Source organism: Streptosporangium sp. G11 (genome assembly GCF_051192615.1).
Classification (GTDB): domain Bacteria; phylum Actinomycetota; class Actinomycetes; order Streptosporangiales; family Streptosporangiaceae; genus Streptosporangium.
In genome coordinates, this window is record NZ_JBPJUQ010000045.1 from 1 (window position 1) to 56,508 (window position 56,508).

Here is a 56,508-nt window from a genome sequence, read left to right on the forward strand (position 1 = left end):
CTCGGCCAGCAACGGGTTGTCCAGCAGGTAGATCTGACCGACCGACAGGTAATTGGCCGCGCGCCAATAAGCGTCGACGTGCGCGAGTGCGTCCATACATCGACAGTTCCTCGGCTGGGGCGTTCAAACCCCGCCACGGCGAACACCTTCACGCCGCGCGGTGCGGGCGTGCACCCGCATACCCGCATACGGGGGCGAGGCGGACACGCGAGGCCGCCGGGTGACCACCCCTTTCGCCGAGCCGCACCGAACCCAGCCACACCACGCAGAGCAACACCACACCACCCCAAATCGCACCACCATCCTCAACAGCACCTCTCGTCCCACTACCGTATTGAGAAGGAATGTACAAAGATCTCCGGATGAGCCGAGAGTGCCGTACGGGTGCCTTCGAGGTGGTTGCGGTTCCCGTTGCCGGGAACGTCGGGAGTGAACGATGAGGTTTGTCGGTTTTCGGGATGGGCGCCAGGTCCGGGTGGGCGTGCTGACCGGCGGCGACCGGGTGGTACCGCTGGCCGAGGCGGGCGAGTTCTACGAGGACCTGCCCGGCTGGACCGCCAGGGCGCGCGAGCTCGTCGGCGGCGAGCGGGAATCGCACGGGCGAGCGCTGGGCGAACTGAGCCTGGCCCCGGCGGTGGCCGGTTCCGCGCGGGTGGTGTGCGTGGGGCTGAACTACCGGGCGCACGCCGCCGAGGGCGGTCTCCCGATCCCGGAGACACCCGCGATCTTCGGGCGCTGGACGGCGTCGCTCGCGGTCGACGGGACGCCGGTCCCGGTGCCGCCGGACGAGCCGGGCCTGGACTGGGAGGTCGAGCTGGTCGCGGTGGTCGGTACGGAGATGCGGTGCGTGGACGAGGAGACCGCGCTCGCGGGGGTGTTCGGCTACGCGACCTTCAACGACCTGAGCGCCCGCCGGGCGCAGCGGCTGACCGCGCAGTGGACGCTCGGCAAGAACTCCGACCACAGCGGGCCGATCGGCCCGGTGGTGACCGCCGACGAGGTGGGTGATCCGGCGGGCGGGCTCCGGCTGGTGACCCGGGTCAACGGCGAGGTCGTCCAGGACGGCGACACCAAGGACATGATCTTTCCGGTCGGGCGGGTGCTGGCGCACCTGAGCCGGACCATGACGCTGCGCCCCGGCGACCTGGTGGCGACCGGCACTCCCGCCGGGGTGGGATACGCGCGCACGCCGGCACGCTTCCTGCGGCCCGGGGACGTGGTCGAGGTGGAGATCGACCGGCTGGGAGCGGTGCGCAACCCGATCGTGGCCTGGCCGGAGAGCTGACCGATGTCGCGAACCTCGCACTTCGATCACTCCCCCCGGGAGCACCCCGGCCACCCGGGAGGCGCCCTCACCCCCGCCGAGGGGGCGTCCGCGAGGCGGGTACCGCGCTCGGGGCTGGAGGAGCGGCCGGGAGACTTCAACGTCACCCTGATCACCTTCGCCGCGATGGCGCTGTACGACGCCCTGGACGGCGAACAGCGGACACGGGCGCTGCTGCCCTTCGACGACGCCGACCGCTCGAACTGGAACTTCCTGCCCGCCTCGGGACGCGCCGGGGTGCCGCTGCGGGACCTGAGCTTCGACCAGGGAATCCTGGCGCACCGGCTGATCGCCCAGTGCTGCTCGGAACGGGCGTACGCGCAGGTGGTGCAGGTGATCTCGCTGGAGCACGTGTTGCGCGAGCTGAACCTGGAGCGGTTCGGGCACGTGGCCAGGGAGTTCCGCAACCCGGGCATGTACTTCCTGACGTTCTTCGGCCAGCCCAACCCCGACTCGGTGTGGGGATGGCGCCTGGTGGGCCACCACCTGTCGCTGAACTTCACGGTCGTCAACCAGGACCACCTGGCGGTGACGCCGTTCCTGCTGGGCTCGGAACCGGCCCGCTTCGGCCCGTACCGGGTGCTGGGCGAGGAGGAGGACCTGGGGTTCGCGTTGCTGCGCTCCCTGGACGACGAGCGGCGGGCGCGGGCGATCATCCACCCGGTGTCTCCGGCGGACTTCGTCACCCGCACGGTGCCGAGGATCGGCGAGGTGGAGCTGCCCGACACGCACGGGGTCGGGCGCCGGGACGCGATGATCACCGAGGCCGACCGGCAGGCCCTGCGCTACATCAGGTCGCACCCGCGCGGGATCGCCGCCGCCGAGCTGACCTCCCGGCAGCGCCGCGCGTTCGACGAGCTGCTGGAGTGCTACCTCGACCGGGCCAGGCCCGGCCAGGTGGCCGCCGAGATGGACCGCGTCCGCGCCGCCGGCGACGGTGACCTGCACTTCGCCTGGGCCGGCGCCGACGACTACGGGCTCGGGCACTACTACCGGATCCAGGGCCCGGTCACGTTGATCGAGTTCGACAACACCGAGGACGACGCCAACCACGCCCACAGCGTGTGGCGCGACCCGGAAAACGACTTCGGCGAGGACCTCCTGATGAGACACCTCATCGAGGAGCACCGCGGTGCCGCGGGGTGAGACGCCGCCCGACGAGAGGAACCCCTGAGTGAAGATCGCCATTGTCGGAGGAGGCCTCGGCGGGCTGGCCACCGCGCTGCTGCTGCGCCAGGCCGGCCTCGAGGCCGTCGTGTACGAGCAGGCCGCCGAGCTGCGCGAGGTCGGCGCGGGAATCGTGGTGGGCCCCAACATGGTCCGCCCCCTGGTGAAGGCCGGGCTCGGCGAGCGGCTGGCCTCCTTCGCCGTACCCCTGGAGACCGCCTGGGAGTTCAGGCGCTGGGAGGACGGCCGGGTGCTGTCCTCCCAGCCGATGGGCGAGGAGTGCCGGCGGCTGTACGGCACCGACTGCTACGTCGCGCACCGGGCCGACCTGCTCGACATGCTGCTGGAGGCGCTGCCCGCGGACGCGGTCAGGACCGACCGGCGGCTGGAGTTGCTGCAACAGGACCGCGAGGAGACCGAGCTGGTCTTCACCGACAGCGGGGGTGTGAAGACGACGGTGCTCGCCGACGTGGTGATCGGCGCGGACGGCATCCACTCGGCCGTACGGCCCATGGTCGTCGACGAGGAGCCGCCGCGCTTCTCCGGCCTGTGCGCCTACCGGTGCCTGGTCGACGCCGAGCGGGCACCGGAGCTGGCGCTGCGCCGGGCGCAGACGCTCTGGCTGGGGCCGGGACGCCACTTCGTCCACTACCCCATCAGGGACAAAAAGCTGATCAACATCGTCGCGATCGTGCCCGCGGGCGAGTGGCGCGTCGAGTCGTGGACGGCCGACGGGCGGATCGAGGACCTGGCGCGCGAGTTCGAGACCTGGGACCCCCGGCTGGGACGGCTGATCGCCGCGGCCACCGAGACCAAGCGCTGGGCCCTGTACGACCGCGCTCCCCTGGAGCACTGGACGTCGGGACGGGTCGCCCTTCTCGGTGACGCCGCGCACTCGATGCTGCCCTTCTTCGGCCAGGGCGCCGCCCAGGCGGTCGAGGACGCGGTGGTCCTCACGAGCTGCCTGCGCGACGCCAGCCGCGAGACGGCGGCGAAGGCGCTGGTCCGCTACGAGGAGATCCGCAGGCCCCGGGCCTCGCGGGTGCAGCTGATGAGCCGGGGCCGCGAGGTGCAGAACCACCTGCCCGACGGTCCCGCCCAGCTGGAGCGCGACGCGGCGCTGGCCGGGGGTGACCCGCTCCGGCAGAGCTCCTGGCTCTACGGCCACGACCCCGAGACCGCCATGGCGGGCTGAACGGCGGGCCGGGCGTCCGAGGCCGCGACGGGCGCCCGGTGCGGCGGGACGATCGGGCGGTGCGGCGGGACCGCCCGGCCGTCGGGCAGCAGCTCACCGGTGTCCTCGAAGAGCACCACCCCGTTGCAGAGCAGGCTCCAGCCCTGCTCGGGGTGGGAGGCGATCGGCCGCGCGGCCTCCCTGCCGGGCGCGTACGCCGGGGGACATGGTGTTTCGTGCGGGCACATGGCGTACCTCACTGATCTGCACTGTCTGGTGGTCTGCCTGGGGGACGGCGTTCCGCCGCCGTCTCCCCCGCAGGATGCGCCGCCGGGGGCGCCCTGTCCCGGTACAAATCCGCACAGGGGCCCCCTACGCGGGAGGCACGCGTCCCGCCGGGCCTCACTCGGTCTTGCGAACCCCTCCCAGGAACCGGTGGGCGATCACCACGAGGGCCAGGAAGAGCCCGCTGACCACCTGCTGGAAGGAGGCGTTGAGGTTGCCGACCTGGTTGATCAGGTTCTGGATCACTCCGAGCAGCAGCGCCCCGGCGATCGTGCCGCCGAGGGCCCCGGCTCCCCCGGTGAGCAGGGTGCCGCCGATGACGACGGCGGCGATCACGTCGAGCTCCAGCCCGATGCCGAGGATCGTCACCCCCGACGACAGCCTGGCCGCGTTGAGCGCCCCGGCCAGTCCCGCCAGCAGCCCCGACATGAGGTAGACGGCGACCTTGGTGCGGACGACCGGCACGCCCATGAGACTGGCGGCGTCCTCGCTCCCGCCGATGGCGTAGACGTTCTGCCCGAATCCGGTGCGCTGCAGCAGGACCATCCCCACGCACAGCAGGACGGCGGCGACGAGCACCGGGTAGCCGACGTTCAGGACGGACCCCTGGCCGAGCAGCGCGAAGGACGGGTCCTCGACCAGGTAGGTCGCCGCGCCCTCGTCGGAGATGGCCAGCATCAGCCCCCGCGCGGCCAGGAGCCCGGCCAGGGTGACGATGAACGGCGCCATCCCGGTCCTGGCGATGACCAGCCCGTGGACCAGGCCGAACAGCCCGGACACCGCGAGCGGCAGGGCGAGCGCCACGAGGAGCCCGTACTGGGAGCCGTACGCCGCCAGCACGCCGCCGAGCACGAAGAGCGACCCCACCGACAGGTCGATGCCGCCGGAGATGATGACGAAGGTCATGCCGATCGCGATGATCGCCAGGAACGAGGAGGACGTGGCGATGTTGCCGACGTTCGCCACCGTGGCGAAGGAGTCGAAGGCCAGCGAGCCGGCGACCGCGAGCACGGCGAGCACGATCAGTGCGCCGTGCCTGCGGAAGATCCTCCCCGCGCGCTCGCGGGGGGCCTCGGTCTCCGCCGGAACCGTGGTGAGGGTCATCGGCGCTCCCTGGCGGCGTAGACGGCGGCGAGAATGATCACGGCCTGGGCCATCTGGGTCCAGGACTGCGGCAGGTTGTGCTTGATCAGTGTGGCCTGGAGCAGCTGCATGAGCAGCGCCCCCATCACCGTTCCCAGCACGCGGACCCGGCCGCCGCTCAACGGGGTGCCCCCCACCACCACGGCGGTGATGGCCGACAGCTCCATGAACAGGCCCAGCGAGGTGGGGTCGCTGGCCTGCAGGCGGGAGCTGGCGAGGATCCCGGCGATCGCGGCGAGCACGCCGGAGATGACGTAGACCAGCAGCAGGATGCGCCTGACCGGGAGCCCGGCCAGCTCGCTGGCCACCCGGTTGCCGCCGACGGCGACCACCTGGCGCCCGAAGGTGCTCTTGCGGACGACGAACAGCACGAGGAGGGTCAGCGCCACCGCCACCAGCACGACGTACGGCACGCCGAGCACCGACTCGCTGCCCAGGGCGGTGAGCGTGGGGTTGCCGATCTCCTTCAGCTGCGGCAGCAGAACGTTGGCCAGCCCGCGTATCCCGACCAGCAGTGCCAGCGTCGCCACGATCGGCTGCACCCCGACCACGGCGACGAGCGTGCCGCCGACGGCTCCGACGGCCGCCCCCGCGAGGATCGCCATGAGCATCGCGGGCCAGGCCCCGTAGCCGAGATAGAGGGCGATCACCGACGCCGACAGCGCCATGACGGAGCCGACCGACAGGTCGATGCCCTCGGTGCCGATGACCAGGGCCATGCCCAGGGAGACCACGACGACGGGGGCGACCTGGAGAAGCTGGGTGCGGAAGTTTCCCACCGCCAGGAAGTTGGGGGTGAAGGCGGCGTTGAACAGGACCAGGACGACGACGGCGACGTAGACGCCGTACCGCTGCAGCCACGACAGCAGCTCCGCCCTGCCGGGCAGCGGGCGGGCGGTGACCGTCACGGCCTTCATCGGGGTACCTCCACCGGCCGGGCGATCATGGACATGATCGCCTCCTCGCTCACCTCGGTGCCGTGCAGCTCGCCCTGGACCGCGCCGTCGCGCAGCACCACGACCCGGTCGCAGCCCTCGACGATCTCCTCCAGGTCGGAGGAGATGAGCAGGACGGCCAGGCCGTCCACGGCCAGCTCGTCGATGAGCATCTGCACCTCGGCCTTGGCGCCGACGTCGACGCCGCGGGTGGGCTCGTCCAGCAGCAGCACCTTGGGGCTCATGGCGAGCCAGCGGGCCAGCAGCACCTTCTGCTGGTTGCCGCCGGACAGCTCGCCGACCGGCTGGCCGGGCCCCGCGGCCTTGATCCGCAGCCGTTTCATGAAGGTCTCCACGATCCTGTCGACGCGGCGGTCGGAGACGATGCCCGCCCGCGAGAGCCGGGGCAGCGCGGCCAGCGCGATGTTCTCCCGCACCGACAGGGTCGGCACGATCCCCTCGGCCTTGCGGTCCTCGGGCAGCAGGCTGATGCCGGCGCGGATCGCCGCGGAGACCGAGCCGGTGCGCAGCGGCACGCCCGCCACGACGACCTCCCCGGACTCCACCTTGAGGGCGCCCGCGATCGCCTTGGCGGTCTCGCTGCGGCCGGCGCCGAGCAGCCCGCCCAGGCCGACGACCTCGCCGGGCCGCAGCGCCAGGGAGACGCCGTCGAGCATGTGCCTGCGGGTGAGGCCGGTCGCGGTGAGCACCGGCGGGTCCTGCTCGTCCTGGGCGTGGGAGCCGCTGAACTTGGTGGCGCCCTCGGCCCGCACCTCCGACAGCTTGCGCCCGAGCATGAGCGAGACCAGGCGCAGGCGCTCCAGCTCGGCCATCCTGCCGGTGTGGACCAGCCTGCCGTCGCGCAGCACGGTGACCCGGTCGCAGATCTGGTAGAGCTCGTCCAGCCGGTGGCTGACGTAGATCACCGAGCGGCCCTGGTCGCGCAGCCCCCTGATCACCTCGAAGAGCCTGCCGACCTCGCGCGGCTCCAGCGAGGAGGTGGGCTCGTCCATGATGACGACCTGGGCGTCCACGGAGACGGCGCGGGCCAGGGCGACCATCTGCTGGGTGCCCATGCCCAGGGAGCCGAGGGGGCGGCGGACGTCGACGTCGACGCCGTACCCCTTGAGGATCTCCCTGGCCCGCTCGTGCACGGCCCCGAAGTCGATGAGCCGGAACCGGCCCCTGGGCTCGCGCCCGAGGAACAGGTTGCGCGCCACGCTCATGGAGGGGACCAGGTTGACCTCCTGGTAGATCGTGGAGATGCCGGCCCGCTGCGCGTCGAGCGGGCTGGAGAAGCTCACCACCTCGTCGCGGTATCTCACCTGGCCCGCGTCGGCCTGGTAGACCCCGGTCAGTACTTTGATCAATGTTGACTTGCCCGCGCCGTTCTCTCCCACCAGGGCGTGCACCTCGCCCCTGCCGAGGGTGAACGACACGTGGTCCAGGGCGCGGACGCCGGGAAAGACCTTCAGTACCCCGGCGGCTTCCAGGACTCGGCCGGTCGTGGCCACAGGGCTCCTCTCCTCAGATCTCCCCGATCTCCCCGAGGGGCCCGGGGCGGCGACGCCCCGGGCCGGGTTCGGTGATCGGGTTCAACGGCCGGATCCGGTGATCGGGATCCGGTCACCGGATTCGATGATCGGGTATGGCGGCCGGATCCGGTGATCGGGATCCACCGGCCGGGTTCGGCCGCCGTACCCGCCGACCGTGCCCGGCGAGCCGGTTCGGTGATCAGTAGGCCTCGGAGAGGGAGCTCTCCGCGTTGGCCTTGTCGTACTCGCGGTCGGAGATGATGACCTTCTCGGGGATCGCCTGGCCGTCGAGGAACTTCTGGGCGGTCTCGAAGGCCAGGGCGCCGAAGCGGGGGTTGGACTCGACCACGGCGACCAGCCAGCCGTCGGCGATGGCCTGGACCGCGCCGCGGGTGCCGTCGATGGAGACGATCTGGACGTCGCCCGGCTTCTTGCCCGCGCCTTTGAGCGCCGTGACGGCGCCCAGCGCCATCTCGTCGTTCTCGGCGTAGATGCCGTCGATGTCGGGGTTGGACTGGATGAGCTGCTCGGTGACCTGCTGGCCCTTCTCGCGGGCGAACTCGCCGGTCTGCTCGAAGGTGATCTCGATGTCGGGCGCCACCTCCTTGATGCGGTCCTTGAAGCCGCTGGTCCGCTCGGTGGTGACGTTGTTGCCCGGCGCGCCGAGCAGGATGGCCACCTTGCCCTTGTTGCCCAGCGCCTTGGCCATCTGGTCGGCGGCGCGCTTGCCCTGCTCGACGAAATCGGAGCCGATGAAGGTCAGGTAGTCCTTGCAGGGGGCGGCGTTGATCTTGCGGTCGATCGTGATGATCGGCACCTTCTTGGCGGCGGCCTGCTGCAGGACCGGCTCCCAGCCGTCGGAGTTGAGCGGGGCGATCACCAGCAGCCGCGCGCCCTGGGCGATGAGCTGCTGGACGTCGCTGATCTGCTTGGAGAACTGCGACTGCGCGTTGGTGACCTTGAGGTCGGCGATGCCGAGTTTGGCGGCCTCATCCTTGATCGACTTCGTCTCGGCGATCCGGAAGGGGTTGGCCTCCTTCTCCGACTGGGAGAAGCCGACGACGGCGGTCTTGAGGTCGAACTTCTGGGCACCGAAGGCGCCGATGGTGCACCCGGCACCCGCGTCGGCGGCCGGTGTCTGGACGACCTGGCCGCCCTGGGTGCTCGAACCACTCGGCGCGGCGGTGGTCTCCTCGCCCTTCGCGCAACCTGACGCGACAAGGACGGCGGCGGCCAGCAGCGCGGCGACTCTTCCCGGACGACTCGTGAGCAGGGTCATGGTGCCCTCCTGGACAGGACGATGGAACGTCGATGCGCTCGATGTTCATCCGACCAGGAAACAAAATCGTAAAGAAATGGACATCAGTAGGTCACGATTGATCGCATCCGATCAAATTCGGTCACCAGGTTGTCGGAACCCCAGCCTTTCCCGATCGTCAGATCCGGGCGACGTGGATCCGGACCCCCCGTGAGGTCAGGTCGTCCAGCACCTCGCGGGGCGCCTCGTCGTCGGTGATCAGATGGGTGATCTCCTCGGTCGGCACGGTCTGCACCATCGTGTCGACCCCGACCTTGGTGTGGTCGATCAGCACGACCACCTCCTCCGCCGCCGCGGCCAGGGCCCGGTCGACGCTCGCGACCTGCATGTTGGGCGTGGACAGGCCCCGCTCCGCGGTCAGCCCGTTGCCCGAGATGAAGGCCCTGCGCACCCGCAGCCCGGCCAGGGAGCGCTCGGCGGCGCTGCCGACCAGGGCGTGGATGGAGCCGCGCAGGGTGCCGCCGGTCATGACCACCTCGACCCGGGGCGAGTCGGTGAGCGCCTGCGCGACCAGCAGGGAGTTGGTCACCACGGCCAGCTCCGTCACCCGGGCCAGGCGCCGCGCGAAGTCCTGGGTGGTGGTGCCCGCGCCGACCACGATCGCGTCGCCGTCCTCGACCAGGGAGACCGCGAGGTCGGCGATGGCCCGCTTCTCCGCGGCGGCCGTCTGCATCTTCTGCGAGTACGTCGGCTCGCGGGACAGCTCGCCGGGGAGCGTGGCACCGCCGTGGTGCCGGTTGAGCAGGCCCTCGGCCTCCAGAGCCCGCAGGTCGCGCCGGACCGTCACCTCCGACGACTGCACCGACTGGGCCAGATCCCGAAGGGAGACCGCGCCGTTGGCGCGTACCAGCTCAAGGATGCGCTGACGGCGCTCCGCGGCGAACACGGGACGACGATACTCCGCCTGGCCCGAACTCTCTCCCCCACTTTTCACGACCGACCCAATCTGCTCCGAATCATGTGATCTGAGCCGATCATAATCGGTCGCTGTACGACAACCTGGGCCGGGAACAGGGTTTCCCCGTTCCCGTACGGGTCCCCCGGCCGGGGACGGCCGTCCCGCGAGCCTGACACGCCCGCCCGGACGGTGACGCTCAGGCGGGGCCCGCCGTCGCGCTCGGGGAGGTCTCGCTCATCTGCCGGCCTCGGCGCGCAGCTCGGCGAGCAGCTCGCCCTGATCGGCGAGCAGCTCGGCCAGGATCGATCGCGCCACGGACATCAGGTCGGCCAGGTCCTGGGTGGACAGGGCGTAGACGACGGTGGCGCCGTCACGGGTGGCGGTCACGACTCCCGCGCGGCGCAGCACGGCGAGCTGCTGGGAAAGGTTGGAGGCCTCGACGTCGATGGCGCTCAGGAGGTCGCGCACCGGCAGGGGCCCGTCCTGGAGAAGCTCCAGGACCTGGACGCGGACCGGATGGCCGATGGTGCGGAAGAATTCGGCCTTGGCCTGGTGCAGCGGCACCGGCATGATCACAAGGCCCCGCCGCCGGGACCGCCACCGGCGTATCGTACGTCGACGCCGTGCCGGTCGGCGATGCGCAGCAGGTTTTCCAGCCGCCCGGTCAGGACCTCGATCGCGTGATCGTCGAAGGCCTGGCGCATGAGCTCCAGCTCGCCGTCGACATCGGCGATGCGTGCCCGTAGCTCCGCCGCGAACTCGCTCATGTCCCCCACCTCCCGTGGATCAGGTCACTCCCCGGCGTCTGGTTTATCGGCACACCGTTCCTCATGATGTGGCAAATTGCATAATTCTTCAAATCATAATGACGTTGGCTATGATGGCGAAGGCCGTTTTCCAACAGGGCCCGCGGCCGGTTCGAGCCCGATCGATGACGGATCGACCGCGAAGCGGGATACTTGGTACGGCTACCGCAGGTTGACCTGCGGCGTCAGAGCGCGCCAGCCGGCGATGCGACAGTGACGAGAGGCCGAGCACGGCCTGCGCGAGGGAGTACAGCCAATGGGACGGGGCCGAGCCAAGGCTAAGCAGACGAAGGTTGCTCGCGAGCTGAAGTACAGCAGCCACAGCATGGATCTTGACCGGTTGCGCAAGGAGCTTGGCACCGGTGACGATCCCGCGCCGGAGAGCGAGGCCGACGACCCCACCGGTGAGCCGACCGGCAGATAGCGCCTCGGAGGGGTCACGCACCCCGCCCGGCCGCGAAGTCGGCGGAGCCACGGCTCCGTGGCCTCGCGGCCCTGGTCGCGTGGCCGTGCACGCGGGGGTCCTCCCCGCGCACCGGCCGACCGGCGAGCGTCCGTCTCGGTGTCCGCCGCACGACGGCGAATTCCGCGCAACATCCGGCAACATCATTGAGGAACCCGCCCGGGGCTGTTTACCGTCACGGTTGTACGTACCGCAGCGCGGCGGTCCGCACTCCCGGTCAGCGCGTCGACGGAGAGCTCTGGCGGGTCCCACTCATCCCATGGTGACCGGCTCACCTTCCCCCGCCGGGCATCCGGGATCTGTCAGATCACACGCCGTGGCCCCGGGACGAATCGCCGGATCGCGCGAGGTCGTGCCTCGCGCGGGCGGAAAGTCTCCCCGGGCCACGGCCACCATCCGCCTCACCCGCGGCCCGTCACGCCCAGGTCCGTCACACCCGGGTCCGTCATGCCCACGGCTCGTCACGCCCACGGCCCGCCTCACCCGCAGTCCGTCACGCCTGCGGTCCGTCACACCCGGGTCCGTCACGCGCCCGGCGGTTCCGGCGCTTTCGGACCCGGACCGCGGCACGGGCCGACACATGTCCTAATCTGTCCGGTTATGCTGGCTGGTCCAATGGACACGACCGGATGGAGTTCCCGTTGACGATCTCCTGGCGGGCGGCCGAGGCCGGCGCGCGGGCCGTGTCCGGCGGCGACGGGCCGCGGCACGCGCGGGCCGGTACCTTCCCGCCGGAGGAACAGTGACGAACCGCTACGGGTCCCAGTTCGGGCCCGACATCACCTTCCTCGGCGTCGAGCGGTGCTCGCTGGACGACCCCGAAAGCTACGCGGGCGCCGACGTCGTGATCGTGGGGGCGCCGTTCGACGGCGGCACCTCGCACCGGCCCGGCGCGCGCTTCGGGCCGCAGGCGATCCGGATGACCGACTACCTGCCGCACGACGGGAGCCGCCCCAGCCTGGCGCTGCGCACCGACGGCCTGCGCGACCTGCGTGTCCTGGACGCGGGCGACGTCGAGATGCCGCCCGGCGACATCCTGACCTCGCTGGCCGCCCTGGAGGCCGCCGTGGAGAAGGTCGCCCGCTCGGGGGCCATCCCGGTGATCCTGGGCGGTGACCACTCGGTCGCCTTCCCCGACGCCAAGGGGGTGGCCAACGTCCTCGGGCACGGCCGGATCTCCATGATCCACTTCGATGCCCACGCGGACACCGGCGACATCGAGTTCGGCTCGCTGTGGGGGCACGGGCAGCCGATGCGCAGGCTCATCGAGTCGGGGGCGCTGCGCGGCGATCGGTTCCTGCAGGTCGGCCTGCGCGGCTACTGGCCACCGCCGGAGACGCTGGACTGGATGGCGGAACGGGCGATGCGCTCGTACGAGATGACCGAGATCGTGCACCGCGGCCTGGAGGAGTGCCTGACCGAGGCCTTCGCCATCGCCGTCGACGAGTGCGACGGCGTCTTCCTGTCCGTCGACATCGACGTGTGCGACCCGGGCCACGCGCCGGGCACGGGCACGCCGGAGCCCGGCGGGATCACCGCGCGCCAGCTCCTGGACTCCGTACGGCGCATCTGCCTGGAGCTGCCGGTCGTCGGCGTCGACGTCGTGGAGGTCAGCCCGCCCTACGACCACGCCGACATCACCGCCGCGCTGGCCAACCGGGTGGTCCTCGAGGCGTTGAGCGCCATCGCCCGGCGGCGGCGCGACGCCCGGGACGGGACCGCGTGGAACCCGCTGCTGCCGCTGCTGGCCGAGCGCCCGGACGGCGGGGCCGGACGTTCCGACCGGCCGGACCGCTGACCCGGCCGCCCGCTTCTGCGGCGGGCGCGGGATCTAGCGGGTTCTCGGGCGATTGCCCCACTTGGGCTTGCGGAACAGGTCGCGGCGCTCCAGCAGGTAGACGAGCTTCGAGGCCGCGGTCCTGACGGCCTCCTCGTGGCGGTGGCGCTTCTGCGGGACGACGGCGCTCCAGCGTTCGAGCAGGAGGGCGATCTCCTCGGCGAGCTCGCCGATCACCCGGTAGCGGGTGCTGAAGGCGTAGAGGTCACCGTGCACCTCGTCCACGAGCTCCTCGTCGACCCGGTGGGCGAGCGGCCTGACCCTCCTGAGGATCCCGGCCTCCATCGCCGGGGTGACCGGTGCCCGCCGGGCGTCGCCCTCGGGCACCATGATGAGGGCGCGGACCCGCGCGACGGCGAGGGCGCGCTCGGCCTGCGGGGTCGCGGGGTGCTCGGCGAGGTCCAGGAGGCGGCGGAGGGTCTCCTGCGTCTTGTCGTCGAACATGGAAAACCCGTTCCGCCTTCGCGTCCCCGTTGTCGCCGGACCGGGAGGGAAGGTCTCGGCGTCGGCACCCGCGCATGTCGCGCACGTGCGATCACATGCTATTCGACCCGATGGGCGGGGAGGCATACCGGTGTGACCCGTGAGCGCGGGGTGAATTTGGATATGCCCGGTGGGTGCGAACGGCCGCTGCTCCGGGTCTCGCGCCCCCGGCCACGCGGGATGCCGAGGGCGTCGTCGCACACCCGGACCGGGGCGGATGACCAGACGATGGTAGGCGCAGCGGGGTCACGTTTCCCGTCTTCCGTCGAATCCGGTATTCGACGGCCTCCTCACTCGGCTTTTTGCACGAATAGCCTCACTTCTCCGTTTTTCTGCGAATACAGTCCAGCTTTGTCGGACGGCGCCCCCTTCGCGGAAGGGTGGAAGAGAGTGAACGGGGTGGCTCACAGCCATGGATCCGATCGGTGACGATCTGCTCAAAACCATCAAGCCCGAGCTCGGGTACCGGGAGGGGTCCGGCCAGCACAGCAAGTTCGGCGAGTGGTACGCGGTCAACGTGGCCCAGGACCCGCAGTACAGGACGGCCCCCTGGTGCGCGATGTTCATCGCCTGGGCCGCCGAGAAGGCGGGCGTGCAGGAGTACGTCGGGCAGTTCGCCTGGACCCCGTCGCAGGCCCGCTGGTTCGAGACCAACGACGCGTGGACGCGGACGCCGGAGCCGGGGGCCCTGGTCTTCTTCGACTGGTCCGGCGGCAAGGACATCAAGGGGATCGACCACGTCGGCGTCGTGGAGAGTGTGAACGGTGGAACGATCCACACCATCGAGGGAAACGTCGACCGGATCTGGCTGAAGCGCAAGACCCGTGACCAGAGCAAGGTCGTCGGCTACGGGCTGCCGCGCAAGGTCAAGGAGAAACTGACGGGCGCCCCGGGCGAGGACGACGCCGCCCCGCAGGCCGCCGGGCGGATCGAGATCCGTCCCGCGCTCGCCCCGGGCGCGACGGTCCCGTCCGACACGCCTGGAACGCTCCCCGTCTCCGTGGAGACCGCCGCGATCGCCGGGCTGCTGGCCTTCATCCTCGGCACGACCTTCGTCCTGTCCCGGCTGCGCCCCCGCGTCTCGGCGGGACGGCACCGCAGGAGGAACGGGCGCCGGGAACGGGCCGACCTGTGGACCGGCGTGACGCGTCCGGTCGTGGAGACGCTCCCCCGCACACAGACGCCCCCGGCCTGGCAGGCGCTCCCCCGGACCGTGGCGCTCCGTCCGGGCGGGCGGGGCCGGCCGGACGCCGCGCCCCGGAGCCGCGAGACGCTCCGCGTGAGCAGGCCGAGCTGGGCGTGCGAGCCGTACCGGGCGGGCCTCGAAAGGCACCCCGACGGCACCGGGATCCCCGGCCGTACCGGCGCCCGGCCCGCCCCCGGGCCGGACCTCGACGGGAAGGCGCCGCGCGGCACGCGCGAGGGCGAGGAGGCCCGCGCCGCGTGACCGTACCGGCTAAATATGACGAGAACAGGACAGAACGGAGATCGTGCCGGGTTGCCTAATAAGGTTAGGCAAAGCTAAGTTGCGGGGGAAGACATTCCCCAGCGAAGGCGGCACGATGACAGCGGGCGGCGAGCAGACCCTGGAGCGCGCGGCGGAGGTTCCGGCCTATCGCGGCCACCGGGTGGAGGTCCTGCGGACGGCGCGGCTCAGCCCGAGCTTCGTCCGGGTCACCTTCGGCGGCGAGGATCTGGCGGGCTTCGCCGACAAGGGTTTCGACCAGCGGATCAAGGTGATCCTCCCGCTTCCCGACGGGAGCATCACCCCCCTGGGCGACGGCGCCGACTGGTACCAGCGGTGGCGGGCGCTCCCCGAGGAGCTGCGCAACCCGATCCGCACCTACACCGCGCGTGCCGTGCGGCCCGAGTTGCGCGAGCTCGACGTCGACTTCGTCCTGCACGGCGAGAGCGGCCCCGCCTCCCGGTGGGCGACCCGCGTCGCCCCCGGTGACCGGGTCGTGGTGGTCGGCCCCAACGCCGCACACCCCGGCCCCACCGGAGGCCAGGAGTGGGCCCCGCCCGCCGGGGCGTCGCACCTGCTGCTGGCCGGGGACGAGACGGCCGTGCCCGCCATCGCCACGATCGTCGAGTCGCTCTCCGGCTCCGTGCGCGCCACCGCGCTGCTGGAGGTCCCCGAGGCCGCCGACGCGCTCCCGCTCGACGTCCGCCCGGGAGTGCGGGTCACCTGGCTGCCCCGCGAGGGAGGCCGCCACGGCGACCTGCTCATCCCGGCCGTACGCGACGTCCTGGGCGCGCTCACCGATGAGCGCGCCGGCGCCGGCGCCGCGGGCCCGCTGGAGGACGTCGACGTCGACGCGGAGATCCTCTGGGAGGTCCCCGAGTCCTCGGCGGGCGACGGCCTGTACGCCTGGCTGGCGGGCGAGGCGGGCATGGTCAAGCTGCTCCGCCGCCACCTGGTGCAGGAGGCGGGCGTCGACCGCTCCTCGGTGGCCTTCATGGGCTACTGGCGGCTGGGACGCTCGGAGAGCGCCTGAGCGGGGTCCCCGGCAGGCACACCGCGCCCGGTGACGCGGCCTCACCGGGCGGTCTTTGCCTCCGGCGGCGGGAAACCTGCCGACTTCTTGGTACGGGACCGAACCGGGCGATCGCCGGAAGAACGTAGCTTGAGGGCGTAAGGTGCCCGGCTCGCGACGGGAGAAGGCCGACATGACAGCAGCGGAGTCCGCTCGTCAGGACCCGGCGGGCGCCCCCGGATACCGGCCCATCGCCGACCACGGGCTGATCGGCGACCTGCACACCGCGGCGCTGGTGGACACGGGCGGCACGATCGTCTGGTACTGCTGCCCGCGTTTCGACGCGCCCAGCGTGTTCGGCTCGATCCTGGACGCGGACCGGGGCGGATCGTTCGAGCTGGGCACGGACGCCCCGGCGACGACCAGGCAGTTCTACTTCCCCGACACCAACGTGCTGATCACCCGTTTCTCCTCCGCCGACGGGGTGGGCGAGGTCCAGGACTTCATGCCGATCGTCGGCGACACACGCGACGGCGCCCGGCACCGGCTGATCCGGCGGGTGAAGTGCGTCCGCGGGTCACTGCCGTTCCGGGCGCGGGTGGCTCCGCGGTTCGACTACGCCAGGCAGCCCCACGTCCTGAGCATGCGCCGGGGCCGGGCGGTCTTCAAGTCGCCGTCGCTGTCCCTGACCCTGTCGTCCAGCACCACCCTGGAGGCGGACGGCCAGGACGTGCGCTCGGAGTTCAAGCTCAACGAGGGCGAGTGCGCGGTGTTCGCCCTCGACAGGTTCGGCGACGACGTGGCGCTGCGCTCGTGCCCGATCGAGGAGGCCGAGGAGGAGTTCGCCGCGACCGTCGCGTACTGGCGCCGCTGGCTGTCCTCGTCGAAGTACCGGGGCCGGTGGCGGGAGATGGTCCACAGGTCCGCGCTGACGCTGAAGCTCCTCACGTACGCGCCGACCGGCGGGATCGTGGCCGCCGTGACGACCAGCCTGCCCGAGCAGGTCGGCGGGGAGCGCAACTGGGACTACCGGTACGTGTGGATCCGCGACTCGGCGTTCTGCGTGTACGCGCTGCTGCGGCTGGGCTTCGGCGAGGAGGCCGAGGCGTTCATGGGCTTCTTGTCCCGGCACGTCAGCCGCGAAGACGGCTGCACCTCCGGCCCCCTGCAGATCATGTACGGCATCGACGGGCGCATCGAACTGCCCGAGATCGAGCTGCCCCACCTTGAGGGCTACCGGGGATCGGCCCCGGTGCGCGTCGGGAACGCCGCCGTGGACCAGCTCCAGCTGGACATCTACGGCGCTCTCCTCGACTCCGTTTACCTCTACGACAAGTGGCACCGGCCGATCTCCAGCGGCCTGTGGGACGACGTCCACATCCTGGTGGACTGGGTCTGCGACAACTGGGACCAGCCCGACGAGGGCGTGTGGGAGACGCGCGGCGGGCGCAAGGACTTCGTCTACTCGCGGCTGATGTGCTGGGTGGCGATCGAACGGGCCATGCGGATGGCCGCCCACCGCGGGCTGCCCGCCGACACTCCGCGCTGGCAGCTGGCCCGCGACGCGATCTACCGCCAGATCATGCGGCGCGGCTGGTCGGAGGAGCTGCAGGCGTTCGTCCAGCACTTCGACGACGACGTCCTCGACTCCTCGGTGCTGATGATGCCGATGGCGAAGTTCATCTCCCCCACCGACCCGAAGTGGCTGTCGACCCTCGACGCGCTCGGCGCGAACCTGGTGTCCGACTCGCTGGTCTACCGCTACGACCCCGCGGTCAGCCCGGACGGGCTGCGCGGGGACGAGGGCACGTTCTCGATCTGCTCGTTCTGGTACGTCGAGGGTCTCACCCGGGCCGGGCGCCTGGACGAGGCGCGGCTGGCGTTCGAGAAGATGCTCACCTACGCCAACCACCTCGGCCTGTACGCCGAGGAGATCGGGCAGACCGGCGAGCAGCTCGGCAACTTCCCGCAGGCCTTCACCCACCTCGCGCTGATCAGCGCCGCGTTCAACCTCGACCAAGCCCTGGGCTGACGCCCGTGCTGGCGCGAGGGCCCCGGACGGCAGGCCGTCCGGGGCCGTGGAAGGAGCCGGAACCGGTGGGTCAGGCGCCGTCCTCCAGGTCTCCCTCGGCCTTGAGGTAGACCTCCTGGAGGTCGCGCAGGATGGCGGGGTCGGGGTGCTCCCACATGCCCCGGTTGGCCGCCTCCAGCAACCGCTCGGCGATCCCGTGCAGCGCCCATGGGTTGGACCGGGCCATGAAGGCCTGGTTCTCCGGGTCCAGCACGTAGGTCGCGGCCAGCTTGTCGTACATCCAGTCGGCGACGACGCCGGTGGTGGCGTCGTAGCCGAACAGGTAGTCGACGGTGGCGGCCAGCTCGAAGGCGCCCTTGTAGCCGTGCCTGCGCATGGCGGCCAGCCAGCGGGGGTTGACCACCCTGGCGCGGAAGATCCTGGACGTCTCCTCGGAGAGCGTCCGGGTGCGGACCGCGTCCGGCCTGGTGCTGTCGCCGATGTAGGCGGCCGGGGCCTTCCCGGTGAGCGCCCGCACGGTGGCGATCATGCCGCCGTGGTACTGGAAGTAGTCGTCGGAGTCGGCGATGTCGTGCTCGCGGGTGTCGACGTTCTTGGCCGCCACGGCGATCCTGCGGTAGGCCGTCTCCATGTCCTGCCTGGCGGGAACCCCGTCGACGCCCCGGCCGTAGGCGAAGCCGCCCCAGACCGCGTACACCTCGGCCAGGTCGGCGTCGTCGCGCCAGTTGCGGCTGTCGATCAGCGGCAGCAGCCCGGCCCCGTAAGCTCCCGGCCGGGAGCCGAAGATCCGCATGGTGGCCCTGCGCTCGTCGCCGTGCTCGGCCTGGTCGGCCAGCACGTGCGCCCGCACGTAGTTGAGCTCCTCGGGCTCCTCCAGCCCGGCCGCCAGCCGTACGGCGTCGTCCAGCATGGCCACGACGTGCGGGAAGGCGTCGCGGAAGAAACCGCTGATCCTGATGGTGACGTCCACGCGCGGGCGGCCCAGCTCGGCGGCGGGGATGGGCTCCAGGCCGGTGACGCGGCGCGAGGCCTCGTCCCAGACCGGCCGCACGCCGAGCAGCGCCAGCACCTCGGCGACGTCGTCCCCGGCGGTGCGCATGGCGCTGGTCCCCCAGACCGACAGCCCGACCGAACGCGGCCAGTCACCGGTGTCGGCGCGGTAGCGCTCCAGCAGGGAGTCGGCCATCGCCTGGCCGGTCTCCCACGCCAGCCTGCTCGGCACGGCCTTGGGATCGACCGAGTAGAAGTTGCGTCCGGTGGGGAGCACGTTGATCAGCCCGCGCAGCGGAGACCCGCTCGGCCCCGCCGGGACGTAGCCGCCGTCGAGGGCGTGCAGGATCGCGTCGATCTCGTCGGTGGTGCGCGCCAGCCTGGGCACGACCTCGACGGCGGCGAACCGCAGGATGCGCTCCACCGTCTCCAGGTCAGCGCCGACGGCGCCGCGCGCACCGGCCGGGGCGTCCGGTCCGGTGTCCCCGGCCCGGGGCTCCGCCCGGCCCAGGACCTCGGCGGTCACCTCCCCGGCCGCCGACGGGTCCCAGCCGCGGTGCTCCATGGCCTCGACCAGGGCACGGGCCAGGGTCTCGGCCTCGTCGACGCCGATCCGTCCCGCGCTGCCGTCCTCGGCCAGGCCCAGGGCCTCGCGCAGCCCGACGAGCGCCTCGCTGCCCGCCCACATCTGCCGGGCGCGGAGCATGGCCAGCACCAGGTCGACGCGCGGCTGCCCCTCGGGAGCGACTCCCAGCACGTGCAGGCCGTCGCGGATCTGGACGTCCTTGACCTCGCACAGCCAGCCGTCGATGTGCAGCAGGAAGTCGTCGAACTCGGCGTCGTGGGGGCGGTCGGCGACGCCGAGGTCGTGGTCGAGCCTGGCGGCCTGGATGAGCGTCCAGATCTGGGCGCGGATCGCGGGCAGCTTGGCCGGGTCCATCGCCGCGATGGAGGCGTGCTCGTCGAGGAGCTGCTCCAGCCTGGCCATGTCCCCGTAGCTGTCGGCGCGGGCCATCGGCGGGACGAGGTGGTCGACCAGGGTGGCGTGGGCACGGCGCTTGGCCTGGGTGCCCTCGCCGGGGTCGTTGACGAGGAACGGGTAGATGAGCGGCAGGTCGCCGAGCGCGGCGTCCGGGCCGCAGGAGGCCGACAGGCCCGCGGACTTGCCGGGCAGCCACTCCAGGTTGCCGTGCTTGCCCACGTGGACCACGGCGTGCGCGCCGAAGCCGTCGGCCAGCCAGCGGTAGGCGGCCAGGTAGTGGTGGCTGGGCGGCAGGTCGGGGTCGTGGTAGATCGCGATGGGGTTCTCGCCGAAGCCGCGCGGCGGCTGCACCATGACCACCACGTTGCCGGAGCGCAGCGCGGCCAGCACGATCTCGCCCTCCGGGTCGCGCGACCTGTCCACGAACAGCTCGCCGGGCGCCGGGCCCCAGTGCTCCTCCATCCGCGTGCGCAGGTCCGCCGGGAGGGTGGCGTACCACTCGGCGTACCGGCCCGCCGCGATGCGCACCGGGTTTCCGGCGAGCTGCTCCTCGGTGAGCCAGTCCTGGTCCTGCCCGCCCGCGGCGATCAGCGCGTGGATGAGCGCGTCGCCGTCCTGCCCGGTCACCCCGGGCAGCTCGCCCTCGGCGCCGATGTCGTAGCCGCGCTCGCGGAGCGCGGCCAGCAGCCGCACCAGGCTGGCCGGGGTGTCCAGGCCGACGGCGTTGCCGATGCGGGCGTGCTTGGTGGGGTAGGCCGACAGCATCAGCACCAGCCGCCGCTCGGCGGGCGGGATGTGCCGCAGCGCGGCGTGGCGCACGGCGATGCCCGCCACGCGCGAGGCCCGCTCGGGGTCGGCCACGTAGACGGTCAGCCCGTCCTCGTCGATCTCCTTGAAGGAGAACGGCACCGTGATGATCCGCCCGTCGAACTCGGGGATCGCGACCTGGGTGGCGGCGTCCAGCGGGGACAGGCCGTCGTCGTTGTCCTCCCAGGAGGCCCGGCTGCTCGTCAGGCACAGGCCCTGCAGGATCGGCACGTCCAGCTCGGCGAGCGCGCCGACGTCCCAGGCCTCGTCGTCCCCGCCCGCCGACGCGGTCGCCGGGCGGGTGCCTCCCGCGGCGAGTACGGTCACCACCAGGGCGTCCACCGTGCGCAGGACCTCCACCAGGCCGGGCTCGGCGGTGCGCAGGGAGGCGCAGTACACCGGCAGTGCCCGCGCGCCCGCGTCCTCGATCGCCGAGCAGAGCGCCTCGACGAAGGCGGTGTTCCCCGCCACGTGGTGGGCCCGGTAGTAGAGCACCCCGACGACGGGCCCGTCCTGGTCGCGCGCCTCGCGCTCCAGCGTCCCCCACGTGGGGGTGGGCTCGGGCGCGGCGAACCCGTGGCCGGTGAGCAGCAGCGTGTCGGACAGGAAGTGGTGCAGCTCGGTCAGGTTGGCCGGGCCGCCGTGGGCGAGGTAGGCGTGCGCCTCGGCGCAGACCCCGCCCGGCACGGTGGACAGCTCCATCAGCTCGGCGTCCGGCGCCTGCTCGCCGCCGAGGACGACGACGGGCCTGGGCCCGGCGAGCAGGGCGTCCAGGCCCTCCTCCCAGGCGCGGCGCCCGCCGAGCAGGCGGACCACGACCAGGTCGGCGCCCTCCAGCAGTGGCGGGAGGTCGGCGGCGGCGAGCCTGGCGGGGTTGCCGAGCCGGTAGTCGGCGCCGCTCGCGCGAGCGCTCAGCAGGTCGGTGTCGGAGGTCGAGAGCAGGAGGATCACACGCCACACTCCAGGAGAGGCAGGGCGGTACGGCCCAGGGGTGCCACGGCGTGGCGGGGGAACGGCGATGCCACGGCGTAGCGGGAAAACGGCGATGCCACGGCATGGCGGGGGAACGGCGAAAAGCGCACGGAGCTTCCTCCCTCGGGGTCCTCGCCCCGGGTCGTCGTCGGCCGCGACGGCTGGAGTCTCCTGGCTCCCGGATCGGTGCTCACCCCGGCCTTCCCGTCCGTCGTCGGACAGTGGCCCGGGTGGGGTTCGCTCCCCGGTTACAGTGGCGGGACCGCGCCGGAATCACACCGGCTTCCTCCCTTTGCCGTCGCCACCGATGACACTACGGCAGTCCGGTTCGTTGCAAGAAACTGGCGTTAACATCCTCTGAGTGTTCATTGCCGACTTTTCCGGACGATCGCGACTCGACGCGTGCCCCGGGGCGCTTCAGGTCCATGCCGCCGCGGACGGCGGCCTGGCCCGCGTCCGCGTGCCCGGAGGCCGTCTGACCCCCTTCCAGCTGCGCGAGCTCGCCGACGCCGCCTCCGCGTACGGCGGCGGCGTCATCGAGCTGACCTCCCGCGCGAACGTCCAGGTACGCGGCCTCGGCCCGGAGAGTCCTGACAGCGGTACGGGGAGCGGATTCGCCGCGCGGATGGCGGAGGCGGGCCTGCTGCCCTCGGCGACGCACGAGCGGGTACGCAACATCCTCGCCTCCCCGCTGACCGGGCTGGACGGGCTGACCGGGCTGGACGTCGCGGGCGGCACGGGCGGCACGGGCCGTACGAACCACGCGGGCGGCGGGATCGCCGACGTCACCCCGCTGATCGGCGAGCTGGACCGGCGGCTGTGCGCCCGGCCCGCCCTCGCCGCCCTGCCCGGACGGTTCATGTTCGCCCTCGACGACGGCCGGGGGGACGTGGCCGGTCTGGGGGCGGACGCCGGGATCCTGCCGACGGGACCGGACGAGGCCGCGCTGATCCTCGCCGGGACCGACAGCGGGCTGCGCGTCCCACTGGGCGGAGCCGTGACCGCCCTGCTCGCCGCCGCCGAGGCGTTCCTCGACGAGCTGTCCACCCGGGACGTCACCGCGTGGCGGATCTCCGAACTTCCCGACGGCCCCTCCCTGATCGCCGTCCGCGTGCGAACCGCCCTGGGGATCTCCGGTACGGCGCCCTTCGAACCGGTGAGACCGCGAGCGGCGACCCTCGGGCCGGTCGGGGTCGTCGGGAGCGCGGACGTGACCGGAGTCGGAGCCGGGATCGAGGGAAACCCCGGAGGCGGCGGCAGGGGTGGCACCGGGGGCGGAGACGCGCGGGTCGCGCTCGGGGTGGCGGTCCCGCTGGGGCGGCTGACCTCCGCGTCGGCACGACTGCTCGCGGACGCCGCCTCGGGCGGGGAGATCCGGCTCACGCCGTGGCGGGGCGTGGTCCTGCCCGGCCTGGACGGCGCCGAGGTCGCGGGCACCGCCGCCCGGCTGGAGGCCGCCGGGCTGATCGTCGACCCCGGCTCCCCGTGGATCGGCGTGACGGCCTGCACCGGCCGCCCAGGCTGCGCCAAGTCCCTGGCCGACGTCCAGGCCGACGCGGCCACCGCCATCGGCATGGCCCAGCCGTCCGCCGCCCCGCCGTCCGGTGGCAGACCGCCCAGGGGCGAGCCGCCCGAGGACAGGTCGTCCAAGAGCGAGCCGTCCAAAGGTGAGCCGCCCGAGGTCAGGTCGTCCAGGGGTGAGCCGTCCAAGGACAGGTCGTTCAGGAGCGAGCCGTCCGAGGGGGGACCGCCTGTGGCCCCGCCGTCCGCGATCGGGCCGGGCACCGATACGCTCCCCGTGCACTGGGCGGGCTGCGCCAGGCGCTGCGGTCGCCCGAGAGGCCGGGTCGCGGACGTGGTCGCCACCGGCGACGGCTACCGCCTGGAACTGGACGGCACCGGCCTGACCTGCTCCGGCATCGAGGAGACCGCGGCCGCGGTGGCGGCCGCCAGAGGGGAACTGTGATCGACTACGTCCGCGACGGCGCGGAGATCTACCGCCGCTCCTTCGCCACCATCCGCGCGGAAGCCGACCTGGACGGCCTGCCCGCCGACGTCGCCCGGGTCGCGGTCCGCATGATCCACGCCTGCGGGATGGTCGACCTGGTGGGCGATCTGCGCTGGTCGCCCGGTGTCGTGGCCTCGGCGCGCGAGGCGCTCCGCGCGGGCGCGCCGGTGCTCTGCGACGCCATGATGGTCGCCTCCGGGGTGACCCGGCGCCGCCTGCCCGCGGGTAACGAGGTGGTCTGCACCCTCGGTGACCCCCGGGTGCCGGAACTCGCCGCGGAGCTGGGCACCACCCGCAGCGCCGCCGCGCTGGAGCTGTGGCGCGACAGGCTCCAGGGCTCGGTGGTCGCGATCGGCAACGCGCCGACCGCGCTGTTCCGGCTGCTGGAGATGGTCGAGGAGGGCGCGGGCCGCCCGGCCGCCGTGATCGGCGTCCCGGTCGGCTTCATCGGCGCCGCCGAGTCCAAGGAGGCCCTCGCCGAACACCCGGCGAACCTGGAGTACCTGGTCGTGAACGGACGCCGGGGCGGAAGCGCGATGACCGCCGCCGCGGTCAACGCGATGGCGAGCGAGGAAGAGTGAGCGACGACGTGACCGCACGCGTGACCGGACGACTGTGGGGCGTGGGCCTGGGACCCGGCGACCCCGAACTGGTGACCGTCAAGGCCGCCCGCCTGATCGGCCAGGCGGATGTGATCGCCTTCCACAGCGCCCGCCACGGCCGGAGCATCGCCCGCTCGGTGGCCGCCCCCTACCTGCGGGAGGGCCAGGTCGAGGAGGCGCTCATCTACCCGCTCACCACCGAGACCACCGACCACCCGGGGGGCTACCAGGGGGCGATCGACGACTTCTACGCCGCCTGCGCGGTGCGGCTGGCGGCCCATCTGGACGCCGGGCGCGACGTGGTGGTGCTGTGCGAGGGCGACCCGCTCTTCTACGGCTCGTACATGCACATGCACAAGCGCCTGTCGCACCGCTACGTCACCGAGGTCGTGCCGGGCGTGACGTCGGTGAGCGGCGCCTCGGCGGTCCTGGGGCGCCCGCTGGTCGAGCGGGACGAGATTCTGACCGTGCTGCCCGGCACGCTCCCGGCCGAGGTGCTCGCCGAGCGCCTGGCGGCCACCGACTCGGCCGCGGTGCTGAAGCTCGGCCGTACGTTCACCAAGGTCCGCGACGCGCTGGCCGAGGCCGGGCGTCTTGACGAGGCCTGGTACGTCGAGCGCGCCACCACCGGGCAGCAGCGCCTGGCCCCCCTCGCCGAGGTCGACCCCGCCGACGTCCCGTACTTCTCCCTGGCGCTGATCCCGAGCCCCGTCAACGCGGCGGGTCCCGCGCCCGCCGCCGAACCCGGGACCGGGACCGGGGCCGGGGCCCAGGGTGAGGTGAGGGCACGCGGCGAGGTGGTCGTGGTGGGGCTCGGTCCCGCCGGGCGGCCGTGGCTGACGCCGGAGGCGCAGGAGGCGCTGGCCGGTGTCGACGAACTCGTCGGGTACGGCCCCTACCTGGACCGCGTCCCGCCCAACGCGCGCCAGCGCCGCCACCCCACCGACAACCGGGTGGAGGCCGAACGGGCCGCGCACGCGCTGGAGCTGGCCGCGGCCGGATCGAGGGTGGCCGTGGTGTCCTCGGGCGACCCGGGGGTGTTCGCGATGGCCAGCGCGGTGCTGGAGGTGGCGTGCGAGCCGAGGTTCGCGGACGTGCCGGTACGGGTGCTGCCCGGCCTGACCGCGGCGCACGCGGTGGCGAGCAGGGCCGGTGCGCCCCTCGGCCACGACTACTGCGTGCTGTCGCTGTCGGACCTGCTCAAGCCCTGGGAGGTGGTCGCCGAGCGGATCAGCGCCGCGGCCAAGGCCGACCTCGTCCTGGCGATCTACAACCCGGCCTCGAAGAGCCGCACCTGGCAGGTGGCCGCCGCGCGGGACCTGCTGCTGGAGCACCGGGCGCCGGAGACCCCCGTGGTCGTCGGCCGCGACGTCGGCGGGGCACGGGAGAGCATGACCGTCACCACCCTCGGCGACCTGGATCCCGACGCGATCGACATGCGCTGCCTGCTGCTGGTGGGCTCGTCCACCACGCGGGTGGCCGAGCGGGGTGACGGCAGCCGGGTGGTGTTCACTCCCCGGCGCTACCCCGCGTAACGTGCCGGGCCGGGGGTGGCACTGTTGTCGGGGGGCCGATCCGGCACCGCTGTTCCGCGCAACGCGTCGGGCCGGAGGTTGCACGGCCGCGGGGGACCGGTCCGGGCCGGGCGCGAGCATGGCGGCCGGTCCGGGCCTGGCGCGCGAGCATGAGGGGCTGCTCCAGGCCTGGCGCGCGAGCATGAGGACCGCTCCAGGCCTGGCGCGCGAGCATGGCGGCGCGGTGCGCCTGCCACGTGCCGGCCGCCGCCCGCCCGCGTGCCTCGGTCGTTGCCCGCGGGCCTCAGTCGTCGAGGAGCCGCCACGTGGTGAGGGCGAGTCCGGCCCGTACCAGCCCGGCGGGCTCGGTGAGCTCGACGCCCAGGTTCTTGCCGATCTGTTCGAGCCGGCGGGAAACACTGCTGTGGTGCAGGTGAAGGAGGTCGGCGGCCCGGCGTAGGGAACCGGTGGCGCAGTAGGCGTCCAGAGTGTCCAGGTCCTCCGGGTTGCCTGCCATTCGGGCGATCGCGGCCACGTCGGCGTTGTCCCGCGCGGTGTCCCGGGGTATCTCAGCGAGCAGCGCCAGCACGCCCAGGTCGTCATGGTGGACGACCGGCCGGCGCGCGGTGGTGAAGCGGAGGGCGGTGCGGGCCTCCCGCCAGGATCGGTCGGGGCTCTCCGCGGCGCCGATGCCCGCGCGAACGCCCGCCGGAAACCTGGACGGGTCCATGGTGGTGGCCAGGATGACGCCCACGTCGGCGACCGGTGCCGCCTTCACCGGGCGGGTCGGGCAGACCAGGCCGCCGACCTGGTCGAGCGGGCGCCGCGACCGTACGGCGATGACGCGGATCGGCAGGTCGGCGGCGAAGCCCAGGAGCCGGAGGGCCCGTGCCCTGGCCGCCTCGTCGCTGTCGGAGCTGATCACCAGCTCGACGAGCGCGGGGTCGGCCATGGTGGTGCGGGCCGGGCCGTACCTCTCGACGACCGCCGTGGCGGCGATGGCGAGCCGGTCCAGCAGCAGTTCGTCGAGCGGGCCGGGCGGGCCGGGGCGTTCCAGCCACACCGTGCCGACCTCCTCGGCGTCGAGGGTGATCGGCGTCGTGGTGGACACGGGGAGCGCCGGGGCGGACGCCTCCCCGCCGCCGGGCGACATGCGGATCACCCGGCCCGTGCCGTGCAGCCGGATCCCGGCCACGCACTCGGCCAGGCCCGCCGAGGCCCGCGCGAGCGCCGGAAGATCCACCCGCCGGCGCATCAGGGTGTCGTAGAACATCACGACGCGGAGCGCGCCCCCGGCCTCCGCGTCCAGCTGCGACAGCCGTGCGGCCAATGCCTCCATGCCGGAAGGATATGCGGCGATCGTCGCGCGGCAGGGGTGGAATACCCGACGAGTGGCGGATGATCCCCGGGATACAAATTGCGAGGATCTCGGTTATGGACCCAGAGCTGGAAGCATTCATCCCGTTGTTCCCCCGGGCAGACCTGACCGATCCGGTCATCGAGCGCAAGAGCTTCGCCGAGCTGGCCACCGCGATACCGGTACCCGACATCGCGGACATGGAGATCGAGGACCGCACGGTGCCCGCCGATCCGGAGGTGACGGTGCGGATCTACCGCCCGCACCGGACGCGGGGCGCCGTCGTCTGGTCGCACGGCGGTGGATTCGTCATGGGTGACGTGGACACCGAGCACCCGTGGGCCATCCGGCTCGCGGACGCCTCTGGCGCGATGGTGATCTCGGTGGGTTACCGTCTCGCCCCCGAGCACCGGTTCCCGGCCGCCCTGGACGACGTCTACGCCGTAGTGGCCTGGGCGGCCGAGCACGCGGCCGAGCTGGGCATCGACCCGGAGCGGATCGCGGTCGGAGGTCACAGCGCCGGCGCGGGGATCGCGGCCGCGGTGGCGTTGCGAGCGCGTGACCGGCAGGGGCCGCGGATCCGTTTCCAGCTGCTCAACCAGCCCAGCCTCGACGACCGGCAGGAGACGTGGTCGGCCCGGAACTTCACCGACACGCCCTGGATGAACCGCGACAAGGTCACCGCGGCCTGGCGGCACTACCTGGGCTCCACGCCCGCCTCACCGCACGCCGCCCCGGCGCGGGCCGCCGACCTGTCCGGCCTGCCACCCGCCTACATCGCCACCGCGGAGCTCTGCCCGAACCGCGACGAGGACATCGGCTACGCGCTGCGCCTGCTGGAGGCGGGCGTGTCGGTCGAGCTGCACCAGTGGCCCGGCACCTTCCACGGGTCGCAGGCGATCCTGTCCGCCGAGGTGTCGCAGCGGCAGATCGCCGAGCTCGCCGCGGCCCTGCGCCGCGCCCTGGCCGAGTGAGGCCGGCCCCATCATCCACCGCCGACTCGGTCACGGGCCTGGTCACGTGGCCGGTCACGTGACCAGGCACGGGCCCCGTTACGTGACCAGGCACGGGCCCCGTTACGTGACCAGGCACGGGCCCGGTCACGACGAGATCGACGAAGACGGGAGAGCGATGAACGCCACCGACATCGCCGAGGCGAGGGAGCGGTCCGCACCACCACCGGACACCGATCACGCGGCGGAACAGGGCCCGGCGGGGCTGCTGCGGCCCTATCGACGGGGCCTCGCCGCCGTCGCCGTCCTGCAGATCGTCGGCGCCGTCGCGGGGCTGGCGCCGCTGCTGGCGGTCGCCGAACTGGGCCGTGCCCTGCTGTCACCCGGCCCGATCGACCACGGTCATGTCCGGGGCGTCGTGATCGCGGGGGCGGCCGGCCTGCTCGTCCGGCTGCTGTTCACGGCCGCGTCGTCCGGGATCGGGCACGTCCTCGACGACCAGGTGCAGCTGTCGTTCCGCCGGCGGCTGGCCGCGTGGCTGGGGCGCGTGCCGATCGGCTGGCTCTCCCGGCGCCGGACCGGTGAGCTGGCGAAGGTGGTGGGGCGGGACGTGAGCGCCGTGCACCCGCTCATCGCCCACGCCCCCGGCGAGCTCGTCTCCGCGTTCGTGGTGCCGCTGGTGTCGCTGGTCTACCTGTTCGCCGTCGACTGGCGGCTCACGCTGATCACGATGATCCCGGTGGCGCTGGCCGTGGCGCTGGTCCCGCTGATGATGACCCCGAGCCGCCTGCGCGAGCAGGAGGCGCTCGACGGGGCGATGGGACGGATCTCGAATGCGGCCGTCGAGTTCGTGCAGGGGATCTCGGTCGTCAAGGCGTTCGGCGGGGGCGAGCGCGCCCACCGCGAGTTCCTCACGGCCACGGACGAGTTCGCCGGCACCTTCTCCCGCTGGGTGCTCGGCATCTCCGGGATCGCCGCGGGGATGGCGCTGGCGCTGTCGCCGCCGTTCGTGCTGCTGGTCGTGCTGACCGGCGGTACGGCACTGATCACGACCGGTTCCATGACCCCGGCGGATCTGCTCCCCTTCCTGCTGCTGGGTCTGGGACTGACCGCTCCGGTGGCGGCTCTCGGCCACGGCTTCGACGACCTGCAGGCCGCCCGGCGCGCGATGGGACGGATCCGGGACGTGCTCGCGGTGCCGTCACTGCCGGAGCCCGCGCGCCCGGTCGCGCCGCGGGGACACCGGGTGGAACTACGTGACGTCCGGTTCGGCTACGAAGCCGGTCACGAGGTGCTGCGCGGGATCGACCTGGTACTCGAACCGGGGACGGTCACCGCGATCGTGGGGCCGTCGGGAAGCGGGAAGTCCACGCTGGTCCGGCTGTTGCCTCGCTTCTTCGACCCGACCCACGGCTCGGTCCTCCTGGGCGGCGTCGATCTCCGGGAGCTCGGCGACCGGGAGCTCCACCGGATGGTCTCCTTCGTCTTCCAGGACGTTCGCCTGCTGCGCGCGTCGGTCGCGGACAACATCGCGCTGGCGGTACCGCACGCCGACCTCGACGACGTGGTCCGGGCCGCCCGGCTGGCGAACATCCACGAACGGATCCTCGAACTGCCGCGCGGATACGAGTCGGTGATCGGCGAGGATGCCAGGCTGTCGGGTGGAGAGGCACAGCGGATCTCGATCGCCCGCGCACTGCTCGCCGCCGCGCCCGTCCTGGTGCTCGACGAGGCGACCGCCTTCGCCGACCCGCGGACCGAACAGGCGGTACGCGGCGCCCTGGCGACACCGGCGGGCGACCGGACGGTCCTGGTCATCGCCCACCGCCTGGAGACGGTCGCCGACGCCGACACCGTCGTGGTCCTGGAGGACGGCGCGATCGTCGAGCGCGGCAGGCCCGCCGAGCTGCTGGAACGGAACGGAAAATTCGCCGCGTTCTGGCGAGCCCACCCGTCGACCCACCCGTCGACCTATCCGTCGGCCATCGCCGATGGGGCCGAATCCCCCGCCGGCGCACCACGAGGAGGCGAGCCCCGATGATCCGAACGCTGCTGCGGCTGCTGGGACCCGAGTACGCCCGGCCGATGCGCCGCACCGCGGCCCTGATGACGGTGACCGCGATAGCCGAGGGCCTGTCCTACGCGCTCATGGTCCCGGTGCTGCGGGCGCTGTTCGGCGGCGGGCCCGCGGACGCCCGGCCCTGGCTGATCGCGTTCGGGGCCGCGGTCGCGGCCTACGCGGTGCTGCGCTATCGCAGCGACCTGTCCGGTTTCCGCGTCGGGACCGCGCTGCTGCGCGGCGTGTACCACCGCTTCGGCGACCATCTGGCCCGGCTGCCCCTCGGCTGGTTCACCGCCCGTCGCGTCGGTGAGGTGTCGGTCCTGGCCGGCGAGGGCGTCCTGCAGGCGATGGGCGTGGCGGCGCACCTGCTGGCACCGCTCATCTCCGCCTGCGTGACCCCGCTGACGATCGTGGTCGTGATACTCGCCTTCGACCGGCACATGGGGGTGGCCGCGCTGGCCGCCGTACCGGTCGTGGCGGCGATCCAGGTCTGGACGGGACGCTCGACGGCCGCCGGGGACGCGGAGCGCGCCGAACGCGGCGACGAGGCCACCGGGAGGGTCATCGAATACCTCCAGGCCCAGCCGGTGCTGCGCGCCGGGGGCCGGACCGCCGAGCACTTCCGGTCGCTCGACGACGCGCTGTCCGGTCTCCAGCGGGCGTCTCGCCGCTCCACGCTGTCGGCGCTGCCCGGCGTGCTGGGCCTGACACTCACGGTGCAGGCGATGTTCACCGTACTGCTGATCCTGGGCGCCTACCTCGCGCTCGGCGGGATCGTCGGTGCGGCGGAGGTCCTGGCGATCCTGGTGCTCGCCGCCCGCTGCGCCGATCCGCTGCTGTCGCTGTCGGACATCGGCGGCAGGCTGCGCGGCGCGCGCTTCGAGCTGGCGAGACTCGACGCGGTGTTGCGCACCGAGCCGCTGCCGCAGGCTCGCGAACCGATCGAGCCGGTACGCCATGACCTGGAGTTCGCGTCCGTCACCTTCCGGCAGGGCGGCCGCACGGTGATCGACGACCTCTCGCTGTCCGTGCCCGCGGGACAGCGGCTCGCCGTCGTCGGGCCGTCGGGCGCGGGCAAGAGCACGCTGCTGCAGTTGCTCGCGCGGTTCCACGACGTGGACGAGGGCGCGGTGCGCGTGGGAGGTGTGGACGTGCGCGCGATCCGTACCGAGGCGCTGATGGCGCGGATCGCCATCGTCTTCCAGGACGTCTACCTCTTCGACGGCACGATCGAGGACAACGTGCGTCTCGGCCGTCCCGGCGCCGGCGAGGCCGAGGTACGGGCGGCGGCGACCGCGGCGCGGCTGGACGAGGTGATCGAGCGCCTGCCCGGCGGGTGGGCGACGAACGTCGGCGAGGGCGGCGCGCTGCTGTCGGGTGGTGAGCGCCAGCGCGTCTCGATCGCGCGGGCGCTGCTGAAGGACGCGCCCATCGTGCTGCTGGACGAGGTGACCTCCGCCCTGGACCCGCTGAACGAGACTGCCGTCCACGAGGGCATCGAGCGCCTGATGGCGGGCCGGACGGTGGTGACGGTGGCGCATCGGATGCGGACCGTCCAGCGCGCCGACCGCGTCGTCTTCCTGGACGGCGGCCGGATCGTGGAGGAGGGCGGCCACGACGACCTGCTGCGCCGAGGTGGCCGCTACGCCGATTTCTGGGAGATCTCCACGACATCGGCACGTGCTCGCTGACGCGTTCCGTGGCCGATCCCGTCGCCCCGACCCTGGGGCCGGTCCCGTCACGCGGGGCCGGGACCGGCCACGGTCTCCAGCCAGGCGAGCGCGGCCTCGACGGTCTCGACCGAGGTCACTCCCCCAGGCGGCGGCGGGCGGCGCACGATCACGACCGGGAGGCCGAGCTCGCGGGCGGCCAGCAGCTTCGCGGTGGTCATCTCACCGCCGCTGTCCTTGGTGACCAGCACCTCCACCCGGTGCTCGCGCATCAGGGCCAGCTCGCCGTCCACCGTGAACGGCCCCCGGCTGAGCAGCACCTTCAGGTGTCGCGGGACGACCGGCCCCGGCATGTCCACCGAGCGGGCCAGGAACCACTGGCCGTCGAGCCCGGCGAAGACCGGCAGGCTGCGGCGTCCCGTGGTCAGGAACACCCGCTCCCCCAGCGAGGGCAGCAGCTCGGCGGCGGCCTCCAGGGAGGGCACCCAGCGCCAGTCGTCGCCGGGAGCCGCCTGCCAGCCGGGGCGCCGCAGGATCAGCAGCGGCAGGCCGGTCCGGCGCGCCGCCTCGACCGCTGAGGCGGTCATCCTGGCCGCGAACGGGTGCGTGGCGTCCACGACGGTGTGGGCGCCGTGCTTCGTCAGCCACGCCGCGAGCCCGTCGGCACCGCCGAAACCGCCCTCGCGCACCTCCCCCACCGGCAGCTTCGGGTCGCGCACCCGGCCCGCCAGTGACGAGACCACGTGCGTCTCCGCCCGCCCGGCGAGCGCGGCGGCCAGCCGCCTGGCCTCGTCGGTGCCGCCCAGTATCAGGACGTTCAGCACGCCGTCACCTCGGAACTCGGGGTCAGTCACGGCAGCGGGCGGCCGAGTACAGGTGGCTGTCGGGAAACTCCGAGGCGGTCAGCACGCGGCCGACGACGATCACCGCGGTACGGAGGATGCCCGCGTCGCGGACCTGCCCGGCGATGTCGGCCAGGGTGCCGCGCAGGATCACCTCGTCGTCGCGGCTGGCCCTGGCCACCACGGCCACCGGGCAGTCGGCGCCGTAGTTGGGGACGAGCTCCGCCGCGACGGCCTCGATGCGCTGCACCGCCAGGTGCAGGACCATCGTGGCCCGGCTGCGGCCGAGCGTGCCGAGGTCCTCGCCCTCGGGCATGGGAGTGGCGCGCACCGAGGTCCGGGTCAGCACGATCGTCTGCCCCACCCCCGGCACGGTGAGCTCGCGCCGCAGCGACGCCGCGGCGGCGGCGAAGGCGGGCACGCCGGGAATCACCTCGTACGGCACCCCCTCGGCGTCCAGCCTGCGCATCTGCTCGGCCATCGCGCTGAACACCGACGGGTCGCCGGAGTGCAGCCTGGCCACGTCGTGTCCGGCCCCGTGGGCGGTGACCATCTCCGCGACGATCTCCTCCAGGGCCATCCTCGCGGTGTCGACCAGCCGCGCGCCCGGCGGGCATGACTCCAGCAGCTCGGGCGGGACCAGCGACCCGGCGTACAGGCACACCGGCGCGGACGCGATCGCCCGCTGGCCCCGCACGGTGATGAGATCCGCGGCGCCCGGCCCGGCTCCGATGAAACGTACCGTCATCGCTTTCCCTCCGAGGCGGGCGGCTTGACCGCGGTCCAGATCGTGACGGGCATCATGGGCCGCCAGCCGGTGAAACCGCCGACCGGGGAGGCCCTGCTGACCGCGAGCCGGACCATGCCTCCGCCGAGCCTGCCGTGCCAGAGGGCCAGGACCGCCTCGGACTCGACGGTCACCGCGTTGGCCACCAGCCTGCCCCCCGGCCGCAGCGCCTCCCAGCACGCCTCGACCATCCCTGGAACGGTCACCCCGCCGCCGATGAAGACGGCGTCGGGCGGCTCCAGCCCGGCGAGCGCGGCGGGCGCGGCACCGGTCACCACGTCGAGACCGGGGACGCCCAGCGCCGCGGCGTTGCGGGCGACCGCGGCCGCCCGTTCCGGGTGGGACTCCACCGCGACGGCTCGGTTGTCCGGGTGCGCGCGCATCCACTCGATGCCGATGCTGCCCGCGCCCGCGCCGACGTCCCACAGCAGTTCCCCGGGGACGGGCGCCAGCCGGGACATGGTGACCGCGCGCACCTCGCTCTTGGTGAGCTGCCCGTCGTGCTCGAACGCCTCGTCGGGCAGGCCGGGGAGGCGGGGCAGCGGAACGGTCCCGGCGTCGGCGCGGCACTCCACGGCGACGACGTTGAGGTCGTGGGTCGCGGGCAGGGACCAGGTGGCGGCCGTGCCGGAGACCACGCGCTCCCCGGCGCCGCCCAGCCGTTCCAGGACCGTCATCGGGCTCGCGCCGTAACCTCGGGCGGCGAGCAGCCCGGCGACCCTGGCCGGGGTACGGCCGTCGGCGCTGAGGACCAGGACCCGGCGGCCGTCGTGGACGGCCGGATGCAGCACCTCGGCCGGGCGCGCCACGAGGCTGACCACCTCGACCCGGTCGGCCGCCCACCCGAGCCTGGCGCAGGCCAGGGAGACCGACGACGGATGCGGCAGGACCCGGACCCGGTCGGCACCGAGCAGCCGCACCAGGGTCGTGCCGATGCCGTGGAACATGGGGTCGCCACTGGCCAGCACGCACACCCTGCGTCGCCGGTGGGAGGCGATGAGCGCGGGCAGGGCCGGGAGCAGCGGAGAGGGCCAGACGACGCGCTCGGCACCGGGCTCCCTACCGTGCTCGGCCCCGGACTCGGGCTCGGACTCGGGCTCGGACTCGGGCTCGGACCCGGGTTTCGGGATGAGCTCCAGTTGCCGGGCGCCGCCCATCAGGACCTCGGCGGCGCGCAGCTCGCGCCGCGCCGCCTCGGAGAGACCCGCCCAGCCGTCGTCTCCGATGCCGACGACGACGACGGCGGGGTCGGCGACGGAACCGGTGACGAGGTCAGGGGGCGCGAGGTCAGGGACGGCGGGGTCAGACATTGCCCAGCACCCGGGTAAGACGGATCTCGACCACGACGCGGGCGGGGTTCTCCCGGGGCGCGCGGTAGCGCTCGGCGTAGCGGCGCTCGGCGTCGGCGACCGATTCGGGGTCGGTACGGATCACCGCGCGCCCCTCCAGGGTCGACCAGCGGCGCCCGTCCACCTGGCAGACCGCGACGGCCGCCCCCTCGTCCCCCGCCGCGAGCACGTGGCGGACCTTGTGCGAGCCCCCCGAGGTGATCACCCTGGCGATTCCCGAGTCGGCATCCAGCGTCACCCCCACCGGGACGACGTGCGGCGTGCCGTCGGCGCGCACGGTGGTCATCGTGCACAGGTGCCGCTCCCGCCAGAACGCGCGGAGCTCCTCCCCGAGATCCTTCAACAGCCAGCCCTTCCCCGATGCCGTTCTACCGGGCGACATGGTAGTCCCGAGCCGGACCCGGCGGCGGACCGCGTCCACCACCGGGCCCGGTCGCCGGCCGGGGCCCCGCCGCCGCTCCCGCCCGGCCGAAGCGGCACCGAACCTGCCGTAGCCGATACCGGACCGGCACCGAACCTGCCGTGACCGGCACCAGACTGACACCGAACCGGCGCTGACCGGCACCAACCGACACCGAATCGGCACTGGCTTGAGCGGCGCCGTCGGCCCGTCGCCGTCGACCGGTACCGGTCAGTCCTCCTCGGCAGGCCGGTCGCGCTCCTCCTCGTAGGCCCGCAGGACCTCCTCGCGCCGCTCCGCCGGGAGCCGGTCGATGTAGAGGCGGCCGTCGAGGTGGTCCGTCTCGTGCTGCAGGCACCGGGCGAGCAGTCCGGTGCCCTCGACCGTCAGGGGTGCCCCGGCCAGGTCGAAGCCGTGCACGACCGCCCGGTCGGGCCTGGCGAGCGACCCCCGCTGTCCCGGTACCGACAGGCAGCCCTCGTCGTACTCCGCCAGGGTGCGCTCGGTGGCCTCGGGCAGCACCAGGACCGGGTTGACCACGACGCCCTTGCGGTACTCCTCGGTGTCGTCCGGGCAGTCGTAGACGAACACGCGCAGGGGGACGCCGATCTGGTTGGCCGCGAGCCCCACACCGTCGGCGGCGTACATGCTGGCGAACATGTCGTGCACCAGCGTGGCCAGGTTCTCGTCGAAACGGGTGACCGGCTCGCAGGGCCGGTGCAGCACCGGGTCGCCGACATGACGGATGGGCGTGGGCCTGCCCTCGCCGCTCGTCTCCACCCCTCAGCCTCCGGCGTTGAAGATGACGTCGTCAGGCGTGACCCTCACGGTGACGCGCCTCTCGTCCGGGGTCCGGAAAGGATAGGTCTCCACTCCGAGATACTTCTTCGTCAGGTGGTCGATGACCTCGTCCGCGCCCTCCAGTTCCATCCGGGCCGTGCCAGAGACGCTGACCAGGTGGAAGGCGTCCTTGGGATCGAGGACGCTCACCGACACACGCGGGTCCTCGCGCAGATGGCGCTCCTTGGCCCGGCCGACGGCCGTGTTGAAGACGACGTCGTCTCCGTCGACGTCGACCCACACGACGGTGCTGTGCAACGAGCCGTCCGGCCTGACGGTGGTCACCCAGGCGTGCACGGGCTGCCTGAGCAGTTCCTTGGCGTTTTCAGTGAGTTTTGCCATGGGACCTCCACGTTACGAACGGCGCCTATGAGGTAATCGAACATCACGCACGCGTGATCGCTTTCACCGCCCCCCAGGGAAATCGCCAGGGCGCGAAACCGGGTCCGCGTCCAGCCAGAAGCCGACCGAGGCCTCTCCCGATTACCGAATGTTGACTCTCCGTCACCCTGCGTGTTACCACTTGATCCGGCATTCCGGTGGCGACCTAAGGGGATCGATGTCGTTTCTCGACCGGTACGAGTCGGCGGCGGAGAAACGGCGGCCCGCCCTGGTCGTCTCATGGATCCGCACCGAGTGGCGGGCCTTCTTCGCCGAGCTGCGGGAATGCCGGCCGATCATGCACACACCGCTGCTCACCCTGGTGACCCGCTTCCCCGACGTCATCGAGGTGCTGTCGCGCGAGCGCGTCTTCACCGTCCGGCTCTACGCCCCGCGCATGGACCCGTTCCTGGGCGGCGGCTTCATGCTGTCGCAGGACGACACGCCGCTGCACTGGGCGGAGAAGGGCCTCATGCAGAGCGTGCTGCCCGTCCAGGACGTGGCCCGGGTCCGCCGCATGGCCGCCGCCTTCGCCGACGAGGCGCTGGACGACGCCCGGCCCGGGGGGCGGATCGAGGCGGTCGCGGAGCTGGCTCGCCACGTCCAGCTGCGCGTCTGCCGCGAATACTTCGGGCTGGCGGGCATCGGGCTCGACGAGCTGTCCGCGTGGTCGCGGGCGGCCCAGACCGACATCTTCAAGAACCTGCACGGCGACCCCGCGGTCCACGCCGCCTCGCTGGACGCCGGCGCCCGGCTCCGCGACCGTCTCCACGACCTGGTCGACGACCGGCGGGCCCGCCTCGGCTGCGGCGGTACCGTCCCCGACGACGTGCTGACCCGCCTGCTGCGCGGCCAGCCGCCGGAGGAGATCGCCTTCTGCGACCGGCGCGTGCTGGCCAACATGGCCGGTCTGCTCGTCGGGTCGGTGGAGAACACCGCGCAGGCCGTGGCCGGAGCGGTCGAGGAGCTCCTGTCGCGCGACGAGGTGGGGAGGGCCGCCGTCGCCGCGGCGTCGGAGGCGGATCCGGCGCGCTTCGACGCCCATGTCTGGGAGGCCCTGCGGTTCGCCCCGCCCAACCGGATGATCTTCCGCCTGTGCGAGAGCGACCATGTTCTGGCGGCGGGCACCCCGCGCGCGACACTCATCCCCGCGGGCACGCTGGTCTTCGCCTGCACCGCCTCGGCGATGTTCGACGCGGACGCCGTACCCGAGCCCGACGCCTTCCGCGTCGACCGGCCCTCCCACAGCGGCCTGCATTTCGGCTACGGCCCGCACCTCTGCCTGGGACGGCACCTGGGCGCCGCGATCGTCCCCGAGGTGGTGCGGCGCGTCCTGCTGCGTCCCCGGGTGCGCAGGCTCCCCCGGACCGGCGGCGGGATTTGCTTCGGCGAGGATTCCTTTCCCGCCCATCCGCCCGCCCGGTCGGCGCACCCCCGGCAGGCGGCATCCTGGTAGGCATGAGTTATCGCATATGCGTGGTGTGCATGGGGAACATCTGCCGCTCCCCCATGGCCGAGGTCGTGCTGAGGAAGACCCTCGACGACCACGGTCTCGGTGATCTCGTCACGGTCGACAGCGCGGGCACCGGCGGCTGGCACCAGGGCGGTCCGATGGACGCGCGGGCCGCCGAGATGCTCTCCGACCACGGTTACGACGGCTCGGAGCACCGGGCCCGGCAGTTCCTGCGCGGCTGGTACGACCGGGTCGACCTGGTGCTGGCCATGGACGCCCACAACCTCGACGCCCTGCGACGCCTCGCCCCCGACGGCGCGGACGTGCGCCTGTTCCGCTCCTTCGACCCCGCCGCCCCCGAGGGCGCCGAGGTGCCCGACCCCTACTACGGCGAGCGCGAGGGCTTCGCCGAGGTGCTGGAGATGGTCGAGGCCGCCTCCGAGGGTCTGGCCAAGCACCTGGCGGCCACCCTCAGGTGAGGTCCCGTCCCACGCCTTTGTGAACCCTGCTCTTTCTACGGGGAAATCTCGTCCGCGCCATCGCCTTTACAACGTAGATCACAAACCGGCTACCGGGTCAAACGTCCCTGCGGGCGAGCGCGACGGCCGCCGCGCCGAGGGCGACGACTCAGCACGCCCGGGTCACCGAGCAGCGCCGCCGCGATTCCCAGCCGCTGCCGCATTCCGAGTGAGAGGTCACCGGTCCGCCGGCGGGAACGGTGGATCAGCTCTCCGTCAGTGTGGCGGCGCGGTCGCCGATGATGTCGAGGGTGAGGAGGGCGAGGTTGGCGGCGAGGGCGGCGCCGATGATCGTGGTCGTCGCGCCGGGGAGGCCATCGGCGGCGGAGAACCCCAGCCAGGCTCCGGCGAGTGCCGCGGCCGGTGCGGCGGCCAGGCCCCGGTGCCGGTGCCGAGAGGTCCGGTCGCGGCGGGTCCAGGCGCAGTAGGCGCCGTAGCCGATGGCGGCGCCGACGGGCGGTACGGTGACGAGCGGGTCGCCGAGGTAGGTCGCCGGCCACAGGATCGACACGGTCAGCACGGCCAGGGACCAGCCGCCGAGGCCGAGGATCACCGGGGTCAGGACGCGCAGCCAGATGCCGGCTCTGGGTCCGAAGCCACCGCGGCGGCGTACCCGGCGGGTCATCCCGGCGAGCAGGGCGGCGGCGGCCAGCGTGAGGCCGGTCAGGACGCCTGCGAGGATCTTGGCGATGTTCGGCATGCTGAGCGCGCCGGCCTGGAAGTCGACCTTGTGGGTGGTGTATCCGGAGGTGTCGACCCGGCCGTGGTCGAAGAAGGCGGTCAGCAGTCGCCGGTTGGCCTCGGGCTGATAGCGCCAGAAGTCGGTGGTGTGCCCGAGTTCGGCCAGGATCACCTGGTGGCCGTTGGGCAATGCGGGCAGCAGTTCCCTGGTGGCCGGTTCGGCGGGTGTGGTGAAGTCGACGGTGCCGCTGATCAGGAGCGTTTCGACGTCGGTCGGGCGCGTCCGCTGGTATCCGCGGGTATCGGGGCTGGACGGCCACGCCTTGGTGAGGCCACCGCCGGCCCACAGCAGATCCGCGCCGGCGTTGCCGAGGATCGAGCCCGGGTCGCCCCCTCCGGCGTAGTAGCGGTCGACCGGCGCAGCGTCGATCATGGTGGTCGCGGCGGATTCTCCCCAGACGAAGGACGTCGGGATGGTCAGGTCGGCGAGAAGGGAGATGGCCCAGAGCCCGCTGGGATCGCCGTCGGCGGCGGCCAGCCAGGCGTCGAGCATCGCGGGCGCGTTGAGCGGCGCGGCGAATCGTGTGGAGTTGACCAGTCCGATCAGCGTCGCGGCGCGGACGTTGCCGCTTTTGATGGCCAGGGGTCCCCACCGGTCGGGCAGGTGGGCGGCGGTCGCCTTCATGGAGGCGGCGAGGTCTTCGGTGCGTGCGGCGCATGCGTGGTCCTGGGCGCACAGTCGGGCATATCGGGCGAGTTGGTCGTCCGTGATGGCGGGGTCCCAGAGGAAGTGGCCGGGCGGGTTCACGCCGGTCATCACCGACCGGTGGATGGACCGCGGATGGCGCCAGGCGTAGATCATGGCGGTGCGGGTTCCGACGCTCTGGCTGATCAGGTTGATCCGCCGGTAGCCCAGTGCGCCGCGGACGGCCTCCAGGTCCTCGACGCGCTGGGGTAGCGAGTAGCCGTCGAGGTCGGTGCCGTCCTCGGTCAGGCGTCTGGCACAGTCGGCGTAGGCCTGGGAGGTGCGGCGCGTTGTGTCGGGTCCGGCGAGGTCGGCGGAGTGCCGCATCGCCGTGGTCACCTCAGGACAGTCAAGGACGACGGAACCGTCGATGCCGCGGTAGCCGACCAGGACGATGTCGTGCCGGTCGGAGAGGCGGGCGGCTTCCTTGAAGGTCATGTTCGTCTGACCGGGCCCGCCCCCGAGACGGAAGATCGGCTCGGCCGGGTCGGGGCCGGTGGCCCGGATGCGTTTCACGGGCAGCGTGATCGGCCGGGAGCCGGGAACGTCGTGGTTCTCGGGGACGGTCAGGGTGCCGCAGTCCGCCGGGAGGGCTCCGGTTTCGGTCTCGTACGTGCAGGGGTTCAGGGTCAGTGTGCCGACCTTGGCCGCGGGGAACGCCGCCGGTGTCGTCGTATCCCGTACGCCCAGGTAGCCGAGGGCGAGGATGGTGAGGGTCATGGCCGCCAGGGCAATGATTCTGGCGGGGGTCGATCCCGAGGTGTCCATGCTGACGTCTCCTGTGTGTCAGGAGCGAGTCTGGTGCGAACGGGTTGGCGGCTCGCTGACGCCTGCCGGTGTATCGGAGGTAAGGGCAGCCCTACCCGCGTAACCGCTCAAGAGCGAGAACCTGGACAAGGAGTCGATGATTGCGATCGACATCGTGATCATCAGGATGCGGGCGAGGTCTTCCGCACCGCCTTCGAAAAGGTGGCCGGTAGCCCGATCCAAGACGTACAGACTGGAGATCCGAGCCTCCGGCGGGGGCACTCCGCTCCGGGATGTGAGAGGAGCGCGACGCGCGGGTGGCGAAGTGGCTGAGGTAGGCGCCTGCTCATCCCGTCCACCGCGACGGTCGCGCCGTGGCGTTTGGTCAACTCCCTGACCTCGATCATGCCGTCGAGGTTCTCGCGGGGCGGGACTCGGGCGCGTCGGGCCACGGCGGGCACTTCGCGGTCAGCCTCGGGTCCGACGGAGAGGGCCGAGGCACGGGAGGGTCGGCCCCGGGGATGACGTCCCCTGGGAGGAGGCGGGGGCACGACCCCGGCGGATACGGTTTCACCGTGGACCTCACCGTGGACGACTCGCTCTTCCCACGGCACTGGAGCCGCGACCGGCTCGTCCGCCTCGACGCCCTGGCGGCGGTGGGGTACGCGGTCGCGCTGCTGCTGTTCGGGGCCGGGCGCCTGGACCCGGCGGTGCCCGCGTGGGCGGAGTCGCTGCTCCTGGCCGGGGTCGTCCTGCCGCTCGCGGTGCGGCGGCTGTGGCCGCTCACCGTCTTCTGCGTCGTCCTCGCGATGTCGCTGGTGTCCGTCGTCCTCCTCGGCACGGTGCACGACAGATTCGCGGCGGCGGCCTTCGCGATCTACATGGTGGCGCTCACCCGGCCCCGGCCCCGGGGGGAACCCACGATCGCGATCGGCGTCTGCAGCGCGGTGGCCGTCCTGCTGCTGTCGGCGACGGGCACCCCCGCCCCCGTGCCCGGCGTCATCGGGCCGCTGCTGCTGGGGGTGGCGTTCATGGGCGGCGCCTGGATCGTGGGCCGCGCCGTGCGCGAGCGACGGGCCTACACCGCGCGGGCGGCCGAGCAGCTCGCGGGCCGGGCGGTGGCCGAGGAACGGCTGCGGATCGCCCGCGAACTGCACGACGTGGTGGCGCACAGCATGAGCCTGATCGCGGTCAAGGCGGGCATCGCCAACCACGTCGCCGCGGTGCGGCCCGAGGAGGCCGCGGACGCGCTGCGCGTCATCGAGACCACGAGCAGGGGCGCGCTGGCCGAGATGCGCCAGCTGCTGGGAGTGCTCCGCTCCGCGCCCGCCCTCGACCGTGACCTCGACCTCGACCTCGATCGTGACCCCGCCCCCGACTCCGACCGCGATCACGCCCGTGATCCCGCCCGTGACGCGCCACCCTCCCTCGCCCCCTCCCCCGGCCTCGCGGGCCTCACCGGCCTCGCGGAGCGGGCGTCGACGGCCGGGGTACGCGTCGAGCTGGACGTCCGGGCGGCCGGCCTTCCCGAGGGGGTGGAGCTGTCGGTCTACCGGATCGTCCAGGAGGCGCTGACCAACGTCGTCAGGCACGCCGCCCCCGCCCGGTGCCGGGTCTCGGTCGAGGCGTCGGACGGCGAGGTCAGGGTCGAGGTCTCCGACGACGGGCCCGGCAGACGGGTGCCGCCGGGCGGGCCGGGACACGGGCTGATCGGGATGCGCGAGAGGGTGGTCATGTACGGCGGGAGCCTCACGGCCGGGCGCCGCCCGGAGGGCGGATTCGGGATTTCGGCCCGCATACCGTACGAGAAGACGCGCATGCCGTACGAGGAGACACGCGTGCCCTACGGGAAGACGCGCGTCCCACACGGAGAGACGGCCGCGTCACACGCGGAGACACACATGCCGTACGAGGAGACGCACATGCCGTCCGGGGAGACGCGCTCGTCTCGCGGGGAAACGCACATGCCGTACGAGGAGACGCGTGTGCCGTACGAGGAGGCCCCGTGATCCGGGTGCTCGTGGCCGACGACCAGGCGCTGCTGCGCGGGAGCTTCCGGGTGCTGGTGGACACCGCGCCCGACCTGGTGGCGGTCGGCGAGGCAGGGACGGGCGCCGAGGCGGTGGAGCTGGCGCGCGGCGCGTCACCGGACGTGGTGCTCATGGACGTGCGGATGCCGGAGATGGACGGCATCGAGGCGACCCGCCGCATCTGCGGGCCCGGGGGCGTCCCGGGGGTGCGGGTGCTTATGCTCACCACGTTCGACCTGGACGAGTACGTCTACGCGGCGCTGCGGGCCGGGGCCAGCGGCTTCCTGCTCAAGGACACCCCGCCGGGCGACCTGCTGGCCGCGATCCGGGTGGTGGCCTCGGGCGAGGCGCTGCTCGCCCCGACGGTGACGCGCAGGCTCATCGCCGAGTTCTCCCGGCGCCCCGAACCGGCGCGCCCACCGGTCCGCGGGCTCGACGGGATCACCGGGCGGGAGCTCGACGTGCTGGCGCTCATCGCCAAGGGGTTTTCCAACACGGAGATCGCCGGTCACCTGACCCTGAGCCTGGCGACGGTGAAGACGCACGTGGGCCGCCTGCTCGGCAAGCTCGGTGCCCGTGACCGGGCCCAGCTCGTCGTCGTCGCCTACGAGACGGGCCTGGTCACGGCGGCGCGTCCGCCCCGCTAGGCCGGGCCTCGCGGTCCCGCCGTGACGTCCCCTCCCGGGCAGCGGACCGGCCTGCCCGCCCGGCGCCCCCGCCGCGCCGAGGCGGCGTCGCGGAGGGGCCGGGCGCGGCGGAGCGCGGGCCGGGGCGGGCCGGTCAGCGGGGCTCGCCGGTTCCGGTCGCGCGTTCCAGGACCTCCAGGACGGTCCCGGCGAGCAGTGCGATCTTGTAGTGGTTACGGGCCGCCGGAGCGCACCGGGCCGTGGCCAGCCCGGCGGCCCGGTCGAGGGGTTCGCCCGCCAGGAGCGCCTCCTCGACCTCGGGCAGGCGTACGGGGACGCGGGCCACGCCCCCCGCGGCCACCCTGGCGAAGGTGATCCTCCCGCCCTCGGTGACCAGCCGCGCCGCCGCCTCCACCAGCGGCCACTCCGCCTCGGACCTGCCGATCGCCCGGTGGTAGGCGGCCCGCTCCCCCGGCACGGGCGGCGGCAGGACGACGGAGGCGAGGATCTCCCCCGGGGGCAGCAGGTGGTCGCGGGAGGGGTCGGAGCCGTCCCCGTACAGGTCGGCGACGGGGAACGGTTCCCCGCCGCGCACCTCGACGGAGGCGTCGCAGGCGAGCAGGGCCACCGCGAGCGACGACGGGTGTGGCGCGACGCACGGGCCGGTGTCGAGGATCGCGGCGTTCGGGGCGAGCCCGGCGCGAGCCGGGCAGTGGTCGCCACCGTTCTGGTGGCAGGAGAAGGCCGGGTTGCGGAAGTACGCGCAGCGGTTGCGCTGCAACAGGTTGCCCCCGACGGTGGCCACCTCCCGGATCTGGGGCGTGGCCAGGCCCGCCGCCGTCAGCGCCAGGCAGGGGTGGGCGGCGGCCAGGCGCGCGTCGCGGGCCACCCGCGCGACCGTGGTCAGCGCGCCGATCCTGACGGAGCCGTCCGGCTGCCAGGTGACGCCGGACAGATCGGACAGGCCGCGCAGGTCCACGTGCGGCCCCGCCGCGCGGCGGCCCATCAGGTCGGTGCCTCCGGCGCGGAACTCGCCCCCGCGCCGCACGGCCTCGCCGAGATCGGTGAGTACGGTCATCGAACACCTTCCAGTGTGGGGAACCGCGGAGAGAAGGTCATCGGGTGATCCCCTCGAGGAGCCGGTCGGGGCGGATGGGTAGGTCGTGGGGGCGCCAGCCGGTGGCGTTGTGGACGGCGTTGCCCACCGAGGCGGCCACGCCGACCGTGGAGATCTCCCCGACCCCGACGCCGTGGCCGTTGACGTGGTCCCACCCGTCCCGGTGGAAGTGCACGGTGATCTCGGGGGTGTCGCCGATGCCGGGGATGCGGTAGTCGTCGAGGTTGGCGGTCAGCACGGTTCCCGTCACCGGGTCGACCAGGCGCTCCTCGTACAGGGCGTAGCCGATGCCCTGCACGACGCCGCCCTCGCACTGGCTGCGCGCCAGCCGCTCGGCGTAGATGTGACCCACCGCGATCCCGGCCCACACCCGAAGCGGCCTGACGGCGCCCAGGCGGGTGTCGACCTCGACCTCGGTGACGTGGACGGAACCGCTGAACCCTCGGCCGATCGCCATGCCGCCCACCGGGAACGGGGTGACGTAGCCGCGCCGGTCGCGGCGGCGCCCGCCGACGACCTTGGCGCCGTCGGTCACGCCCAGCTTCCGCAGGCGCCGCGCGGCGTCGCGCGCGGCGGGGGCGACCGAGGTCGTGGTGCGGCTGCCGATCGAGGGCGGCCCGTACACGGTGCCCGTCCTGCCGATCTCGACGCGGACGCGCTCGGCGGGCAGGCCGAGTTCCTCGCACACGACGTCGGTGATGACGGTGCGGATACCGGTCCCGATGTCCTGGGTCACGGTGCGGGCCACGACCACGTCACCCTCGACGCGCAGTTCCACCTCCGTGGCGGGGTCGAGCATGTAGGCCCAGTTGGCGGCGGCCACCCCGACGCCCCGGCGGAAGCGGCCCGTCTGGGAGCCGGTCCGCGGCCTGGTCGTCCACTCGGGCAGGGCAGCGGCCAGGTCGTAGAGGGCGTGCCGTTTGCGGTTGCCGTCCCATCGGCGGCGCAGCGCGATCGGGTCCTCGCCCCGGCGGTGGGCCGCCTCGTCCACGGCCTGCTCCAGCGCCCAGAGCATGGGCGGCGCCCCCGGTCCGCGGAACGGGGTGCCCGGCGGCTCATTGGTCACGACGTCGTAGTCGCGGAGCCGCCGGGGCGCGGTGCCGTACATGAGGCGGGCCATCACCGCGACGGCCGACCCGATGGCCACGCCGCCGCGCCCGTGGACGTCCATGGTGAGGGCGGCGAGGTCGCCCCGGTCGTCGGTGAGCAGTTCGAGGACGGTGCGGGTGCCGGGGCGGTTGCCCGCGTCGGTGAGCTCTTCGGCGCGGCCGAGCACCACGCGCACCGGCGCGCCGCAGGCCCTCGCGAGCTCGACGGCGGCGATCGTCTCGGCGGTGACGCCGCTCTTGGCCCCGAAGCCGCCGCCGACGTGGTCGGCGACGACGTGCACCCGCTCGACGGGCAGGTTCCACCGCTTGGCGGCCTTCTCGGCGGCCACGCCCACGGTCTGGGTGGACAGGTGCAGGTGGAGGTCGCCCTCGTCGTCCCATCGGGCGACGCAGGCGTGCGGTTCCAGCGGGGTGTGGACCTGCACGGCGGTGGTGAACGTGCCGGTCACCAGGCAGGGGTCGGCGTCGCGCCTGGCGGCCTCGATCCGCTTGACGGCGGTGCGCCCGCGCCAGCTCGCCCTGGTGAAGGGACCGCGCACGTTGCCGTTCCAGCCGCCGGGCAGTTCCATTCCCTCGCTGGAGCTGGGGACGTGCTTTCTGGCGGCCTCGTCGTAGACGGGCGGGGCGTCGGGCGCGTCGTCGAGCGCGGCGGGCCTCGGGTCGTAGCCGATCTCCGCGGCCTCCGCGATCGCCAGCGCCTCGCGGCGGGTGGGGGCGGCGACGGCGGCGACGGGCTGGCCCGCGTAGCGGACGGTACGGTCGGGCGGCAGCAGGTCGACCACGTGGGCGGCCTCCACCGTGACCGAGGTGACGAGGGCGTGCGCCCTCGTGGAACGGATGATCACCCCTTCCAGCTGACCTTCGAGGTGTACGTCGGTGGTGTAGCGGGCGCGGCCGGAGACCTTGTCCATCGCCTCGACCCGGGCGGGCGTCCCCGCGGCGCCGTCGTGCTCTCCCCGGCAGGCGGCGGCGACCGCGGCGTAGATCCCCTCGTAGGCTCCGCACCTGCACAGGTGACCGGCCAGGGCGGCGGCGATCCGCTCGCGCGGCGGCGCGACGTCGCCGTGCTCGGCGCGCCAGTCGTCGACGAAGGCCGCGGCCTCCACCGCGAACCCGGGCGTGCAGTAGCCGCACTGCAGGCCGTCGTGGACCGCGAGCGCCCGCTGGACGGGGTGGTCGAGGCCCTCGACGGTGGTGATCTCGCGATCCTCCAGGGCGGCGGACGGCAGCAGGCAGCTCGCCTGGGGCACGCCCTCCAGCATGATCGTGCACGCCCCGCAGACTCCGGTACGACAGGCGGCCTTGGCCCCGGTGAGGCCGAGCCCGTCGCGCAGGACGTCTACGGCGGCGTCGTCCGGGCCGGCGTCCACCGTGGCGGGCAGCCCGTTCACCGTGATCTTCATAGCTCTCCAGTTGACGTCGTCAACATCACGTTGACAGTGTCAACCAGGTACGTTGACGTTGTCAACACGCGATGCCGGGGAAGGGGGACCCACGTGGTGGACGACACCAGGAGCCGCCTGGTCAAGAGCGCGCTGAGACTGCTGCGCGAGGAGGGCCTCGACGCCGTGACGCTGCGCGCCGTCGGCGACCTGACCGGCCTGTCCCGCACGGCCCCCTACCGGCACTTCACCGACAAGACCGCGCTGCTGGCGGCACTCGCCGTCCAGGTCATCACCGACCTCAGCACGCACGTCGCCGCGGCGATCCTGGAGGGCGCGGGCCCGCGCGACCGGCTGCGGGCCTTCTACCTGAGCTATGTCGAGTACGCCACGACGCACCCCGAGGAATACCGGCTGGTGTTCGCCGCGGAGTTCCTCGCCGGGCACCACCCGGAGCTGGAGACGGCGATCGACCAGGTGACGACCGCGCTCGGCATGGAGGGCCCCTGGGACGGGCCCGCGCCCAAGGCCCGGGTGATGGCCCTGCTCTCGACCGCCCACGGCCTCGCGGAGTTCGCGGTGGCGGGGCAGTTCACGCACAAGGGGATCGGGTACGAGGACATCGTCGACGTCCTCGTGGCCCGCGAGGGCGAGAGGTGACGAACGGCCGGATCACCGGTCAGGTGGGGACGGCGTCCTTCGGGCCACCGTCCCGGAAAGCGCCGGGAGCGGCCGGGAAGAGCCCGGACTCGGGCAGGCCGCCGCGCTCGGCGGCCCTCGCCACGTTGCGCAGCATCGGCCCGAAGATCAGGCCGTGGAAGGGCGCGATCGCCCACCAGTAGAGGTGCCCGGCCAGGCCGTGGGGATGGAAGATCGCCCGCTGGCCGTAGACGGTCTCGCCCCGGTGCGTGAGCACCCGCATCTCCAGCCAGGCGAGACCGGGCAGGCGCATCTCCGCGCGCAGCCGCAGCAGGCGCCCCCGCTCGACCTCCTCGACCCGCCAGAAGTCGACCGAGTCGCCCACCCAGAGCCGCCGGGGGTCGCGACGCCCCCTGCGCAGGCCCACGCCGCCGACGAGCCGGTCGAGGAGGCCGCGCAGGCGCCAGGCCAGGGGCAGGGAGTACCAGCCCACCTCGCCGCCGACGGCCTCGACGACCGCCCACAGAACCTCCGGTGCGGCGTCGACCCGGCGGGCCCGCGCGTCCACGTACAGGCTGCCGCCCGCCCAGTCGGGGTCGGTGGGCAGCGGGTCACTCGGCGCGCCGGGGACGGAGGCCGAGGACCAGCGGGTGATGACCTTGGCCTCCTTGATGCGCTGGAGGGCGAGTTCGACCGCCCGCCTCAGCCCGACCAGGCCGCCGGGCGGGTCCTCGACGTAGCGGGCGATGTCGTGCTCGCCACAGACGGCCTCATTGCGCAGCGACTCCACCAGCGGGCGGGCCAGCCCCGCGGGGACGGGCGTGACCAGCCCCACCCAGTGGCTCGACAGGCCTGGACTGAGCAGCGGGACCGGGATGATCAGCCGGCGGGGCAGCCCGGCGACCTCCGCGTAGACCCGCATCATGTCGGCGTAGGTGAGCACGTCCGGGCCGCCGATGTCGAAGGAGCGGTTCACCTCCCCCTCGACGGAGGCCCAGGCCACGAGGTAGCGCAGCACGTCGCGGATCGCGATGGGCTGCGTCCTGGTGCCGACCCACCGCGGCGTCGTCATCACGGGCAGCCGCTCGGTGAGGTAGCGCAGCATCTCGAAGGAGGCGGAGCCGGACCCGATGATGACCGCCGCCCGCAGCACCACCGCGGGCACCGAGGAGCGCAGGAAGATCTCCCCCACCTCGACGCGGGAGCTCATGTGCGGCGAGAGCTTCTCGTCCGGCGCGAGGCCGCCGAGGTAGACGACGCGGCGGACCCCCGCGCGCTCGCACGCGGCGGCGAAGGTGGTGGCCGCCTCACGGTCGGCGGCGGCGAAGTCGCTTCCCCCGCCCATCGTGTGGATCAGGTAGTAAACGACGTCGATGCCCTCCAGGGCCCTGGCCGCCTGCTCGGCGTCGGCCGCGTCGGCCTGGGCGACCTCGACCTGGGAGGCCCACGGCTGGTCGCGCAGGCGGCCGGCCGACCTCACCATGCAGCGGACCTCGTGCCCCGCGTCCAGCAGTTCGGGGACGAGGCGCCCCCCGATGTATCCGGTCACGCCGGTCACGAGACTTCTCATTCAAACATCTTCGTACGGTACCGCCAGGCGGTTGCGGCCGGGCCGCGTCGTGGGCCCGCGGCCCCTTGCTCACCGCTCTTGGATCACCGCTCTTGGATCACAGCCTCCGCTGGAACTCCTCGCGGATCTCCAGGAGGATCTCACGGGTGCGCGTGACCGGCTCGGCCTCGATGCACAGGCGCTCCATGACCTCCAGGTAGCTGTCGACGTCCTCGCGCTTCTCCAGGTAGACGGCGCTGGTGAGCTGCTCCATGTAGACGACGTCCGGCAGGTCGGGCTGGGAGAACCGCAGGATGCTGAAGGGGCCTCCGGCCGCGGCGTGGCCGCCGACGCTGAAGGGCACGATCTGGACGGTCACGTTGGGCAGCTCCAGTGCCCGCAGGATGTGGTCGATCTGCTCGCACATCGCCTGGACCCCGCCGAGCGGGCGGCGCAACACGGCCTCGTCCAGCACGGCCCACAGATGGGGCGGCTCCGCGCGGTGCAGCAGCCGCTGGCGCGCCATGCGCAGCTTCACCCTGCGGTCCAGCTCCTCGGGGGAGGCCGAGGGGAAGCCTAGCTGGATGACGGCCCGCGCGTAGCCCTCGCTCTGCAGCAGGCCGGGCACGAACTGGACCTCGTAGTTGCGGATGCCGGTGGCCGACTCCTCCAGGCCCACGTACGTCTCGAACCAGGGGGGCAGCACGTCGTTGTAGTTGTGCCACCAACCGGTGACGTTGGCCTTCTCGACGAGGGACAGCAGCGGCTCACGCTCGGCGTCGGCGGTCACCCCGTACAGGGTGAGCAGGTCGGCCACGTCCCTGATCCGGAAGCTGACCCTGCCGAGCTCCATGCGGCTGACCTTGGAGTGCGAGGCGCGGATGGAGTGGCCCGCCTCCTCCAGCGTGATGCCCCGCTGCTCGCGCAGGCGGCGGAGCTGTGCGCCCAGGACGATCCGCAGCACGGTGGAACTGCCGCGCGGCGCGGCCATGGAGGTTGGACTGACCGGCCGGCCGTCGGCGTTAGGTGTGATCATCTCAGTCCTCTGGGCGCGGAACGCGAGCCTCTGCCCACTCTTTGTGGCGATCGCGAGCCTTCACGGTACTCCGCTCACCTTCCCCAGACTAGAGAGAATTTTAGCCTTCAACCATGAGCGCGGGCCTTCAGGTGATCAGGTCGTCGAACTCCCCGCCCTTCACCCCGCGGAAGAAGTCGCCGACCTGGCGGCGGGTGTAGATCAGCGCGGGCCCCTCGGGGTCGCGGGAGTTGCGCATCGCGACCCTGCCGTCGGGGAGATCCGCGAGTTCCACACAGTTGCCACTGGGGTTGCTGAAGTGGCTCTTGCGCCAGACGACACCGTCCATCAGGGCGGCCGACATGCCGTTGTACAGCTGGTTCATCCTCGCCTCTCACTGATTAGGGAGGGAAACAACACCTCGAGCATAGGGCTTTTTGTGCAGATGCACGTGCATCTGTACTTGCCTATGCACATTACGGAAGGCAAGATGACTAGACGGATCAACCTCGCCATACGATCGCCCCCCTCCCCAAGGTCGCCGATGACTGGTTACCAAAGACATGAAGCCACACCCATCCGAGCTGAGATCGGAGGGTGGGAACGGTGGTTGTCGATGCTTGATCACCTACTCCCCCCGAGTGTCCTGCCCCCCTGGGCCGGTCAGGAGGACCACGTCGGCCAGTTACAGATGGCCGTGCGCAGCCTCCGCTACGACCCGTGCGCGGCACGGACCGCCCGCGAGTTCACCACCAGGGCCCTGCGAGCCTGGGAGCTGGAGCCGCTGATCGACGACACCGGTGTCGTGGTCTCCGAGCTCGTGACCAACGCCGTACGCCACGGCACGCGGGGTGTCCTGCACGCCCGTTCCTTTCCCGAGGTCAAGGTGATCCTCTGCCACACCGAGCGCTCGGTGCTGTGCGCGGTCACCGATCCCAGCGACCAGGGCCCGTGCCTGCGCGAGCCCGACTACGAGGCGGAGAACGGCCGGGGACTCCAGCTGGTCGACGGCGTCAGCGAGACGTGGGGCTGGGCACCGCTGGAGACCCGCGGCAAGGCGGTGTGGGCGGCCTTCGCCCTGCCCCCGAGAGGGGAACGCCACCTGGAGGCCTGCCACTGACGACACGCGAGAGCCCGCCCGGAGGTCCGCCACCAGCGGCGCGGCGCCGTGAGGGCCACCCGGCCCGGCAGCGGCGAGGGAGACGCGGAACGGGGCATCGACGGTCGAGTGCCCAAAAAGTGACATGAGCAGAAGGAGGCTCTGGCAAGAAATACAGCACAGCGTGAGCGGAAGGTCGATATTGTCCGCTGGAACCGCATGGCTGGACGGAGGACATCATGGCGTCGCCACAACCTGAGCGCCTCAGGTTCGACCCCACGATCCCGAACGCGGGCCGGATAACCGACTACTTCCTGGGTGGCAAGGACAACTTCGCCACCGACCGCGCCGCCGCGCGGACGGCGCTCTCGATCGCCCCCGAGCTTCCCGCCATGTCGAGGGAGGGGCGCAGATTCCTCGGCCGCGCCGTTCGGTTCCTGGTGGAGGCCGGCATACGCCAGTTCGTCGACATCGGCTGCGGCCTGCCGACCCAGGGCAGTGTGCACCAGATCCTGCGCGGCGTCGCACCCGAGGCGCGGGTCGTCTACGTCGACAACGATCCGATGGTCGTCGTCCACGCCCAGGCGCTCCTGAAGGAGAACAACCCGGCCACCGTCGTCGAGGCGGACATCCGCGACCCGGAGCGGCTCCTGGCGCATCCCGGTCTCACCGATCTGGTCGACCTCGACGAGCCCGTGGCGATCCTGCTGTTCTCGGTCCTGAGCGACCTCTCCGACGACGTAGAGGCCATGCAGGTCACGGCCGCCCTGCAGAAGGCCGTCGCGCCGGGCAGCTACATGGCCCTCTCCCACGCGGTCTCGGATCTGTGTCCGGACAGGACCGCGAGGCTGGCCGCCCTCTTCCAGGACAGCGGGTCGATCACCGGTCCCCGCCGCGCGAACCTGCGGACCAAGGCCGAGGTCGAGCTCTTCCTCGACGGGCTGAAACCGGTCGAGCCGGGTGTCGTCTACATCCCCAAGTGGCGGCCGGAGGGCGAGGTGCCCCACCGGCCGGACTCCATCTGGGTCGTCGGCGGAGTCGCCCGCAAGGAATAGGCTTTCTTGGCAAATAACCGAGTTTTTCATGTATTAACTGCGCCTTGACATCTGTTCACACAACGCGCGGTTCTTTAGTGTCACAACAGGCAACAGAGGAGATGACACATGAGCGACGCGTCCCGGCGGCCGGGGGCGGGCCTGGACACCAGCGTTCCCAACATCGCCAGAATGAACAACTACTTCCTGGACGGTAAGGACAACTTCGCCGCAGACCGCAAGGCGGCCGAGGAGGTGCTCGCCGTCGCGCCCGAGGTCAAGGCCATGACGTACGAGTCCCAGGCCTTCCTGGGCCGGGTGGTGCGCTATCTCGTCGAGCAGGGCATGACCCAGTTCGTCGTCATCGGCTCCGGGCTGCCCAACCGGCGCAACGTCCACCAGGTGGCCCAGGAGATCGTGCCCGACACCCGCGTGGTCTACGTCTCCAACGACCCGGTGGTGCTCTCCCACGCCCGCGCCACGCTGGCCACCAACCCGTACACCACCGCCGTCGAAGGCGATGTCCTGCACCCCCGCGAGCTGCTCACCGACCCGGAACTGCTGCGCCTGGTCGACCTGGACCTGCCGGTGGCCGTCCTGATCCTGTCGGCCCTGCAGTTCATCCCCGACGAGGACGACCCGCAGAAGAGCGTGGCCATCCTCCGCGACACGGTGCCGGTCGGCAGTTACTTCGCCATCGGCCACGTCGTCTTCGACACGCGCCCGGACGCCCAGGGCCCGCTGGTCGAGATCTTCCAGCGGATCCTCGGCCGCGGCGAGGACGCCTCGCGGCGGAGCGAGCAGGTGCTGCGCTTCTTCGACGGGCTGGAACTGGTCGATCCCGGCCTGGTCTACGTGCGCCACTGGAACCCCGACAACCCGCTCGCCGCGCAGGGCCGCGACAAGACGTGGACGATGGGCGGGGTGGCCCGCAAGGTCAAGGGCTGACCCGGCCGCGCCCGGCGGGCTCCTCACCGCCCGCCCGGCCGACAGGTTCCTCGCGCCCACCCGACCGGCGGACCCTCACGCCCGCCCGACCGGCGGGTTTTTCACGCCCGCCCCGGTGGGCTCCCTCACGCCCGGCCTAGCCCGCGACCAGGAGGTCGTCGCGCTCGACGGCCTCCAGGGAGAGCGTCTTGTAGCCGACCTCGTCGAACAGCACGGTGATCCGGTCGCTCTCCCTGCTCATCACCATCCCCGGGCCCCAGGCGCTGTGCCGCACCTTGGCGTGCATCGCGAAGGGCGCCCCGTCCTCGGCCCCGGCCACGGCCTCCGGCTCGTCGGGGAGACCCGCCCGGCAGGTGTCGCAGGCCTCGCAGCCGCGCTCGCGCGGCTCGCCGAAGTATTCGAGCAGGAAGCGGCGGCGGCAGCCCGTGGTCTCCGCGTACGCGCGCATCATGTCGATGCGGGAGTCGTCGATGCGGCGCCGGGTTTCGTCCAGCTCGACGGCCCGCGCCGTGGCCGCCTTGGGGTCGGGACCCTCGGGCACCGAGCGCAGGTCGCCCTCCCCGGTGACCTCGATGGCGCCCGCCCGCTCCAGCAGGTTGACCAGCCGGGTGAGCCGGGTGGCGCCGACGTCGAGCAGGGTTCGCATCTCCCCGGCGGGCACGGTGCCGCCGTGCTCGTGCACCAGCGTGGCGACCCGCAGCAGGAGTTCCTCGTCGGCACGCCCCCCGGCGAAGAACCTGCGCAGCCCGAGGTCCTCCGAACGGTAGAACAGCACCGCGGCGGCGGGCTCGCCGTCCCGCCCGGCACGGCCGATCTCCTGGTAGTAGGAGTCCGGCGACTCCGGCGGGGCGGCGTGCAGCACGAACCGCACGTCCGGCTTGTCGATGCCCATGCCGAACGCCGAGGTCGCGACCACGACGTCCAGCTCGTCGTCGCGGAACATCTCGTGGATCCTGTGGCGCTCGGCCGCTTTCATCCCCGCGTGGTACGGCTCGGCCCTGCGACCGGCCTCGCGCAGCGCGGTGGCGTACTCCTCGGCGGCGCGGCGGGTGGCGACGTAGACCAGCCCGAGCCCGGAGCGGGACGCCGCGTCCTCCACCAGCGCCCGCCTCAGGTCCTCCTGGGTGACGAGGCGGCGCACCTCCAGGTCGATGTTGGGCCGGTCGAAGCCCCGCACGATCTGACGGACGTTCCTCAGGCCGAGGGCGGCGATGATCTCCTCGCGCACCGCGGGGGCGGCCGTGGCGGTCAGCGCCACCACCGGCGGATGCCCCAGCCGCTCGATGACCTGGCCCAGCCTCAGGTAGTCGGGCCGGAAGTCGTGGCCCCACGCCGACACGCAGTGTGCCTCGTCCACGGCGATCAACGAGGGACGCGCGGCGCGCAGCCGCTCGACCGTCTCCGGTTTGGCGAGCTGCTCGGGTGAGAGGAACACGAATTCGGCCGTGCCCGCGCGTACGGCCTCCAGGGACGCCTCGCCGCCGGACTGGGCGGAGTTGACCGCGACCGCCCCGCCCGCGTCGGCCTCGGCCAGCCCGGCGACCTGGTCGCGCTGGAGGGCGATGAGCGGTGAGACGACGACGGTGGGCCCGTCGAGCAGCAGGGCCGGGACCTGGTAGACGGCCGACTTGCCGCTGCCGGTGGGCATGACCACGAGGGCGTCGCCCCCGCCCAGCAGGTGGCGCATGGCGTCGAGCTGCCCGGGCCGCAGGTCCTGCCAGCCGAAGACCCTGCGGGCCACCGCCCGCAGTTTCCGCGCCCTCGGCCCGAACCTGTCCTTGATGCTCATGCCCTCCGCCTTCCCGCCGTGTGACGGCCAGTTACCCGCAGATCGGGGCGCTAGTCGCACGATGCGCCCTTGATCGCCGAAGGGTGCGAGACGGGTATGGGCGGAAAGCCTGACGGGCGGCGGACGACAGGTAGCGGACGTCGGACGACGGAGGGAAGACCGGGGAGCCGAAGCGGGTGAGAGGCCACGGGTGAGGGGCGCCCTCGTGGGCACCCCTCCTTCGGCCGGATCGCGACCTGGCCCGTCAGTCCACGACGGCCACCGGGACCGTGACGGTCGTCGTGACCGCCACGGTCACCGCGGTCGTCGTGACCGCCGCGGCCCTCGTGTCCACCGCGTTCACCGCGTCCGGCGCGGCCGTCGTGTGTGCACCGCGTCACTTCGTCACTTCGGCATGAGCACCTTGTCGACGAGGTAGACGGTGGCGTTGGAGGTCTGGATGTTGCCGCAGAGGACCTTGGCGTCGTTGACGGTGAAGTCCTCGCCTGAGCCCTTGACGGTCAGCGCGCCGCCCTGCATCGTGGTCAGCTCGCCGCTCGCCAGGTCCTCCGGAGTCTTCTTCCCCTCGACGACGTGGTAGGTCAGGACCTTGGTCAGCTCCGCCTTGTCGGCCAGGAGCTTGTCGAGCCGGTCCTTCGGGATCTTGGCGAACGCCTCGTTGGTGGGCGCGAACACTGTGATGTCCTTGGCGGAGTTGAGCGTCTCGGTCAGGCCGGCCTGCTCGATCGCCTGGGCCAGCGTGGACAGGGTGGGGTTGGAGGCGGCGGCGGTGGCGACCGGCTGCGAGGCCATCTCGCTGAGGCTGCCCTCGCCGCTGGCGGGCAGGGACGCGCACCCGGGACCGAACGGCTCCGTCATCACGCCCGTAGGCTCGGGCGACATGCCGTCCGTGGGTGCGGGGCTCTCGCCGGGCGCCATGGAGTCCGTGGGCGAAGCGCTGTCGGTCGGAAGCGGTGTGGGGGAGAGGATGTGCGCGGGGACGGCGGCCGCCTGCGCGGCGGGGACGGCGGTCAGGGCGAGCACGGTCAGGGCCGATGCCAGAAGAGACTTCTGCTTCACGGTTATCTCCTTGATTGGGCGGATGAGCCATCCGGGTCCGTCGGCGGGTTCCCGAGCCACTCATGTCCTGTGTTGGAGATTTCCCTGGGATTTGGGGCTAAATGCCCCACTAGAAGACTCTTGACCATATATCTCCCGAGAAAGATAGCTATTTTCCATTCGGCGGGGCGTTAATTCGGGCGCCCCCTATCCCCCGTAGAGTGGGAATCATGAGCCCGAAGATCGCGACCAACGAGGTCGTCTCACGCGACCGGCTTCTGGATTTCCTCCGTGACCGCCACCGCGCGCTGGTCATCACGGCACGGCGCGACGGCAGGCCACAGGCGTCCCCGGTGACCTGCGGCGTCGACGCCGAGGGCCGCATCGTGATATCCACCTATCCCGAGCGCGCCAAGGCCTCCAACGCCCGCCGCGACTCCCAGGTCAGCGTCGTGGTCCTGTCGGACGACTTCGACGGCCCCTGGGTGCAGGTGGACGGCACGGCCGAGGTCCTCGACCTGCCGGAGGCCCTCGAACCGCTGGTCGACTACTACCGGTCGATCTCCGGCGAGCACCCCGACTGGGACGAGTACCGC

The 56,508-nt window shown here is 72.5% G+C and carries 49 protein-coding genes and 1 riboswitch (1 of these 50 only partly in view); of the genes, 23 read left to right on the forward strand and 26 right to left on the reverse strand.

Annotation, left to right across the window (positions count from 1 at the left end):
* Nucleotides 1-96 (reverse strand): hypothetical protein (locus tag ACSDR0_RS32190; protein WP_435292752.1); only part of this gene is annotated, 96 nt, incomplete at its 3' end.
* Between the two features lie 340 nt (nucleotides 97-436).
* Here ACSDR0_RS32190 and ACSDR0_RS32195 point away from each other — a divergent pair.
* From ACSDR0_RS32195 to ACSDR0_RS32205, 3 genes are read left to right on the forward strand one after another with little or no spacing between them, the layout of a single operon-like run.
* Entirely contained in the window at nucleotides 437-1,285 is an 849-nt protein-coding gene (locus ACSDR0_RS32195; protein ID WP_435292677.1) for a fumarylacetoacetate hydrolase family protein, read from the forward strand.
* 3 nt (nucleotides 1,286-1,288) lie between these two features.
* Nucleotides 1,289-2,470 carry a DUF3500 domain-containing protein gene (locus ACSDR0_RS32200; protein WP_435292678.1) on the forward strand — a complete coding sequence of 394 codons (1,182 nt, stop codon included), beginning with the start codon at nucleotides 1,289-1,291 and terminating at the stop codon, nucleotides 2,468-2,470.
* Nucleotides 2,471-2,498: 28 nt separating this feature from the next.
* Complete coding sequence (locus ACSDR0_RS32205) at nucleotides 2,499-3,686, forward strand: FAD-dependent monooxygenase (RefSeq protein ID WP_435292679.1); 1,188 nt, start codon at nucleotides 2,499-2,501, stop codon at nucleotides 3,684-3,686.
* Here the strand turns inward: ACSDR0_RS32205 and ACSDR0_RS32210 are convergent.
* The 8 genes from ACSDR0_RS32210 to ACSDR0_RS32245 all read right to left on the reverse strand — a co-directional run bounded on the left by ACSDR0_RS32210 (nucleotide 3,650) and on the right by ACSDR0_RS32245 (nucleotide 10,546).
* Nucleotides 3,650-3,913, reverse strand: coding sequence for a DUF5999 family protein (locus ACSDR0_RS32210; protein WP_435292753.1), 264 nt, complete (start codon nucleotides 3,911-3,913; stop codon nucleotides 3,650-3,652). The two genes, ACSDR0_RS32205 and ACSDR0_RS32210, sit on opposite strands and share 37 nt — an antisense overlap.
* A gap of 154 nt (nucleotides 3,914-4,067) precedes the next feature.
* Nucleotides 4,068-5,054 (reverse strand): ABC transporter permease, encoded by a 987-nt coding sequence (locus tag ACSDR0_RS32215; protein WP_435292680.1) that lies wholly within the window; start codon nucleotides 5,052-5,054, stop codon nucleotides 4,068-4,070.
* Complete coding sequence (locus tag ACSDR0_RS32220; protein ID WP_435292681.1) at nucleotides 5,051-6,010, reverse strand: ABC transporter permease; 960 nt, start codon at nucleotides 6,008-6,010, stop codon at nucleotides 5,051-5,053. Before ACSDR0_RS32220 ends, ACSDR0_RS32215 begins: the two co-directional genes overlap by 4 nt.
* Entirely contained in the window at nucleotides 6,007-7,542 is a 1,536-nt protein-coding gene (locus ACSDR0_RS32225; RefSeq protein WP_435292682.1) for a sugar ABC transporter ATP-binding protein, read from the reverse strand. Before ACSDR0_RS32225 ends, ACSDR0_RS32220 begins: the two co-directional genes overlap by 4 nt.
* A gap of 220 nt (nucleotides 7,543-7,762) precedes the next feature.
* On the reverse strand, nucleotides 7,763-8,842 hold the full coding sequence (locus tag ACSDR0_RS32230) for an ABC transporter substrate-binding protein (protein WP_435292683.1): 1,080 nt from the start codon (nucleotides 8,840-8,842) through the stop codon (nucleotides 7,763-7,765).
* A 157-nt stretch (nucleotides 8,843-8,999) separates the two neighbouring features.
* Entirely contained in the window at nucleotides 9,000-9,767 is a 768-nt protein-coding gene (locus tag ACSDR0_RS32235; protein ID WP_435292684.1) for a DeoR/GlpR family DNA-binding transcription regulator, read from the reverse strand.
* Between the two features lie 246 nt (nucleotides 9,768-10,013).
* Nucleotides 10,014-10,349, reverse strand: a complete 336-nt coding sequence (locus ACSDR0_RS32240; protein WP_435292685.1) for an ArsR/SmtB family transcription factor — start codon at nucleotides 10,347-10,349, stop codon at nucleotides 10,014-10,016.
* 2 nt (nucleotides 10,350-10,351) lie between these two features.
* Entirely contained in the window at nucleotides 10,352-10,546 is a 195-nt protein-coding gene (locus ACSDR0_RS32245; protein ID WP_435292686.1) for a hypothetical protein, read from the reverse strand.
* A 295-nt stretch (nucleotides 10,547-10,841) separates the two neighbouring features.
* Here ACSDR0_RS32245 and ACSDR0_RS32250 point away from each other — a divergent pair, with 295 nt between their 5' ends.
* Together ACSDR0_RS32250 and speB are read left to right on the forward strand one after the other, a co-directional pair.
* Complete coding sequence (locus tag ACSDR0_RS32250) at nucleotides 10,842-11,009, forward strand: DUF3073 domain-containing protein (RefSeq protein WP_435292687.1); 168 nt, start codon at nucleotides 10,842-10,844, stop codon at nucleotides 11,007-11,009.
* Nucleotides 11,010-11,790: 781 nt separating this feature from the next.
* Nucleotides 11,791-12,846, forward strand: coding sequence for an agmatinase (gene speB / locus ACSDR0_RS32255; protein ID WP_435292688.1), 1,056 nt, complete (start codon nucleotides 11,791-11,793; stop codon nucleotides 12,844-12,846).
* Nucleotides 12,847-12,879: 33 nt separating this feature from the next.
* Here the strand turns inward: speB and ACSDR0_RS32260 are convergent, their stop codons facing one another.
* Nucleotides 12,880-13,329, reverse strand: coding sequence for a hypothetical protein (locus ACSDR0_RS32260; RefSeq protein ID WP_435292689.1), 450 nt, complete (start codon nucleotides 13,327-13,329; stop codon nucleotides 12,880-12,882).
* A gap of 451 nt (nucleotides 13,330-13,780) precedes the next feature.
* On the opposite strand from ACSDR0_RS32260, the gene ACSDR0_RS32265 reads away from it, so the two are divergent.
* The 3 genes from ACSDR0_RS32265 to ACSDR0_RS32275 all read left to right on the forward strand — a co-directional run bounded on the left by ACSDR0_RS32265 (nucleotide 13,781) and on the right by ACSDR0_RS32275 (nucleotide 17,877).
* Nucleotides 13,781-14,815: a CHAP domain-containing protein gene (locus tag ACSDR0_RS32265; RefSeq protein ID WP_435292690.1), complete on the forward strand. Its 1,035-nt coding sequence runs from the start codon at nucleotides 13,781-13,783 to the stop codon at nucleotides 14,813-14,815.
* A gap of 115 nt (nucleotides 14,816-14,930) precedes the next feature.
* A complete protein-coding gene (locus tag ACSDR0_RS32270) occupies nucleotides 14,931-15,866 on the forward strand; it encodes a siderophore-interacting protein (RefSeq protein WP_435292691.1) in 936 nt (311 codons plus the stop codon).
* A 172-nt stretch (nucleotides 15,867-16,038) separates the two neighbouring features.
* Complete coding sequence (locus ACSDR0_RS32275; RefSeq protein ID WP_435292692.1) at nucleotides 16,039-17,877, forward strand: glycoside hydrolase family 15 protein; 1,839 nt, start codon at nucleotides 16,039-16,041, stop codon at nucleotides 17,875-17,877.
* Between the two features lie 70 nt (nucleotides 17,878-17,947).
* On the opposite strand, the gene cobN is transcribed toward ACSDR0_RS32275, so the two are convergent.
* Nucleotides 17,948-21,607, reverse strand: coding sequence for a cobaltochelatase subunit CobN (gene cobN / locus ACSDR0_RS32280; RefSeq protein ID WP_435292693.1), 3,660 nt, complete (start codon nucleotides 21,605-21,607; stop codon nucleotides 17,948-17,950).
* Between the two features lie 163 nt (nucleotides 21,608-21,770).
* A riboswitch (cobalamin riboswitch) is annotated at nucleotides 21,771-21,943 on the reverse strand.
* A gap of 46 nt (nucleotides 21,944-21,989) precedes the next feature.
* On the opposite strand from cobN, the gene ACSDR0_RS32285 reads away from it, so the two are divergent.
* Genes ACSDR0_RS32285 through ACSDR0_RS32295 form a run of 3 tightly spaced genes read left to right on the forward strand, consistent with a single transcriptional unit; the run spans nucleotide 21,990 to nucleotide 25,773 of the window.
* Nucleotides 21,990-23,594, forward strand: coding sequence for a precorrin-3B synthase (locus ACSDR0_RS32285; RefSeq protein WP_435292694.1), 1,605 nt, complete (start codon nucleotides 21,990-21,992; stop codon nucleotides 23,592-23,594).
* A complete protein-coding gene (locus tag ACSDR0_RS32290) occupies nucleotides 23,591-24,217 on the forward strand; it encodes a precorrin-8X methylmutase (protein WP_435292695.1) in 627 nt (208 codons plus the stop codon). Before ACSDR0_RS32285 ends, ACSDR0_RS32290 begins: the two co-directional genes overlap by 4 nt.
* A gap of 20 nt (nucleotides 24,218-24,237) precedes the next feature.
* Nucleotides 24,238-25,773: a precorrin-2 C(20)-methyltransferase gene (locus tag ACSDR0_RS32295; RefSeq protein WP_435292754.1), complete on the forward strand. Its 1,536-nt coding sequence runs from the start codon at nucleotides 24,238-24,240 to the stop codon at nucleotides 25,771-25,773.
* A gap of 283 nt (nucleotides 25,774-26,056) precedes the next feature.
* On the opposite strand, the gene ACSDR0_RS32300 is transcribed toward ACSDR0_RS32295, so the two are convergent.
* The gene (locus ACSDR0_RS32300) at nucleotides 26,057-27,091 is read right to left on the reverse strand and encodes a PucR family transcriptional regulator (RefSeq protein ID WP_435292696.1); all 1,035 of its coding nucleotides are present in this window, start codon (nucleotides 27,089-27,091) and stop codon (nucleotides 26,057-26,059) included.
* Nucleotides 27,092-27,186: 95 nt separating this feature from the next.
* Between ACSDR0_RS32300 and ACSDR0_RS32305 the strand changes: the two genes are divergently transcribed.
* From ACSDR0_RS32305 to ACSDR0_RS32315, 3 genes are all read left to right on the forward strand, one after another.
* On the forward strand, nucleotides 27,187-28,083 hold the full coding sequence (locus ACSDR0_RS32305) for an alpha/beta hydrolase (RefSeq protein WP_435292697.1): 897 nt from the start codon (nucleotides 27,187-27,189) through the stop codon (nucleotides 28,081-28,083).
* 157 nt (nucleotides 28,084-28,240) lie between these two features.
* The gene (locus ACSDR0_RS32310) at nucleotides 28,241-30,103 is read left to right on the forward strand and encodes an ABC transporter ATP-binding protein (protein ID WP_435292698.1); all 1,863 of its coding nucleotides are present in this window, start codon (nucleotides 28,241-28,243) and stop codon (nucleotides 30,101-30,103) included.
* On the forward strand, nucleotides 30,100-31,815 hold the full coding sequence (locus ACSDR0_RS32315) for an ABC transporter ATP-binding protein (protein ID WP_435292699.1): 1,716 nt from the start codon (nucleotides 30,100-30,102) through the stop codon (nucleotides 31,813-31,815). Before ACSDR0_RS32310 ends, ACSDR0_RS32315 begins: the two co-directional genes overlap by 4 nt.
* A gap of 47 nt (nucleotides 31,816-31,862) precedes the next feature.
* Here the strand turns inward: ACSDR0_RS32315 and ACSDR0_RS32320 are convergent, their stop codons facing one another.
* From ACSDR0_RS32320 to ACSDR0_RS32345, 6 genes are all read right to left on the reverse strand, one after another.
* Nucleotides 31,863-32,618, reverse strand: a complete 756-nt coding sequence (locus tag ACSDR0_RS32320) for a cobalt-precorrin-6A reductase (protein WP_435292700.1) — start codon at nucleotides 32,616-32,618, stop codon at nucleotides 31,863-31,865.
* A 22-nt stretch (nucleotides 32,619-32,640) separates the two neighbouring features.
* A complete protein-coding gene (cobM, locus tag ACSDR0_RS32325; protein WP_435292701.1) occupies nucleotides 32,641-33,384 on the reverse strand; it encodes a precorrin-4 C(11)-methyltransferase in 744 nt (247 codons plus the stop codon).
* Nucleotides 33,381-34,733, reverse strand: coding sequence for a precorrin-6y C5,15-methyltransferase (decarboxylating) subunit CbiE (cbiE, locus tag ACSDR0_RS32330; protein WP_435292702.1), 1,353 nt, complete (start codon nucleotides 34,731-34,733; stop codon nucleotides 33,381-33,383). The genes cobM and cbiE overlap by 4 nt, the downstream gene beginning before the upstream one ends.
* Entirely contained in the window at nucleotides 34,726-35,154 is a 429-nt protein-coding gene (locus ACSDR0_RS32335; protein ID WP_435292703.1) for a pyridoxamine 5'-phosphate oxidase family protein, read from the reverse strand. Before ACSDR0_RS32335 ends, cbiE begins: the two co-directional genes overlap by 8 nt.
* A 249-nt stretch (nucleotides 35,155-35,403) precedes the next feature.
* Nucleotides 35,404-35,952 (reverse strand): peptide deformylase, encoded by a 549-nt coding sequence (gene def / locus ACSDR0_RS32340; RefSeq protein ID WP_435292704.1) that lies wholly within the window; start codon nucleotides 35,950-35,952, stop codon nucleotides 35,404-35,406.
* Nucleotides 35,953-35,955: 3 nt separating this feature from the next.
* A complete protein-coding gene (locus tag ACSDR0_RS32345) occupies nucleotides 35,956-36,354 on the reverse strand; it encodes a TIGR03618 family F420-dependent PPOX class oxidoreductase (protein ID WP_435292705.1) in 399 nt (132 codons plus the stop codon).
* A 217-nt stretch (nucleotides 36,355-36,571) separates the two neighbouring features.
* Here ACSDR0_RS32345 and ACSDR0_RS32350 point away from each other — a divergent pair, with 217 nt between their 5' ends.
* Both ACSDR0_RS32350 and ACSDR0_RS32355 read left to right on the forward strand, forming a co-directional pair.
* Entirely contained in the window at nucleotides 36,572-37,849 is a 1,278-nt protein-coding gene (locus ACSDR0_RS32350) for a cytochrome P450 (RefSeq protein WP_435292706.1), read from the forward strand.
* Nucleotides 37,850-37,851: 2 nt separating this feature from the next.
* A complete protein-coding gene (locus ACSDR0_RS32355) occupies nucleotides 37,852-38,325 on the forward strand; it encodes a low molecular weight protein-tyrosine-phosphatase (protein WP_435292707.1) in 474 nt (157 codons plus the stop codon).
* A 244-nt stretch (nucleotides 38,326-38,569) separates the two neighbouring features.
* Here ACSDR0_RS32355 and ACSDR0_RS32360 read toward each other — a convergent pair whose 3' ends face one another.
* The gene (locus tag ACSDR0_RS32360; protein WP_435292708.1) at nucleotides 38,570-40,558 is read right to left on the reverse strand and encodes an alpha/beta fold hydrolase; all 1,989 of its coding nucleotides are present in this window, start codon (nucleotides 40,556-40,558) and stop codon (nucleotides 38,570-38,572) included.
* A gap of 554 nt (nucleotides 40,559-41,112) precedes the next feature.
* Here ACSDR0_RS32360 and ACSDR0_RS32365 point away from each other — a divergent pair.
* Both ACSDR0_RS32365 and ACSDR0_RS32370 read left to right on the forward strand, forming a co-directional pair.
* Nucleotides 41,113-42,546 (forward strand): histidine kinase, encoded by a 1,434-nt coding sequence (locus ACSDR0_RS32365; RefSeq protein ID WP_435292709.1) that lies wholly within the window; start codon nucleotides 41,113-41,115, stop codon nucleotides 42,544-42,546.
* On the forward strand, nucleotides 42,543-43,214 hold the full coding sequence (locus tag ACSDR0_RS32370; protein ID WP_435292710.1) for a response regulator: 672 nt from the start codon (nucleotides 42,543-42,545) through the stop codon (nucleotides 43,212-43,214). The genes ACSDR0_RS32365 and ACSDR0_RS32370 overlap by 4 nt, the downstream gene beginning before the upstream one ends.
* A gap of 133 nt (nucleotides 43,215-43,347) precedes the next feature.
* On the opposite strand, the gene ACSDR0_RS32375 is transcribed toward ACSDR0_RS32370, so the two are convergent.
* Nucleotides 43,348-44,271, reverse strand: coding sequence for an FAD binding domain-containing protein (locus ACSDR0_RS32375; protein WP_435292711.1), 924 nt, complete (start codon nucleotides 44,269-44,271; stop codon nucleotides 43,348-43,350).
* 37 nt (nucleotides 44,272-44,308) lie between these two features.
* The gene (locus ACSDR0_RS32380; protein ID WP_435292712.1) at nucleotides 44,309-46,822 is read right to left on the reverse strand and encodes a molybdopterin-dependent oxidoreductase; all 2,514 of its coding nucleotides are present in this window, start codon (nucleotides 46,820-46,822) and stop codon (nucleotides 44,309-44,311) included.
* Nucleotides 46,823-46,915: 93 nt separating this feature from the next.
* On the opposite strand from ACSDR0_RS32380, the gene ACSDR0_RS32385 reads away from it, so the two are divergent.
* The gene (locus ACSDR0_RS32385) at nucleotides 46,916-47,461 is read left to right on the forward strand and encodes a TetR/AcrR family transcriptional regulator (protein ID WP_435292713.1); all 546 of its coding nucleotides are present in this window, start codon (nucleotides 46,916-46,918) and stop codon (nucleotides 47,459-47,461) included.
* Nucleotides 47,462-47,480: 19 nt separating this feature from the next.
* Here ACSDR0_RS32385 and ACSDR0_RS32390 read toward each other — a convergent pair whose 3' ends face one another.
* From ACSDR0_RS32390 to ACSDR0_RS32400, 3 genes are all read right to left on the reverse strand, one after another.
* The gene (locus tag ACSDR0_RS32390) at nucleotides 47,481-49,010 is read right to left on the reverse strand and encodes an SDR family oxidoreductase (RefSeq protein WP_435292714.1); all 1,530 of its coding nucleotides are present in this window, start codon (nucleotides 49,008-49,010) and stop codon (nucleotides 47,481-47,483) included.
* Between the two features lie 97 nt (nucleotides 49,011-49,107).
* On the reverse strand, nucleotides 49,108-50,025 hold the full coding sequence (locus ACSDR0_RS32395; protein ID WP_435292715.1) for a helix-turn-helix domain-containing protein: 918 nt from the start codon (nucleotides 50,023-50,025) through the stop codon (nucleotides 49,108-49,110).
* 127 nt (nucleotides 50,026-50,152) lie between these two features.
* Nucleotides 50,153-50,389 (reverse strand): DUF397 domain-containing protein, encoded by a 237-nt coding sequence (locus ACSDR0_RS32400; RefSeq protein ID WP_435292716.1) that lies wholly within the window; start codon nucleotides 50,387-50,389, stop codon nucleotides 50,153-50,155.
* A gap of 231 nt (nucleotides 50,390-50,620) precedes the next feature.
* Between ACSDR0_RS32400 and ACSDR0_RS32405 the strand changes: the two genes are divergently transcribed.
* The 3 genes from ACSDR0_RS32405 (at nucleotide 50,621) to ACSDR0_RS32415 (ending at nucleotide 53,085) form a co-directional block, all read left to right on the forward strand.
* Complete coding sequence (locus ACSDR0_RS32405) at nucleotides 50,621-51,124, forward strand: ATP-binding protein (protein ID WP_435292717.1); 504 nt, start codon at nucleotides 50,621-50,623, stop codon at nucleotides 51,122-51,124.
* A gap of 218 nt (nucleotides 51,125-51,342) precedes the next feature.
* Nucleotides 51,343-52,158: an SAM-dependent methyltransferase gene (locus tag ACSDR0_RS32410; RefSeq protein ID WP_435292718.1), complete on the forward strand. Its 816-nt coding sequence runs from the start codon at nucleotides 51,343-51,345 to the stop codon at nucleotides 52,156-52,158.
* A gap of 108 nt (nucleotides 52,159-52,266) precedes the next feature.
* A complete protein-coding gene (locus ACSDR0_RS32415) occupies nucleotides 52,267-53,085 on the forward strand; it encodes an SAM-dependent methyltransferase (RefSeq protein WP_435292719.1) in 819 nt (272 codons plus the stop codon).
* A gap of 136 nt (nucleotides 53,086-53,221) precedes the next feature.
* On the opposite strand, the gene ACSDR0_RS32420 is transcribed toward ACSDR0_RS32415, so the two are convergent.
* Nucleotides 53,222-54,874: a RecQ family ATP-dependent DNA helicase gene (locus ACSDR0_RS32420; RefSeq protein WP_435292720.1), complete on the reverse strand. Its 1,653-nt coding sequence runs from the start codon at nucleotides 54,872-54,874 to the stop codon at nucleotides 53,222-53,224.
* Between the two features lie 384 nt (nucleotides 54,875-55,258).
* Nucleotides 55,259-55,933, reverse strand: a complete 675-nt coding sequence (locus tag ACSDR0_RS32425) for a fasciclin domain-containing protein (RefSeq protein ID WP_435292721.1) — start codon at nucleotides 55,931-55,933, stop codon at nucleotides 55,259-55,261.
* Between the two features lie 209 nt (nucleotides 55,934-56,142).
* On the opposite strand from ACSDR0_RS32425, the gene ACSDR0_RS32430 reads away from it, so the two are divergent.
* A protein-coding gene (locus tag ACSDR0_RS32430) for a PPOX class F420-dependent oxidoreductase (protein WP_435292722.1) crosses the window boundary here: on the forward strand, nucleotides 56,143-56,508 show its 5' portion. It continues 96 nt past the right edge of the window; the window shows 366 of its 462 coding nt (coding positions 1-366); its start codon is at nucleotides 56,143-56,145; its stop codon lies beyond the right edge, outside the window.

Bases quoted from the DNA above. Each gene is read 5' to 3' on its own strand.
- ACSDR0_RS32350 (WP_435292706.1), top strand. From the start codon at position 36,572: ATGTCGTTTCTCGACCGGTACGAGTCGGCGGCGGAGAAACGGCGGCCC.
- ACSDR0_RS32275 (WP_435292692.1), top strand. From the start codon at position 16,039: ATGACAGCAGCGGAGTCCGCTCGTCAGGACCCGGCGGGCGCCCCCGGA.
- ACSDR0_RS32245 (WP_435292686.1), bottom strand. From the start codon at position 10,546: ATGAGCGAGTTCGCGGCGGAGCTACGGGCACGCATCGCCGATGTCGAC.
- ACSDR0_RS32420 (WP_435292720.1), bottom strand. From the start codon at position 54,874: ATGAGCATCAAGGACAGGTTCGGGCCGAGGGCGCGGAAACTGCGGGCG.
- ACSDR0_RS32195 (WP_435292677.1), top strand. From the start codon at position 437: ATGAGGTTTGTCGGTTTTCGGGATGGGCGCCAGGTCCGGGTGGGCGTG.
- ACSDR0_RS32410 (WP_435292718.1), top strand. From the start codon at position 51,343: ATGGCGTCGCCACAACCTGAGCGCCTCAGGTTCGACCCCACGATCCCG.
- ACSDR0_RS32400 (WP_435292716.1), bottom strand. From the start codon at position 50,389: ATGAACCAGCTGTACAACGGCATGTCGGCCGCCCTGATGGACGGTGTC.
- ACSDR0_RS32270 (WP_435292691.1), top strand. From the start codon at position 14,931: ATGACAGCGGGCGGCGAGCAGACCCTGGAGCGCGCGGCGGAGGTTCCG.
- ACSDR0_RS32210 (WP_435292753.1), bottom strand. From the start codon at position 3,913: ATGTGCCCGCACGAAACACCATGTCCCCCGGCGTACGCGCCCGGCAGG.
- ACSDR0_RS32375 (WP_435292711.1), bottom strand. From the start codon at position 44,271: ATGACCGTACTCACCGATCTCGGCGAGGCCGTGCGGCGCGGGGGCGAG.
- ACSDR0_RS32390 (WP_435292714.1), bottom strand. From the start codon at position 49,010: ATGAGAAGTCTCGTGACCGGCGTGACCGGATACATCGGGGGGCGCCTC.
- ACSDR0_RS32345 (WP_435292705.1), bottom strand. From the start codon at position 36,354: ATGGCAAAACTCACTGAAAACGCCAAGGAACTGCTCAGGCAGCCCGTG.
- ACSDR0_RS32250 (WP_435292687.1), top strand. From the start codon at position 10,842: ATGGGACGGGGCCGAGCCAAGGCTAAGCAGACGAAGGTTGCTCGCGAG.
- ACSDR0_RS32300 (WP_435292696.1), bottom strand. From the start codon at position 27,091: ATGGAGGCATTGGCCGCACGGCTGTCGCAGCTGGACGCGGAGGCCGGG.
- ACSDR0_RS32305 (WP_435292697.1), top strand. From the start codon at position 27,187: ATGGACCCAGAGCTGGAAGCATTCATCCCGTTGTTCCCCCGGGCAGAC.
- ACSDR0_RS32310 (WP_435292698.1), top strand. From the start codon at position 28,241: ATGAACGCCACCGACATCGCCGAGGCGAGGGAGCGGTCCGCACCACCA.
- ACSDR0_RS32335 (WP_435292703.1), bottom strand. From the start codon at position 35,154: ATGTCGCCCGGTAGAACGGCATCGGGGAAGGGCTGGCTGTTGAAGGAT.
- ACSDR0_RS32260 (WP_435292689.1), bottom strand. From the start codon at position 13,329: ATGTTCGACGACAAGACGCAGGAGACCCTCCGCCGCCTCCTGGACCTC.
- ACSDR0_RS32200 (WP_435292678.1), top strand. From the start codon at position 1,289: ATGTCGCGAACCTCGCACTTCGATCACTCCCCCCGGGAGCACCCCGGC.
- ACSDR0_RS32380 (WP_435292712.1), bottom strand. From the start codon at position 46,822: ATGAAGATCACGGTGAACGGGCTGCCCGCCACGGTGGACGCCGGCCCG.
- ACSDR0_RS32315 (WP_435292699.1), top strand. From the start codon at position 30,100: ATGATCCGAACGCTGCTGCGGCTGCTGGGACCCGAGTACGCCCGGCCG.
- ACSDR0_RS32355 (WP_435292707.1), top strand. From the start codon at position 37,852: ATGAGTTATCGCATATGCGTGGTGTGCATGGGGAACATCTGCCGCTCC.
- cbiE (WP_435292702.1), bottom strand. From the start codon at position 34,733: ATGTCTGACCCCGCCGTCCCTGACCTCGCGCCCCCTGACCTCGTCACC.
- ACSDR0_RS32415 (WP_435292719.1), top strand. From the start codon at position 52,267: ATGAGCGACGCGTCCCGGCGGCCGGGGGCGGGCCTGGACACCAGCGTT.
- ACSDR0_RS32265 (WP_435292690.1), top strand. From the start codon at position 13,781: ATGGATCCGATCGGTGACGATCTGCTCAAAACCATCAAGCCCGAGCTC.
- ACSDR0_RS32230 (WP_435292683.1), bottom strand. From the start codon at position 8,842: ATGACCCTGCTCACGAGTCGTCCGGGAAGAGTCGCCGCGCTGCTGGCC.
- ACSDR0_RS32360 (WP_435292708.1), bottom strand. From the start codon at position 40,558: ATGGACACCTCGGGATCGACCCCCGCCAGAATCATTGCCCTGGCGGCC.
- ACSDR0_RS32215 (WP_435292680.1), bottom strand. From the start codon at position 5,054: ATGACCCTCACCACGGTTCCGGCGGAGACCGAGGCCCCCCGCGAGCGC.
- ACSDR0_RS32395 (WP_435292715.1), bottom strand. From the start codon at position 50,025: ATGATCACACCTAACGCCGACGGCCGGCCGGTCAGTCCAACCTCCATG.
- ACSDR0_RS32220 (WP_435292681.1), bottom strand. From the start codon at position 6,010: ATGAAGGCCGTGACGGTCACCGCCCGCCCGCTGCCCGGCAGGGCGGAG.
- ACSDR0_RS32405 (WP_435292717.1), top strand. From the start codon at position 50,621: ATGCTTGATCACCTACTCCCCCCGAGTGTCCTGCCCCCCTGGGCCGGT.
- cobM (WP_435292701.1), bottom strand. From the start codon at position 33,384: ATGACGGTACGTTTCATCGGAGCCGGGCCGGGCGCCGCGGATCTCATC.
- ACSDR0_RS32240 (WP_435292685.1), bottom strand. From the start codon at position 10,349: ATGCCGGTGCCGCTGCACCAGGCCAAGGCCGAATTCTTCCGCACCATC.